We start from the raw sequence: 57,671 nt of genomic DNA, 5'->3' as shown, positions 1-57,671 counted from the left end.
TAACATTACATGGATTCTCGGCAGATATGAGCGAGGCCGAAGCCCACAACTTGGCATCGCACCCCGACGTCATCGCGGTCGAGCAAAATGTAGAGGTTGCCCTCGACGGAGGCGGCGAGCAGTCCAGTCCGCCCTGGCACTTAGATCGGATCGACCAGCGCGAGAGCGCACTCGATGAAAAGTACCGATACCCCAGCACAGGTTCCGGCGTCGATGCGTACATCGTCGACAGTGGGCTGTGGCCGGGACATCCGGAGTTCAGTGGCCGGGTCGCTGCTGGCCACAACAGCATCGACCTGACCACTGACACGGCTGATTGCAACGGTCATGGGACTCAGGTCGCCGGGGCCCTCGCCGGGACGACCAGTGGTGTGGCCAAGGGCGTGACTGTCAATCCGGTGAAGGCATTCAACTGCAACGGGCGCGCCAGGAATGACAGCATCATCGGCGGGATCGAGTGGATAACCCGGAACGCTGAGCTTCCAGCTGTGATGAACCTGAGCTTCGGGATTCCTCGCGGAGACAGTGAGGCGAGCCGCCTCGAATGGGCTGTTGAGCGGAGCGTCCAGAGAGGTATTACCGTTGTCACATCGGCGGGTAACAGGAAGACGAGCGCATGCTCCGAGGCACCGAACAACGCCACAGGCGTCATTGTTGTCGCTGGTACAGGCCGTACGAGCGACGGCGGTGACAAGCGATGGGAGGACAGCAACTACGGCCCATGCGTGGATATCTGGGCTCCTGCCTCAGGCATCGTTACCTCGACGTTGGACGGTGCAGCCGACAGCTTTTCGGGTACCTCGCTCAGTGCCCCTCAGGTGTCCGGGGCAGCAGCCCTTGTGCTCTCCACGCATCCCGACTACGACAACGCGACGGTCGAGCAGGCTTTGGTCAACGCGTCAACCAAGGGCATCATCGAGGATGCAAGGAGCGACAAGGACGGTTTGTTGTTTATTGAGCAACCTCCAGATACCGCTCCGACCAACCTCATGGCTACGGCAAACCACGACAGCACTATCGAACTACGCTGGGACGCGGTCGCCGAGCCTAACGTCCACTACATTATTTCCTCAAGAGATGTTACCGCCGGCGACACTGACTTTGTTGCCTGGGACTCACCGGTCTTCGATGCCACCGTCGCCACCTCACCCGAGCTGATCTCCGGAAACCGCTACGAATTCGTCGTTGCCGCCGCCAACACCGCTGGAATCGGACCCACCTCGGCCCCGGCGACCGCGACTGCCAGCGTCGCGCCACCACCAAAGCCAGTTGGGCTGACGGCGACCCCGAAGAGCGACGGCAGCATCGACCTGATGTGGAGTAGTCTTGGGCCGTACACGTGGTATTGGGTCTACCAGCGCGACATCACCGCCGGTGAGACAGAGATGACCCGCCTGGAGATCCCGATATCCAGTGGCACCACGTTGAACGCCGCATTCCTTGTCCACGGTCATGAGTACGAGTTCCGTGTTAGCGCTACCAATCGCGGCGGGGAAGGACCTCAGTCTGACCCCGCGAAGGCTATCTCCACCTATCCCGATCCCGGCGCGCCTTCGAACCTCGCTGTCCAAGCGGGCGATGGACAGGTGGAGCTGTCCTGGTCACCCAGCCCTACGGCGGATGTCTGGTACGACGTATATCAACGCAATGTGACAATCGGTGAAGCCGAATTCACCCCGCTGCCACTGCCAGTGCAGGAGTGCTGCGCGGTGACCGCAGGCTTTTTAGTTAATGGCCATACCTATGAGTTCAAAGTGATTGCCAACCGCTTCGGACTGGAGTCGGCACCCTCGAACATCGTTCAGGCCAAGCCACAGATTCCGGTTCCGGGTGTGGTAACCGGGCTTAGCGCCACCGCCCAGACCGACGGCACCATCCAATTGACGTGGACGGCTCCTAGCGAAAACCTTTGGTTCGACATTTATCAACGCGATGTGACGGCGGGGCAGAACTTCACCAAGCTTCCAATACCGGTGACGACCTGCTGCTCTTTTACGGCAGCCCTGTTGATTAACGATCACGCTTACGAGTTTAAGGTGGTGGCAACCAATGCAGCCGGTGCCGGACCTGCTAGCGCGGTGGCCGGGGCAACCGCGCGCTACAGTCCACCGCCGGCACCACAGAACCTACGGGGCGAGAGCCGAGGTGACGGAACGATCCACCTCGACTGGGATGCCCCCCAATCGGATGCCCTTCTCTACTGGATCTACTTCCGCGACGTGACGGCTGGTCAGACGGATTTCACGAAGGGCCAGCTGCCGACTGAGCGGACGGAGGCCGACCTGGGCTTCCTTCAGCACAACCACGTCTACGAGTACAAGGTCGCGGCGTCAAACGCCGGGGGTGAGGGTCCCTACTCAGAAAGCGTCCAGGTCATGTCGAAGGGCGGATTGCCAACTGCGCCCAAGGGCCTGAGTGCGACCGCAGGTGACGGTCAGGTTGCCCTGAGATGGACCGCTAGCAGTACCACCGGTGTTTCGTACACTATCTATCAACGAAACGCAACGTCCGGTCAGTCCTGGCAGAAACTGCCCCTCTCGGTTAGCGGCACATCTATGACCGCCGACTTCCTGAGTAATGGTCAGACGTACGAGTTTAAGGTCATCGCGTCGAACTGGGCCGGCAACAGTGCGGCGTCCAACGTGGCGTCGGCGAGACCACTGCCGCCTCGGCCCACCACACCGTCTGGCGTGGCCGCGACCGCTGGCGACGGAAGGGTCACCCTTTCGTGGGGTGCCAGTTCCCCAACGAGCGTCCACTATTGGATCGAAACCCGGCTGGCTGGAGGCGTCTGGGACCGTCTGCCGTATCCGGTGACCTCGTGCTGTAGCTACACCGTCAACCTCCTGCGTAACGGCGCCACGTATGAGTTTCGTGTACTGGCAAACAACCAGGCGGGTGATTCGGGCTGGTCGAAGGTCGTGTCGGCTCGTCCTATGCCGCCCTTCCCGCAGCCAGCGTCAGGGCTCGCAGCAACCGCCGGCGACGGGCGCGTGACCCTGAGTTGGGTGCCCAGCGCTACAAATGGTGTGCAGTATCTCATCGAGAGTCGAGCTAAGGGTGGTGCGTGGCAGAAGCTGCCCTACCCGGTCGGCTGCTGCGGTTTCACCGTCACAGTGCTGAATAACGGAACGACATATGAGTTCCGTGTCCGGGCTAAGAATCTTACCGGTACCGCCGCTGCAAGCAACATCGCCAGTGCGAGGCCCATGCCACCGAGACCCCAGCCTCCCACAAATCTAAGCATCAAGATCACTGATGGGGTCGCGGCGCTAAGGTGGACACCGTCCCCGACGCCTTTTGCCGATCACCACGTCTACATGCGCAACGCTTCCCAGGGGCAGGGCTGGCGAAAGACCGATATCTGGGACTGGGATGGGAAAGCCTCCGTCGGAGACCTGCGTCGTGGCGATCTATATCAGTTCAAGGTTACCGCGTCGAACATGAGTGGACAGGGGCCGCAATCGAACGTGGTGTCGGCCAGAGTGTACTTCACCGACGCGAACATCGACTGCTTGAACCTCTACGTCGACTTTCGAGGAATTCCTCAGGGTGAAACGATTATGTTCTACGGTGCCTACGGTGTAGGAAAGGTCAGTAACTCCACGGCTAAGCTCGAATACGTAATTCACCTGGATGGCATCGAGTACATAAGAAGCACCTGGCCCTACAATAGGCCAACGAACAGTTATGCTTACTGGGAGTGGGCGAGGCAGTTCGAGGTCACCGCGCCACTGTTCGGAAGTGCGGCCGCGCGACTACAGGTCACCGTCAAGGGCCCCAGCGGAGATGACTGGGGTGAGGACTATTCCTATTGCACGGTAACCAGATGGAATTCCGTTTGACCACCGTGATGCGGGGACTATGTAGGCGAGGCCGACCCGGTGTAGTGGCACCAGTCGGTCAGCGCCTACCGAAACGGTCGTCGATCAACGGCGCTTGTTGGAGGTGCACCTTCGCGAACAGCTTGTCGCCGAGTTGGAGGAGGTGCGGCGCGGGAGGGGCTATGCGAAGGGGGCGAGGGCTCCGTACGGGGGGGTCATGGCCCTCGGTCGCGCACCGTCGCCGCCCTTACTGGGCGGCGCTCCATCGACACACCCACGAGAAGTCTTCCCATCACTTCGTACGTGTGTCCGACTAATTCGTTCCTTATCGGCACTCACCGGAGGCCACCAACACACCATGAACTATCCCTCCCACCCCCACCCGTACCGCTGGTTGCCCGCGTGGTACACGCCACTACCGCCGCCTATCAGCGCGCACTGATCAATAGGCGCAAACGCCTCTACCAGCAGGAGAGTCAGTGACTCATGGAGGAGAGCGGGTGGCTCCGGAACGCGCCCGTGCGGCGTAGCACTTCGAGCGGGTCTGGCTCGCTGGCGAGATCCGGCGGCACATCAACACCGCGCCGACTTCGCCAAGCAGTCGACCGAGGTTGGCGCTCATGTGTCGTACCGGTAGGCGATGGTTACCTGGTCGATGATCCCTTCAGCCGCTCGGCGCGTGATGCGCTCGGCTCGCTCTCGCACCACCGGATCGTCCGCCTGAGTTTCAGCCCGAGCGGGCAGCGCCATGGGCGCCGTCATGTCAGAGATCAGCACCCGCACCGCGATCGTTTCCGGCGCGAGCCTTCCAACCCGCACCTTGTCGAGCGCCTCGGCGAGCGCGTCCCGCAGCGTCTCGCCCGAGAACCCGGCAAAGTCGATGGTGACGTGCGGCCTCTCGAATGCGGCTTCGATGTGTGGCCGCAGCTCGACAGCCCGCTGTGTCTGCGCGCGAACAAACGCCCCGCTGCCCTGCCGGGACAGGGCAAGTGAGACGACAACTGAGACGAGAGCGACCGTAGAGACGACTCAGGGCCGTCCCCGTGGGGGCCGGCCCTGTCGTTCTTCCTGCTCAGGCGAGCGGAGGATACGAGATTCGAACTCGTGAGGGTGTGAACCCAACACGCTTTCCAAGCGTGCGCCCTAGGCCTCTAGGCGAATCCTCCGCCGAACAGGATACAGGTCCCGCCGGGGGCCCTCGCCCCACCACCCCTCGGTGATCGACACTCGGTCGGGTAGGCTGTCTGCACCCCCCGTGCGGCGTGCATCTCGTGAACCTCCCCAGGGCCGGAAGGCAGCAAGGATAAGCGGGCTCTGGCGGGTGCACGGGGGGCCTTTCGGTGCCGCCGTCGGCACCTGCCGCTGAGCTGCCTTGCCAGCAAGGGCTCCTTCTGTTAACGCGGGCGTCAATCCGGTTCCTTCCTTGCCCCAGGGTCAGCGGGGCGGGTGGTCACCCGGGCCGGACCGGCGCAGAATGGCTCGGTCGAGAGGAGGCGGGACGCTGTGGCGCTGGCGCTCTACCGCAAGTACCGGCCACGTACCTTCGCCGAGGTAATCGGGCAGGAGCATGTCACCGAGCCGTTGTCGCAGGCGCTGCGCAGCGGGCGGCTCAATCACGCGTACCTTTTCTCTGGGCCGCGTGGCTGTGGCAAGACCTCCAGCGCCCGGATCCTGGCCCGGTCGCTCAACTGCGAGCACGGCCCGACCCCGGAGCCCTGTGGGACCTGCGCCTCCTGCCGGGCGTTGGCTACCGATGGCGCCGGTTCGATCGATGTCATCGAGATCGACGCGGCCAGTCACGGCGGCGTTGACGACGCGCGGGAGCTGCGGGAGAAGGCGTTCTTCGCGCCCGCGCAGAGCCGCTTCAAGATTTACGTCATCGACGAGGCCCACATGGTCTCGTCGGCCGGCTTCAACGCCCTGCTGAAGCTGGTCGAGGAGCCCCCGGAGTACGTCAAGTTCATCTTCGCCACCACTGAGCCGGAGAAGGTTCTCGGCACGATCAAGTCGCGGACGCACCACTACCCGTTCCGGCTGATCCCGCCGAAGGTGCTCCGGCCCTACCTGGAACAGCTCTGCCAGGCCGAGGGGGTCCAGGTCGAGCCAGCGGTCTTCCCCCTCGTGGTGCGGGCTGGTGGCGGCAGCGCCCGGGACAGTCTCTCGGTGCTCGACCAGCTCATCGCCGGTGCAGGTCCGGAGGGCGTTACCTACGCCCGGGCCGCCGCGCTGCTCGGTGTTACCGACTCGGCGCTGATCGACGAGATGTGCGACGCGCTCGCCGCGGGGGACGGTGCGGCGGCGTACGCCACCGTTGACCGGATCGTCGGTGCCGGTCACGACCCGCGTCGGTTCGCCGCCGACCTGCTAGAGCGCCTGCGTGACCTGATCATCCTCCAGCGGGTGCCGGACGCCGCGCCGAAGGGCTTGGTGGACGGCCCGGACGACCAGATCGAGCGGATGACCGCCCAGGCGCAGCGGCTGGGGCCGGGCACCCTGTCCCGGTGCGCCGACATCGTGCACGACGGCCTGGTCGAGATGCGGGGTGCCACCGCGCCCCGGCTGCTGCTGGAGTTGATCTGTGCCCGGCTGTTGCTGCCCGGTGCCGATGACTCGACCGTTGGCCTCCTGCAACGCCTCGAAACTCTGGAGCGTCGGCTCACGGTCGCCGGTGCCCCCGCATTGGCCGCTGGCTCGGCCCCCGCGCCGGCTGCTGCCCCCGCGCCGCCGACTGCCGGCTCGTCTTCCGCGCCGGCTGCCCCCACCCCGCCGGCTGCCCCCACCCCGCCGGCTGCCCCCACCCCGCCGGCTGCCCCCACCCCGCCGGCTGGTACGCCTTCCGCGCCGGCAGTCGACTCCCCGCCTCGCCCGGCGGCTACCGCGACGTCCGTGAGCACGGAGGGCCCGGCTGGTCCGGCCGCGTCCGACGACTCCCGCCGTGCCTCTCCCCGGCCAGCGGTCATGCCCGACCCGGCCACCCCCGAGCCGCCTCGGCCGGGTACGACCGGCCCGGGCCCACTCGACGCGGCCGCGGTACGGCGGCGCTGGTCGGAGGTGGTCGGCCTGGTGGGTCGCAAGAGCAAGAAGGCTGCTGCCTGGGCGCGGGAGGCGACGGTCCACGAGGTGGACGGTCAGACCCTTGTGTTGGCGTTCCGCTATCCGTTTCACGCCCAGGCCCTCGCCAATGAACCGGATCTGCTCATCGAGTCTCTCCACGAGGAGCTGGGCGAGCGCTGGCAGATCAGGTGTGAGGTGGCCGGTGAGCGGGTCGGCGGACCCGCTGCCGGGCCCCGCGCCAGCAGCCCGGCTCGGCCTGCGGCCGCGCCGGCGCGACCGGAGCCGGCGGCGGCTCCAGCCGCACCGACCCGCTCGTCGGCCGGCAGCGGAGTGGCCGGTGGCGGAGCGGCCGGTGGCGGGGCGGCTGATGGTGCGGCCCGGCGCTCCGCTGAGTCGACCGAGGAGCAGGAGTGGCCGGAGCCGGCACGCCCCGGTGGGGCTGCTGCCCCGCCCGAGCCGGCGGGTGGCGCAGCCGAGGAGTGGCCCGCCACGGCCCGTCCGGGTGGGCCGGTGGTGGCCGCCACGGCTCCGTCAGCAGCGGGGCCGGCAATGGGGCCGGCAGGGTCAGCAGCGGGGCCAGCAAGGTCAGCAGCGGGGCCGGCAGGCTCGGCGGGGTCGATCGCCAATGGTGGCCGGGCCTCCGGTGCGAGTGCGGCGCCTGCTGCTTCGGCCGTATCCCGGCCGTCTGCGACGGGCGGTGCCCCGGCGAGTAGTGCGATCGCCGCTGCCCGGGCGGCGGCTGCCGGTGGGGGGCGGGCGCAGCGTTCCGCTGCCTCGCCGCAGCGGATAGCGGAACCAGATTGGGCTGGTGAGCCGCCGTACGATCCGGACTACGACGGGGCGCCGCGGGGTGGCGCGGCTCCCGCAGTGGTGCATGAGGGGTTCGATCCGGGGGACGAGCCGCTGGACGAGGTGATTGATGAGCGGACCGCCCGTCAGTCCAGTGAGGAGCAGGCGGTGCGGCTGCTCCGCGAGGCGTTCGGTGCGGAGCGGATCGACGAGGTTGAGTCCCGTTAGGGCTGCGGTGTTGCCGGCGCGGAGCAACACCAATAGGCAACATCAGTGAGCAGTAGCAGAGTTAGCAGCAAGTCGAGTGAGTAAGGAGCCGTTCGTGCGCCCAGGTGGACAGCCGAACATGCAGCAGATGCTGAAGCAGGCGCAGAAGATGCAGCAGCAGATCGCCCAGGCGCAGGCCGAGCTGGCCGAGGCGGAGCTGACCGGGGCCGCGGGTGGTGGCCTGGTCACCGCGACCGTCGCCGGCACCGGCGAGCTCAAGTCAGTCACGATCGACCCCAAGGCGGTCGATCCGGAGGATGTCGAGACCCTGGAGGATCTGGTGGTCGCGGCCGTGCGTAACGCCGCCGAGGCGGCTCGGGAGCTGACCGACCAGAAGATGGGGCCGGTGGCTGGCGGCATGGGCGGCCTCGGCCTGCCCGGTTTCTGAGCCGACGATGTACGAGGGCGCCATCCAGGACCTGATTGACGAGCTGGGCCGGCTGCCGGGCGTTGGCCCGAAGAGCGCCCAGCGGATCGCTTTTCACGTCCTGTCCGCGGATCCGGCCGACATCAACCGGCTGGCCGGCGCGTTGCGCAAGGTCAAGGAGCTGGTGCGCTTCTGCACCAGCTGCTACAACGTGGCCGAGTCCGAGCAGTGCCGGATCTGTCGCGACCCACGCCGTACCGATGAGGTGCTCTGCGTGGTGGAGGAGCCGAAGGACGTGGTGGCGATCGAGCGGACCGGTGAGTTCCGCGGCCGGTACCACGTCCTCGGTGGTGCGATCAACCCGCTGGAGGGGGTCGGGCCGGACAATCTGCGCGTCCGGGAGCTACTGACCCGGCTCGGTGGTGGCGCGGTGCGGGAGCTGATCCTGGCCACCGACCCGAATACTGAGGGTGAGGCGACCGCCACCTACCTGGCGCTGATGGTGAAGCCGATGGGCATCGCCGTGACTCGGCTGGCCAGTGGCCTGCCGGTCGGCGGTGACCTGGAGTACGCCGACGAGATCACTCTCGGCCGTGCTTTCGAGGGGCGCCGCACGGTCTGACCTTCCGTTGGCACTGCTCGACGGCCTAGGCCCGGTTGGCGTCGGCTCGTCGGCCTAGGCCCTGTTGGCGCCGGGTCAACGACCTAGGCCCCGTTGGCGCCGGATCATCGGCCTGCTGGCACCGGGGCACAAGGCCTGGGCTCTGCTGGCACCGGTCGACGGGGTCGTATTGATCTAACACCTGGGGCCCTTCAGGGCTGGGATGACGTAACAGTTTCGCATCATGGCCACCGATCATTCGGGCAGATCGTCTTCGATCCTTCGATCCTTCGGTCTGGGCGGGGGAAAGCCATGATCCGACATCGACTGCCCACCTGGCAGCTTCCGCACCGTTGGCCGGACGGCTATGGTTCCCGCCATCGGTGACCCCGGTCACCGCGTTGTCCGTATCCACAAGGACGAGGTGAAGCACCCATGCGTGCATCCAGGCCGAAGGCTGCTGTCGCGGCCGTCGCGGTCGCGGCCCTCGCGGTAGCCGGCTGCGCCGAGAGCGACCGCGAGGATTCCGGCGGTAGCAACAACGACACCCTTGTCTTCGGCGTCGCCAGTGACCCGAAGGTGCTCGACCCGAGCTTCGCCAGCGACGGAGAGTCGCTGCGCGTGGCCCGCCAGGTCTTTGAGACCCTGGTCCGCCCCGAGGAGGGCGGCACCAAGGTGAGCCCAGGCCTAGCCGAGTCCTGGACTCCGGATGAGGCGGGCACCACCTGGACCTTCAAGCTCCGCTCGGGCGTGAAGTTCCACGATGGCACCGACTTCAACGCCGAGGCCGTCTGCGTCAACTTCAACCGTTGGTACAACGCCAAGGGCCTCATGCAGAGCCCGGACGTGACCGCCTACTGGCAGGACGTGATGGGCGGCTTCGCCCAGAACGAGGACGAGGGGCTCTCGGAGAGCCTCTTCAAGTCCTGCACCGCCAAGGACGCCACCACGGTTGACCTGACCTTCACCCGGGTGTCCAGCAAGGTTCCGGCCGCCCTGATGTTGCCGTCGTTCTCCATCCACAGCCCGACGGCGCTGGAGAAGTACGACGCGAGCAACGTCGGCGGCAACGCGAAGGACGTCGAGTACCCCGAGTACGCGACCAAGCACCCGACCGGCACCGGGCCCTTCAAGTTCAAGTCCTGGGACATCGCCAACAAGTCGCTCACCATCGAGCGCAACGACGACTACTGGGGCGAGAAGGCCAAGCTGAAGACCCTCATCTTCAAGACCATCTCGGATGAGAACGCGCGCAAGCAGGCGCTGAGCTCCGGCGACGTCGACGGCTACGACCTGGTCGGGCCGGCTGATGTCGAGCCGCTGAAGAGCGAGGGCTTCAATGTCCTGACCCGGCCGGCGTTCAACATCCTCTACCTGGGCATGAACCAGCAGGGGAACCCGAAGCTGGCCGACCTCAAGGTTCGGCAGGCGATCGCCCACGCGATCAACCGGCAGGCCCTGGTCGACTCGAAACTGCCCCCGGGTGCGAAGGTCGCGATGAACTTCTTCCCGGACACGGTCGAGGGTTGGAACGGCGACGTCACCACCTACGACTACAACGTCGACAAGGCCAAGCAGCTGCTGGCCGAGGCTGGTGCGGCGGACCTGACGCTGCGGTTCCACTACCCGACTGAGGTCACCCGCCCGTACATGCCGAACCCGAAGGACCTCTTCGAGCTGGTCTCGGCGGACCTCCAGGCGGTTGGCATCACGGTCGAGCCGATCCCGCTGAAGTGGAGCCCGGACTACCTCAACGCCACCACCTCCGGTAGCGAGCACGACCTGCACTTCCTCGGCTGGACCGGCGACTACGGCGACGCCTACAACTTCATCGGCACCTTCTTCGACCGGCAGAAGGACGAGTGGGGCTTCGACAACCCGGCCCTCTTCAAGCAGTTCCAGGACGCCGACTCCACCCCCGACATGGCGGAACGGGTGGAGAAGTACAAGGGTCTGAACAAGACCATCATGGACTTCCTGCCTGGAGTGCCGATCTCGCACTCGCCGCCGGCGATCGTGTTCGGCAAGGACGTGACCGGCATCAAGGCCAGTCCGCTCACCGACGAGCGGTTCTCCAACGCTGAGTTCAAGTCCTGATCTAACGCAAGAAACCGGGCGGGCGCTGTGCTGCACAGCGCCCGCCCGCGCCCCTCCGCACCCTTCTGAGGCATCGTGTTCCGGTTTATCGTCAGACGCCTGCTCCAGCTGATACCAACGCTGTTCGGGCTTTCGCTTCTGCTCTTCATCTGGGTCCGTCGCCTACCGGGCGGCCCCGAGGACGCCATCCTCGGCGAGCGAGCCACCCCCGAGATGCGCGCGGCGATTCGCCGCAGTATGGGTCTCGACGAGCCGATCCTGGTGCAGTACGGCCGTTTCGTGCAGCGGCTCCTTCGCCTGGACCTGGGCACCTCGTCGTCAACCAAGCGCCCGGTGGTCGAAGAGTTCCTGGAGCGTTTCCCCGGCACCGTCGAGTTGACCATCACCGCCCTGGTGATCGCGATCGGGATCGGCATTCCCCTCGGCTACCTGGCCGCCCGTCGTCGGGGCCGGCTACTCGACCATCTCTCGGTCGGCGGATCGCTGGTCGGGATCTGCGTCCCCATCTTCTTCCTGGCCTACGTCCTGAAGGCGATCTTCTCGGAGAACCTGGGCTGGTTCCCGTCCAGTGGCCGGCAGGATCCGACCATCGACGCGACCCGGATCACGAACTTCTTCGTCCTCGACGGGCTGATGACCCGGGAGTGGGATGCCGTCGCGGACGCGCTCTGGCATCTGGTGCTGCCGGGGATCGCGCTGGCCAGCATCCCGCTGGCGATCATCGTCCGGATCACCCGGGCGAGCGTGTTGGAGGTGCTCAACGAGGACTTCGTCCGGACCGCCGAGGCGAAGGGGCTGACCGAGCGGACCGTGCGGGGCCGGCATGTGCTGCGCAACTCGCTGCTGCCGGTGGTCACCTCGATCGGCCTGCTCACCGGGGGGCTGCTCTCCGGTGCCGTGCTGACCGAGACCGTCTTCGCGTTCACCGGCATCGGGGCCTTCATCTACGAGGCGATCGGCCAGCGTGACTACCCGGTGCTGCTGGGCTTCATCATGATCATATCGGTGGTGTACGTGCTGGTGAACCTCCTAGTTGACCTCTCCTACAGCCTGATCGACCCGAGGGTGAGGGTCCGATGACGATGACAGGTAAGAAGGAGCGGTTGGACCGGCTCGCCGAATTGGTGAACCGGGACGATGAGCGGGGGGTCAGCCTCTGGCAGGAGGCGTTCCGGCGGCTGCGGCGGAACCCCGCCGCCATCATCGGCGCCGTCATTCTGACGGTCTTCGTCTTGGTGGCACTGGTCGGACCGTTCTTCGTCCCCTACGAGCCGAAGGACACCATCGGGATCCGCGAGGGCGTGGTGAAGTCGGGGCAGGGCATCATCCCCGGCGCCTCCGTCGAGCACTGGTTCGGCTATGACCACCAGGGCCGGGACGTCTTCAGCCGGATGATCGTCGGGGCCCGGCAGACGCTGCTGGTCGGCGTGGTCGCCACCCTGATCGGACTGGCCGTGGGTGCCCTGATCGGCGGGGTCGCGGGAGCGGCCGCCGGGCTGGGGGGCCGCTGGGGGCGCGCGGTCGACAACGCGCTCATGCGCGTCATCGACATGATGCTGGCGCTGCCCAGCCTCCTGCTCGCGGTCAGCATCGCCGCCCTGCTCGGGGCGAGCCTCAGCACCGTCATGATCGCGGTCGGCATGGTGTCGGTGCCGGTCTTCGCCCGGCTGCTGCGGGTCTCGATGATCGCGCAGGCCAACAGCGACTACGTGCTCGCGGCCACCTCGCTCGGCGTCCGGAAGCCGAAGATCGCGCTGACGCACATCGTGCCGAACTCGCTGGCTCCGGTCATCGTGCAGGCCACGCTGACCCTGGCCACCGCGATCATCGAGGCCGCCGCGCTCTCGTTCCTCGGCCTCGGCAACCCGGACACGGCGCAGCCCGAGTGGGGCGTCATGCTCGCCGACGCACAGCCGTACCTCGGTATTCGACCCGCACTGGCGATCTTCCCAGCAGTAGCGATCATCATCACCGCGCTCGGCTTCACCCTGCTCGGTGAGGCGATGCGTGAGGCCCTCGACCCGAAGCTGCGGAAGTAGGTCTTGCCATGTGTGTAGCCCGAGAAACGGGTTCGCGAGCCCCGCAGGTGCGAACGGAGGGCCGGTAATGGCACTGCTCGAAGTGGATGACCTGAGCGTCACGTTCGCCCGGCGTGGGCAGCGTACGGTGCGCGCGGTGGACGGGGTCTCCTTCTCGGTCGACGCCGGTGAGGTCGTCGGTCTGGTCGGTGAGTCCGGCTGCGGCAAGAGCGTCACCTCGATGGCGATCATGGGTCTGCTGCCGCGGCAGCCCGGCACCCGGATCGGTGGCAAGGCGGTCTTTGACGGGACCGACCTGCTCGGACTCGACGACCGCGCCCGGCGGGACATCCGCGGTCGGGACGTAGCGATGATCTTCCAGGATCCGCTCTCCTCGCTGAATCCGGTGATCCCGATCGGGTTGCAGGTGACCGAGGTGCTAGCCCGCCACCGGGGGATGAAGGGTGACGCGGCGCGCAAGGAAGCGGCCGGGTTGCTGGACCGGGTCGGCATCCCGGATCCGAACCGGCGGCTCAAGGAGTATCCGCACCAGCTCTCCGGTGGGATGCGGCAACGGGCGTTGATCGCGATGGCGGTCGCCTGCCGTCCCCGGCTGTTGATCGCCGACGAGCCGACCACCGCGCTGGACGTCACCATCCAGGCGCAGATCCTGGAGCTGCTCAAGGAGCTGGTCCACGACTCCGGCACCGCGCTTGTCATGATTACCCACGATCTGGGGGTGGTCGCCGGCATGTGTGACAGCATCAACGTGCTGTACGCGGGTCGGGTGGTCGAGACCGCCCGCCGACGTCCCCTCTTCCGGGAGCCGCGGCACCCGTACACCGCGGGTCTGCTCGGTTCGGTGCCCCGCTTGGACAGCGGGCGCGGCGAGCCGCTGAACCCGATCCCCGGCTCGGTACGCGACGTACTGTCCTGGTCGGAAGGCTGTGCCTTCGCTCCGCGTTGCTCCCGGCGGGTGGACGCCTGCCTCGACGAGACGCCGCCGCTGGTACGCACCCACGACGGCCGTAGCTACCGCTGTGTTGACCCGGTGCCGCTGCCCGGCGCCATCCCGGCCCAGGCCGGCCCGGCCGACCAGCCCGGGGCGTCGAGCCCGGACCCCAACGAGGAGAAGACCCGTGACTGACAACGACATCCTCGTCGAGGTCCGCGACCTGAAGGTGCACTTTCCGATCAAGCGGGGGGTGCTCTTCGATCGCACGATCGGCCACGTGAAGGCGGTCGACGGGGTCGACCTGCGGATTCCGCGGGGTCAGACGTACGGCCTGGTGGGTGAGTCCGGGTGCGGGAAGTCGACGCTCGGCCGGGCGCTGCTCCAGCTGACCCCGCCCACCGGTGGCGAGGTCGTCTTCGACGATGTCGAGCTGACCACGCTGCCGCCGGCCCGGCTGCGCGCCATGCGTCGTCGGATGCAGATGATTTTCCAGGATCCGATGTCCAGCCTGGATCCGCGGCAGAACGTCGAGTCGATCCTCACCGAGGGTTTGCAGACCCATGGCATCGGCGGCAACCGAGACGAGCGACGCGCGATCATCGGAGAAGCGCTCGACAAGGTGGGGCTGCCCCGGTGGGCGCTGTCCCGCTACCCGCACGAGTTCTCCGGCGGGCAGCGGCAGCGGATCGGGATCGCCCGGGCGGTGGTCCTCGGTCCGGAGCTGATCGTCGCCGACGAGCCGGTGTCCGCCCTGGACGTGTCGATCCAGGCGCAGGTGGTCAACCTCCTCGACGAACTGCAGGAGAGCCTCGGCCTCACCTACCTGGTGATCGCGCATGACCTGGCCGTCGTCCGGCACATCTCCGACATCGTCGGCGTCATGTACCTCGGTGCTTTGGTGGAGGAGGCCCCGAGTGACCGGCTCTACACCGAGCCGCTGCACCCGTACACCCGGGCGCTCATGTCGGCGGTGCCGGTGCCGGACCCGGATGTGGAGGACCGCCGGGAGCGGATCCTGCTCGCCGGTGACCTGCCGTCGCCGGCCAACCCGCCGGCCGGCTGCCGGTTCCACACCCGCTGCCCGTGGGCCCAGCCGACGCGCTGCGCCGACGAACGGCCGGTGCTGCGCGACATCGGCGGCAGCCGGGTGGCCTGCCACTGGGCCGAGCGGATCGCCAGCGGGGAACTCCGTCCACGCCACGCCGGGGTGGGAGTCACCCAGGCGTCCGACGGCGCCGCGGCCCCGGCCTAGCCGTCGGGGCGGTCGAGCAGGGCAACGGCGATCGCGTGTATCGCATCGAGGCCGGCCGGGTCGGGCAGCGTCGCCCGCCCGCCGGTCACGACGTACCATTCGTCGGCCTCGCGGTACTGCACCCGCAGGATGACCTGGCCGTCGAGGTACTCGGTGCGGAGCGTCAGCTCGCCGGTGATCACGCCGACCTCGTCGGTCATCACCCCGCCCGGCCCGGGGATGATGTCCGCGGTGCGGACCCGGGAGCCGCCGTCGGCTCGCATCCCGGAGCCAGGAGTGCCGCCCGCCGGTGCGCCGGTGGTCTCCGCGCTCATCCCGGCGCCGGGTACCGCGGCACTGGCAGCGCCGTCGGCCGTCATCCCGGCGCTGCCCGCGTCGGGACTGCCGGCGGCCGCCGCGTCGTTGTCGGCTCCCGGGGGCCGGCTCGGTGTCGGGTTCGTCCCGGTGCTGGTCATGGCTGGCTCGCTCCGGTGCAGCCCGTCAACATGTCGGTCAGCGCGGTCTTCTCGTCGGTGTTCACCGACAACTGCCAATGATGCTTCACCGTGACCCAGCTTTCGGCGTAGCGGCACCAGTAGGACCGGTTCGCCGGTCGCCACTGGGATGGATCCTGATCACCCTTCGACCGGTTGGCGGTCCGGGAAACCGCGAAGAGGTGCGGTAGCCGGATGTCGTTGGCGAAGTCGCCCCGCTTCGCGTCGGTCCACCGGTCGGCCCCGGATCGCCAGGCGTTCGCCAGCGGTACCATGTGATCAACGTCGACCTCGGACGGGTCGGTGAGGATCTGGCCGTCGTAAACGCTCTCCCAGCGTCCCCCGACCACGTTGCAGCCGGAGAGCTTGATGTCCTCTCCGTCGCGCGCGAGCACGGTGTCCCGGACATCGCAGTTCTTGCCGGTGCCCCGCCAGTGGGGGAAGCGGTCGCGGCTGTAGCCCTTCATCGAGCCGGCGCTGGCCACCGTCAGCTCGGCCAGCATCTCCATCGCGCTCCCACCGTCGCTGGTGGGCGTCGGCTCCGGCGTGGTGGCCGGGACACAGCCGGCCAGGCCGAGCGCCAGCGCTGTCGTGAGCAGCGGTCCGGATCTGGTACGCAGAGACGACACCTCTTTAGCTTGGCGGTTTCCGGCGGCCCCGCCCAGTACCTCGGCGGGCGGTTTCGGCGTTTCGTAGCCGCTTCGAGATCGAGTCGGGGCAACCTTGGGGCCATGACGTCACCCTCCCTGCGGCTGGGTACCCCTGCGGGGGCCGGCACGCTCCTCGCGGCGGTGCTCGCCTCCGGCATGGTCTTCCTCGACGGCACCGTGGTCAACGTTGCTCTTCCCCGTCTCGGTGAAGATCTCGACGCCACTGTGTCGGATCTGCAGTGGACGGTCAATGGCTACCTGTTGATGCTCGCCGCGTTCGTACTGCTCGGTGGGGCGCTCGGGGACCGCTTCGGCCGGCGGCGGGTATTCCTGCTCGGGGTGGTGTGGTTCACCGTGGCGTCGGTGCTGTGCGGACTGGCCCAGGACACCGGGCAGCTCATCGTGGCCCGGCTGCTGCAGGGCGCCGGAGCGGCCCTGCTCACCCCCGGTTCCCTGTCGGTCCTGCAGGCCAGCTTCCACCCGGACGACCGGGGGCGGGCGATCGGTGCCTGGGCCGGTTTCTCCGGCGTCTCCACCGCGATCGGCCCCTTCGTCGGCGGCTGGCTGATCGACCAGTTCTCCTGGCGGTGGATCTTCTTTCTGAACGTGCCGCTGGCCGTGTTGGTGCTGCTGGCCGCCCTGCGCTGGGTGCCGGAGAGTCGGGACGAGAGCGTCTCGCGTACCAGGACCGAGGGGTTGGGCCGGCGGCGGTTCGACGTGCTCGGCACGGTGCTGGGGGCGGTCGCCCTGGCCGGGATCACGTTTGCGCTGATCGACGCACCGGCTCGGGGCGCGACGTCTGTGGTGGTGTTGCTCGCCGTCGCGGCCGGGGTGCTCGGTTCGGTGGCCTTCGTACTGGTCGAGCGGCGCCGGGGGGAGACCGCGATGCTGCCGACCGGGCTGTTCACCAGCCGACTCTTCTCCGTGCTGAACGTCTTCACCGTGGTGATCTACGCGGCGCTCGGTGGGTTCACCTTCTTCGTCGCCGTCTATCTCCAGAACGTGGCCGGCTGGTCGGCGCTGGCGACCGGCGTCGCGCTGCTGCCGGTGACCGTGCTGCTGCTGGTCGGCTCACCGGTCGCCGGTGATCTGGCGACCCGGATCGGGCCCCGACTGCCGTTGACCGTGGGGCCGGTGGTGTCCGCGATCGGGCTGCTTCTGCTCCGGGAGGTCGGGGCGGAGGCGTCCTACTGGCGGGACGTGCTGCCGGGGGTGTTTCTCTTCGGGCTCGGGCTGGCCCTGGTGGTGGCGCCGTTGACGGCCTCGGTGCTGGCCGCCGTCGCGGACCGCTTCGCCGGAGTGGCGAGCGGTTTCAACAACGCCGCCTCGCGCGCCGGTGGGCTGCTCGCGGTGGCCGCCCTGCCGCTGCTGGTCGGTCTCTCCGGCACCGACTACGAACGGCCGGACGAGTTGACCGCCGCCTACCGGGGGGCGTTGGCCTGGTGCGCCGCGCTGCTGTTGATGGGGGCGGCGCTGGCTGTGGTCTTCGTGCGCCGTCCGCGCCGGGCGCCGCCACCGTCGCAGCCCTGCCAGGCCCTACCGGCCGCCACCGGGCCAGAGCGGGGTACGGGGACCGCCTCCTAACGGCTCGAGGGGCGGCCGGTCGGGATCGGCGGCGGGCGGCCGGGCTCCGGGTTGACCTCGGGTGGAGGCCAACCCGGACCGGCCCCAGCGTCTCAGTGGGCGCGGTTGACGGCGCTGGTCACCGCCCTGATGGTGGCGGTGACGATGTTGGCGTCCACGCCGACGCCCCAGACCGTACGGCCATCCACCTCGCACTCCACGTACGCGGCCGCCTGGGCGTCACCGCCGGAGGAGAGGGCGTGTTCGTGGTAGTCAAGGACGCGTACGTTGACACCGAGGGACTGCAGCGCGTTGGCGTACGCGTCGACCGGGCCGTTGCCGATGGCGGTGACCGCACGTTCTCCGCCGCCGTGCCCGACCAGCGCCTCGAACTCGACCTTGCCGTCCACCGTGCCGAGCGTGTAGTCGCTCAGGGTGACCGCGGGGTTCGCCTGGTGGTCGATCAGGTACTGCCCGGCGAAGATCTCCCACATGGTCTGCGGGTCGACCTCGCCGCCGTTGTCGTCGGTGACCTGCTGGACCACGCCGGAGAATTCGATCTGGAGCCGGCGGGGCAGGTCGAGCTGGTGCTCGGTCTTCATGATGTACGCGACGCCACCCTTGCCGGACTGCGAGTTGACCCGGATGACGGCCTCGTAGGTGCGACCCAGGTCTTTCGGGTCGATCGGCAGGTACGGCACCGCCCACGGGTGCTGCTCGACCGGGATCCCGGCGGTGCCGGCGGAGGCCGCGAGGGCCTCGAAGCCCTTGTTGATCGCGTCCTGGTGGGAGCCGGAGAAGGCGGTGTAGACCAGGTCGCCGGCGTACGGGTGGCGCTCGTGCACGGGTAGCTGGTTGCAGTACTCGACAGCACGTTTGATCTCGTCGATGTTCGAGAAGTCGATCATCGGGTCGATGCCCTGGGAGAAGAGGTTCAGGCCCAGGGTGACCAGGTCCACGTTGCCGGTGCGCTCGCCGTTGCCGAAGAGGCAGCCCTCGATCCGGTCCGCACCGGCCAGCAGACCCAGCTCGGCGGCGGCTACTCCGGTGCCCCGGTCGTTGTGCGGGTGCAGGCTGAGCACCAGGCTGTCCCGTCGGGGCAGGTGTCGGTGCATCCACTCGATGGAGTCGGCGTAGACGTTCGGCATCGCCATCTCGACGGTGGCCGGCAGGTTGACGATCAGCCGGTGGTCGGGGGTCGGGTCGAGCACCTCGATCACCTTCGCGCAGACCTCCACGGCGTAGTCCAGCTCCGTGCCGGTGTACGACTCGGGGGAGTACTCGTAGTGGATGTCGGTGTCCGGGGTGTGGATCTCCGCGTACTTCTGGCAGAGCCGGGCGCCGGTGGTGGCGATGTCGGTGATTCCGTCCCGGTCCAGCCCGAAGACGACCTGGCGTTGCAGCGTTGAGGTCGAGTTGTAGAAGTGCACGATTGCCCGCTTTGCGCCCCGTAACGCCGTGAAGGTGCGGTCGATCAGGTGCTCCCGGCACTGCGTCAGCACCTGGATGGTGACATCGTCGGGGATCAGGTCCTGCTCGATGAGCTGCCGGACGAAGTCGTAGTCGGACTGACTGGCCGAGGGGAAGCCGACCTCGATCTCCTTGTAGCCGAGCTGCACCAGGAGTTGGAACATCCGGCGCTTGCGTTCGGGCGACATCGGGTCGATCAGGGCCTGGTTGCCGTCGCGTAGGTCGACCGCGCACCAACGCGGCGCGGCCTCGATTTGTCGGGTGGGCCAGCTGCGGTCCGGTAGGTCGGTGCGGAACTGCCGTTGGTAGGGCTGGTAGCGGTGGTACGGCATGCGGCTGGGGCGTTGCCGGGCGATGGGATCGGCCTCGGCGTCGGGGGTGACAGCAGGGTGAGTCATGCGGAGTGCCTCCGTGGTCATGCGACGTCAGCAGTCGAGGTCGGCGAGGCGCCGAAGGAGCGGGTCGGAGCGGGCGGCGCGGTTCGACCCCGCGACGAGGTGCCGGCCGTCAGGCCTCGTCGCGGCAACCAAGGAGAAGCAATGCCTGCCACATGACAGCGTCACTCTACGTGGCGGGGGGCGGATCTGAGAAGGATCGCCCGGACTCTGAGATGGGAGTCGCAGTCGGGTTGCTTAGCAGCAGGTCAGCGACGGGATGCCGCCGCCGGAGGCCGGTCTCCGCCTCGATCAGGTCGGCGGGAAGGTCGAGAGGGTTGCCGAGCCGGCCGATCGCGATCACCACGGCGGGCCGGAGGTCGGCGGGGAGTTCGAGCTCGGTGGTGAGGCCGGCGCGGTCCAGCTCGCGTAGCTGGCGGGTGTGCAGCCCGAGCGCGGTCGCCTGCATGGTCAGCTGCGCTACGGCCTGCCCCAGGTCGTAGGCGGTCTCCTCGGCCGGTTCGGCGGCGGGCGCGAGGTGCGCGGCGAGTAGTAGCAGCGAGGCGCGGCCCGCCCACCGTTGCTCCCGCTTCGGGAGGTTGACCATGATCCGTTTCCACGTGTCGTCGTCGCGGTGGCCGAGTGCGAAGCGCCACGGTTGCCGGTTCGCCGCCGAGGGCGCCCACCGGGCTGCTTCCAGGAGGAGGTCGACCTCGGTCGGGCCGAGCTCGGCGGCGGGGTCGAAGGACCGGGGGCTCCACCGGAAGGCGATCAGCGGGGTGAGGTCGGTCATGGGAAGGACCATCCCCTATGGGGCTTTTGTCTTCTTGATTGGGGGCGGGCGAATGTGGGAAAAGGCACCCGTAACGGTCCGTTGTCCGGAGCGTTGCGGCGCTCAAGGCCGGATGCTGGGATCACTCGACCCGATCGGGTGGTCCGCCGGATACGCTGAGGGCGTCTTGACCTGACGCCGCCGGCTCCGTCGGCGGCGTCGGCACGCTCAGGGTCACTGGGAGGGAGTGCGCCGTCGTGGCACTTGTGGTGCAGAAGTACGGCGGGTCCTCCGTCGATAACGCCGAGCGGATCAAGCGGGTGGCGGAGCGGATCGTCGCCACTCGCAAGGCCGGTGACGACGTAGTGGTGGTGGTCTCCGCCATGGGCGACACCACCGACGAGTTGACCGACCTGGCCAACCAGGTCAGTCCGCTTCCGCCCGGTCGGGAGCTGGACATGCTGCTCACCGCCGGGGAGCGCATCTCGATGGCGTTGCTCGCGATGGCGATCCACAACCTGGGGTACGAGGCGCGGTCGTTCACCGGCTCGCAGGCCGGAGTCATCACCACCTCGGTGCACGGTCGGGCACGGATCATTGACATCACGCCGGGGCGGCTTCAGGGCGCTCTCGACGAGGGCGCGGTGGTCATCGTCGCCGGCTTCCAGGGCGTGTCGCAGGACACCAAAGACGTCACCACTCTGGGGCGGGGCGGTTCGGACACCACCGCCGTGGCTCTCGCCGCCGCACTCAACGCCGATGTTTGCGAGATCTACAGCGACGTTGACGGCGTCTTCAGCGCCGATCCGCGGATCGTGCCGGATGCCCGGCACATCCAACAGATCACCTACGAGGAGATGTTGGAGCTCGCCGCCTGTGGCGCCAAGATTCTGGCTCTGCGCGCCGTGGAGTACGCCCGCCGGGCGGGGTTGCCGGTCCACGTCCGTTCGTCATACTCGACCAGCACCGGCACGATGGTCACCGGATCGATGGAGGACCTTCCCGTGGAACAGGCGTTGATTACCGGAGTCGCCCACGACCGCAGCGAAGCCAAGATCACGATTGTCGGGGTGCCCGACGAGCCGGGTGCGGCCGCGCGGATCTTCGACACCGTCGCCGGCGCGGAGATCAACATAGACATGATCGTGCAGAACGTCTCCACCGAGGGCACCGGACGGACGGACATCTCGTTCACCCTGCCCAAGACCGACGGCCCCACCGCCATGGCCGCGCTCAGCAAGATCCAGGACAGCGTCAAGTTCAAGGGGCTGCTCTACGACGACCACGTCGGCAAGGTCTCGCTGATCGGGGCCGGGATGCGTTCCCACCCGGGCGTGGCTGCCGGCTTCTTCGCCGCCCTCGGCCAGGCCGGCGTGAACATCGAGATGATCTCCACGTCAGAGATCCGGGTCTCGGTGGTGTGCCGCGACACCGACCTGGACAACGCCGTACGCGCCATCCATGACGCCTTCGAGCTCGGTGGTGACACCGAGGCGGTCGTGTACGCGGGGACGGGACGGTAGTCCGTGGCGTCGCAGCCCACCCTGGCTGTGGTCGGGGCGACGGGCGCGGTCGGCACCATCCTGTGCGAGCTGCTCACCGGCCGCCGGAACGTCTGGGGCGAGATCCGACTCGTCGCCTCCGCCCGGTCAGCCGGCCAGCCGGGGTTTTGCCGGGGCGAGGAGCTGACCGTCCAGGCGCTCACCCCGGAGGTCTTCGACGGCGTCGACGTGGCGATATTCGACGTTCCGGATGCGGTCTCGGCCGAGTGGGCGCCGACCGCGGTCGACCGGGGCGCCATCGTGGTGGACAACACCGCCGCGTTCCGTACCGAACGCGATGTTCCGCTGGTCGTCCCCGAGATCAACCCGGAGCAGGTCCGGAATCGGCCGAGGGGCATTGTCGCCAACGCAACCTGTACGACCCTCGCCATGATCGTCGCGGTGGCGCCCCTGCACCGTGAGTACGGCCTGCGGGAGCTGGTGCTCTCGTCCTACCAGGCGGTCTCCGATGTCGGGCAGGCCGGAGTGGATACCCTGCACCGCCAGCTCGTCAAAGTCGTCGGAGACCGTGGGCTCGGCTCCCGTCCCGGAGATGTCCGGCAGGCGGTCGGTGACGACCTCGGCCCCTTCCCCGCACCTCTCGCGCTGAACGTGGTGCCCTGGGCCGGGGTACCCGGCGAGGGCGGCTGGTCCTCCGAAGAGGTGACCCTGCGTAATGACTCGCGCAAGATCCTCGACCTGCCCGATCTGAAGGTCACCGCCACCTGCGTCCGGGTACCCGTGGTCACCGGGCACTCGGTGGCGGTGCACGCCGTCTTCGGCACCGAGGTGGATGCCGAGGGGGCCAGTGAGGTGCTGCGCAACGCGCCCGGCGTGATCCTGGTTGACGAACCGGCGGCCGGCGAGTTTCCGATGCCGATCGACGCCGTCGGCACCGACCCGTCCTGGGTCGGCCGCCTCCGCCGTGCCCTGGACGACCCTCGTGCGCTCGACTTCTTCGTGACCGGGGACAACCTCCGCAAGGGTGCCGCCCTGAACGCGGCGCAAATCGCTGAACTCCTGGCCAGCGAAGTGACGCAGCGCTGACGGTTCAGGCGGCGGCCAGGCGTACGCCGTCGCGGCCCTCCCGTTTCACCCGGTAGAGCGCCTGGTCGGCGCGGTGGAGGGCGTGGCCGGCGGGCTCGTCCTGGTGCGGGAGGGCGACGCCCACGCTGATGGTGCGGCCGATTTGGCGTGCCGCCGCGGTGAGGCGTTCGGCGACCCGGACCGCCTCCTCGGGGCGGTTCACCTCGATGACCGCCGCGAATTCGTCGCCACCGGTCCGGTACAGCTCGTCGCCCTGGCGCAACGCGCCCTCCAGCGCCCGGGCCAACCCCACCAGCAGCCGGTCACCGGCCCGGTGGCCGTACGTGTCGTTGACGGTCTTGAAGCCGTCCACGTCGATCGCGAGCAGGGCGGTACGCCCGGGGGTGGCCGCCGCAATCCGCTCCCCGAAGGGCCCGACGTGCCGCAACCCGGTCAGCGGGTCGGAGCTGGCCCGTTCGCGGAGCCGAGCCACGGTCCGGAGCCGGTCCAGGGCGCTCCCGGTCTGGCTGGCGAGCAATTCCAGCAGGTTGACGGTGGTCGGGTCGGGACGGAGCCGCCGCGCGTCGGCGACCAGCAGCAATCCGGCCTCGTCGGCTGCGCCGAGCGGCACTGCCACCAGCGTGCGCACCCCGGCCCGGCTCAGCGGAGCGTGGTCGTCGGTCGCCGACGGTTCGGTCTCACCGAGGGTGTAGCCGGCGCCGTAGCGGTGGGCCAGGTCGACCATCCGGGCCAGCGCCTCCGGCCCGGCCGCGGAGAGCGCGGCCCGGACCCGGGCCTCCAACTCCTCGGGCGCGGTGGACGGCGCGCACAGCCGGGGCCCCCGCTGCCCGGCGAACACCAGAACAGCGGTGGAGAGCGTCGACACGTCCCGCGCGGCCGTGCTGGCCGCGTGTCGCAGCTCCCGCTCGGTGCCGGCGGCGGCCAGCGCGGCGGCGTGCCGCAACAGCTTCTCGCTCCGGGTCTCGGCCGGCGGACCGCCGAGAGCGTTGATCCGTGCCCCGAGCCGTTCCGCCAGCCGTTCGGCGGTGTTCCGCCACGCCGCCAGGTCCGCCGGTTGGCTCCAGACCAGGTCGAGGACGCCGACCGGCCGCCCCGCCGGGCCCGGCACCGGTACGCAGACCTCACCGGTGGCGTCGGGGCGGACCGGGAGGCGATCCGGGTCCGCGCCGAGGTCGGTGATGACCGCGGGGCGGCCGGTGGTGTGCACCCGACCGACGACGCCGGTAGCCGGCGGGACGGTCGAGAAGACCTGCCACGACCCGGTGGCCGCGATGCAGCGGAGCCGGTCGTGGACCTCCAGCAGCACCGAGATGGTGGCCGGGGTGGACCGGGCCAGGGCGGCGACGGTCCACTGGCACGCCTCGGCGACGGTCGCCGCCATCGGCAGGCGGGCCGCGCTGTCCCGGATGATTCGCTCGTGATCCACTCGCATGTCGTCCCAGTTCGGAGGTGACCGGCTGCTGCCGGTGCCGTGATCCAGGGTAGCCAGGCGGTCGCGGCACCCCGGTCTGCTCGGTCCGCCGTACCAGCGGGTAAGACACTGTTTCCGCAGCTGTAGTGCGCTGCCCGGTCGACTGGTGGCGAGAGCGATGAGAGGCTGTCCCCGGTGCTGGTGGCGGTACCCGTCGCCGGTGTCCGAATCCTGCCGATGGCGCGAAACGGTGGGCGTGCCTAGCCCGGATGTTCCGCGCCGGTTCCCACGAGGAGTTCCATGTCCATCCCTGGGATGCGTCGGGCCGCGATCGGCCTGACCGCACTCGCTGTGGCCGCCTTCGGCGCGGTCGCGACCACCCCCGAAGCGGCGGACGCCGGACCGAAGCCGGTCGACGTCACGCTGCTCGCGCTGAACGACTTCCACGGCAATCTGGAGCCGCCCGGTGGCTCCAGCGGCACGATTGAGGGCCAGCCGGCCGGCGGGGTCGAGTACCTGGCGACCCACCTCGCCGAGCTGCGTAAGGCCAGCAAGAAGAAGAACACCATCACGGTCGCCGCCGGGGACCTGATCGGTGCCTCCCCACTGCTGTCGGCGGCCTTCCACGACGAGCCCACCATTGAGGCGCTGTCGCAGGCCGGGCTCGACTACGCGAGCGTCGGCAATCACGAGTTCGATGAGGGCTCCGACGAACTGCTGCGGATTCAGCACGGTGGCTGCCACCCGGTTGACGGCTGCGCCGACGGCACCCCGTACCGGGGCGCTGACTTCCAGTACCTCGCCGCGAACTCCTTCGTGACCGAGACCGGCGAGCCGCTGCTGCCCCCGTACGCCATCCACCGGGTGCAGGGGGTCAAGATCGGTTTCATCGGGATGACCCTCGAGGGCACCCCGGACATCGTCAGCCCGGATGGCGTCGCCGGCCTGACCTTCGCCGACGAGGCGCAGACCGCTAACCGGTACGCGCGGGAACTGCGCCGCAAGGGCGTGGAGACCATCGTGGTGCTGCTGCACGAGGGCGGTAACCAGGCCGGTGCCGGTGGCATCAACGACTGCGTCGACTTCACCGGCCCGGTGGTCGACATCGTCGACCGGATGGACCCGTCCATCGACGTCGTCGTCAGCGGGCACACCCACCAGGCGTACAACTGCGAGGTCAACAACAAGTTGGTGACCAGCGCCAGCTCGTACGGCCGGCTGATCACCGACATCGACCTGAAGATCGACCGGCGGACCGGGGACGTGCTGCGGGCCTCCGCCGAGAACCTGGTGGTCACCCGGGACGTCGCCGAGGACCCGGCCCAGACCGCGCTGATCGACCACTACCAGGCCGTCCTCGGCCCGGTCGCCGGTCGGGAGGTCGGTGAGACCACCGAGGCGATCACCCGGACGCAGGAGACGCTCTTCGACACCGTTCGCGGGGAGTCTCCCCTCGGGAACCTGATCGCCGACGCCCAGCTCTGGGCCACCGAGGGGGACCAGGACGCTGTCGCCGCGTTCATGAACCCGGGCGGTGTCCGGGCCGACCTCGACGCCGGCCCGGTCACCTACGAGGAGGCGTTCACCGTGCAGCCGTTCACCAACAACCTGGTGACCCTCGACCTCACTGGTGAGCAGCTCTACTGCCTGCTGGAGCAGCAGTTCGTCACCGAGCGGGTGCTCTACCCGTCGGCCACGGTCCGGTACGTCGTCGATCCCGCCGGCGGCACCGCCCCGGCGGGTGACCCCTGCGCCGGCACCCGCGTGGTCCGCGGCAGCCTGACCTTCGCCGACGTACCGGTGGAGACCGACGGCACCTACCGGGTCACGGTGAACAGCTTCCTGGCTGGCGGGGGTGACGGCTTCTCCGTACTCACCGATGGCGCCAACCCGGCCACCGGCCAGATCGACCTGGACGCGCTGGTCGCGTACCTGACCGAGACCTCGCCGATCTCCGCCCCGGCACTGGACCGGATCCGTACCACCGGGGAGCTTGGCCGCTGACGCCTCGCTTCCAGCGCAGCCGGGCCCCGGGGAACATCGGGGCCCGGTTGTGTTTGTGCCCTGCGGGGACCCGCTGGTCAGGGGGTCGCGGCGGCCAGCCGGTGGTTGAGGGCGGTGTGCCGGCGGCCGGCGCCGACGGTGCGGACCGCGGCGGCGAGGGCCCGGCGGGAGCCGACCAGGACGACGAGTTGCTTGGCGCGGGTGACCGCGGTGTAGAGCAGGTTGCGTTGCAGCATCATCCAGGCACTGGTGGTCAGCGGGATGACGACCGCCGGGTATTCGGAGCCCTGCGACCGGTGGATGGTCATGGCGTAGGCGTGCGCCAACTCGTCTAGCTCGTCGAAGTCGTAGTCGATGCTCTCGTCCTCGTCGGTGCGGACCGTCAGGGTCTGCTCCTCGGCCGAGAGCTGGGTGACGATGCCGAGGGTGCCATTGAAGACACCCGCCTGTCCCTTGTCGTAGTTATTGCGAATTTGGGTGACTTTGTCACCGACGCGGAACACCCGCCCGCCGGCACGCCGCTCCGGCTGCCCCTCCCGATGCGGGGTGAGCCGTTGCTGGAGCAGGGTGTTCAGTGCCCCCGAGCCGGCGGGGCCGCGGTGCATCGGGGTGAGGACCTGCACGTCCCGGCGGGGATCCAGGCGGAACTTGGCGGGGATGCGGGAGCAGGCGACATCGACGGTCAGTTCGGCCGTGGCCTCCGTGTCGTCGCAGGCGAAGAGGAAGAAATCCGGCAGGCCCTGGAGCAGGGGTGGGCGGCCGGCGTTGATGCGGTGCGCGTTGGTGACGACGCCGGACTGGGCGGCCTGGCGGAAAATCTGGGTCAACCGCACCCGCGGGATGGCCGGAGCGGCGAGCAGATCGCGTAACACCTCGCCGGCGCCGACGGAGGGGAGTTGGTCGACATCGCCGACCAGCAGCAGGTGCGCGCCGGGCGGAACAGCCTTGACGAGCTTGTTGGCCAGGATGAGATCGAGCATGGAGGCCTCGTCCACGACGAGCAGGTCAACGTCGAGGGGGTTGTCCCGGTCGTAGGAGGCGTCCCCACCCGGCCGCAGCTGCAACAGGCGATGCACCGTGGCGGCGGGATGCCCGGTCAGCTCGGAGAGGCGTTTGGCGGCCCGCCCGGTCGGGGCTACCAGGGTGACCTTGGCTTTCTTGGCGGCGGCCAGTTCGACGATCGAACGGACAGTGAAGCTCTTGCCGCACCCCGGCCCGCCGGTCAGCACCGCGACCTTCGAGGTCAGCGCGAGCCGGACCGCCTGCTCCTGCTCCGCGGCGAGGTCGTTGCCGGTACGCGCCTTCAACCAGGTCAGGGCCTTGTCCCAGTCGACGCCCACGAAGTGCGGCAACCGATCGGCCCCATCGCCGAGCAGGCGGAGCAGGCTGGTGGCGAGAGACCGCTCCGCCCGGTGGAACGGCACCAGGTACACCGCCCGCACCGGCTCCGCGTCGCCGCCCGGCATCGACTCACGGACGACACCCTCCTCGGCGACCAGGTCGTCCAGGCAGCGGGTGACGAGGTCGGCCGGCACGTCGAGGATCTTCGTCGCGTCCGCGACCAGCTCCGGTTCGGGCAGGTAGCAGTGGCCGTTGTCGGTGGCCTCGGAGAGCGTGTACTGCAAGCCAGCCATGACCCGCTGTGGGCTGTCGTGCGGGATACCGACCGATTGGGCGATGGTGTCGGCGGTCTTGAAGCCGATGCCCCACACATCGGCCGCCAGCCGGTACGGCTCCTTCATGACCACGTCGGTGGAGGCATCGCCGTACTGCTTGTAGATCCGTACCGCGAGGGAGGTCGAGACGCCGACCCCCTGGAGGAAGACCATGACCTCCTTGATCGCCTGCTGTTCCGCCCACGCCGCGGTGATCTTCGCGGTGCGCTTCGGACCCAGCCCTGGCACCTCCACCAGCCGGGCCGGCTCCTCCTCGATGATCCGCAGCGTTTCCAGGCCGAAATGGGCGACGATCCGTTCGGCGAAGACCGGTCCGATGCCCTTGACCAAGCCCGAGCCGAGGTAGCGCTGAATGCCCTGGATCGTGGCCGGCAAGACCGTGGTGTAGGAGTCGACCTCGAACTGCCGGCCGTACTTGGGGTGCGAGGACCAGCGCCCGTGCAGCCGTAGGCTCTCCCCCGGCTGCGCGCCCAGCAGCGCGCCCACCACCGTCAACAGATCGCTACTGCGGTCGGTGGCGACCCGGGCCACGGTGTAGCCGGTCTCCTCATTGACGTACGTCAGTCGCTCCAGCACCGCCTCGAGCGTCGCCAGAGCGGGACGGGGGGCAGCGGTCACGTCGGCCATCCTGCCGTACTCCAACAGTAGTGTGGCGTTCCGCCTTAGGGCTGGTTTTCTTAGAGCGACCGGTAACGGGTCCAAGATCCGGATATGCGGTGGACGTCGGGTCAGATCTGCGGCTGTCCCGCTGAGGGCAGGACCACCCGGACGATTGCGCCACCGCCTGGGACGTTCTCCGCCCGTACCCGCCCCCCGTGGGCGCTTACTACGGCGCGCACGATGGCGAGCCCGATCCCTGACCCGCCGTTGTCCCGGTCTCGGGCTGTGTCGATCCGGTAGAAGCGTTCGAAGACGTGCGGGAGGTGCTGCGCCGGGATGCCGGGACCGGTGTCGGCCACCGCTAGCTCCACACTTCTGGCATTGCTGATCACCTTTACCGTGACGGTCCCGCCCTCGGGTGTGTGCCGTAGCGCGTTGTCCAGGAGGTTGCCGAGGACCTGTCCCATCCGCTGCGGATCAACGTCGACCTGTGGGGTGGGGGGAAGGTCGCTGTCCAGCGTCACGCCCTTGCCAGCGAAGCGGGGCCGCGCCGCGGCCACGGCGTCCCGGACCAGGTCCGCCGGGGCCGTCTGTACCGGGTGCAGGTCGAGCTGATGTGTCTCGGCGCGGGAGACCGCGGCGATGTCGTCAGCGAGGCGGTGTAGCCGTGCGGTCTGGGCCCGCAGCACCGACTGAAGGTCCTCGTCGTCAACGGCGATGCCGTCCTCAGCCGCTTCGAGGTAGGCCTCAATGGTGGCGAGCGGGGTGCGCAGTTCGTGACCGAGGTCGGTGAGCAGCCGTCGCCGGGTCGCTTCGACGGTCTCCAGGCCTTCCGCCATGGTGTTGAACGAGTCGGTGAGGGTCTTGAGCTCGTTGCCGAGGCCGGGGTCGGCCATGCGGACGTCGTAGTGTCCGTCGGCGAGGCTGGCCGACGCATGCGCGAAGTGAGTGACTGGGCTGGCGATTTGCCGTGTCGCGTACGCGCTGGCCGCGATCGCCGCGACCAGCGCGGCGAGGAGACCGACACCGAGCGCGAGCGCATTCGCCGAGACGTACGCCTGTTCGACGTGCCAGCGCGCCTCGGCGCTGACCTCCCCGCCGACCTGCCCGAGGTGGTCGGCGAAGATCCGTGGTCCCACCGCGCCGGCGACCAGCGCCAGGGTCAGCGCACCGACGGCGAGCGTGAGCACCTGCGCGGCGAAGAGCCGCACTGCGAGGCTGACGCGTCGAAAGTTCACGACTGTGGTCCCATCCGGTAGCCGATGCCACGGACGGTGAGGATGAACCTGGGGCGGGCGGGGACGTCGCCGAGTTTGCGTCGCAGATGGCCGATGTGCACGTCGACCAGGTGCTCATCGCCAACCCACCCTTCACCCCACACCGCAGTGATCAGCTCAGTGCGACTCAGCGCGACATTCGGTCGGCCGGACAGAACCGCCAGTAGATCGAATTCGGTGGGGGTGAGCGGCACGGGCACCTCGTCGAGGCGGGCTTCGCGGGCTGGCACGTCCACCGCCAGCGGACCGAACCGACGCGGTGCTGGCTCCGGCTGGCCGTGAGGCTGGCGTGGGCGACGCCGCATCGCTGCGACGCGGGCGACGAGTTCTCGAGGGCTGAACGGCTTGGTGAGGTAGTCGTCCGCCCCGGCACCGAGCCCAGTCAGCTTGTCGGCCTCCTCAGTGCGGGCGGTCAGCATGACGACATAGCAGTCGCTGAACGACCGCAACCGCCGGCATACCTCCACACCGTCGAGGCCGGGCAGCATCAGGTCCAGGATGACGATGTCGGGCTCGTCCTCCCGTGCGGCATCCAGCGCCGCCAGGCCGTCAAAAACACAGCGCACCTGGTAGCCATCGCGTTCGAGATAGCTCGCCACGACCTTGGCAAGGCTCCGTTCGTCGTCAACGACCAGCACCCGTCCACTCATGTCCTGTTTCCTCGCGGCCGTGCTGCTCACTCCGGCGCGTACCGATCAGTCCAGGTGGCGCCGCCGTCGGTGCTGCCGACGACCCGGTCACCGGCGAGCGCGGCGAAGAGGGCGCTGTTCTGCACAGCGAAGCTGTGCGGCTCACCCGGCACCTCTCCGCGCCGCTGCCACTGCCCGCCGCCATCGGACGACGACCAGACCGCTCCGTCCGGGGCGACTGTCCACACGCCGGTGTTGTCCCAGGTCAGCAGGCCGACAGCAGGAGCGTCCGGGACCAGCTGCCAGCTGCGGCCGCCGTCGGTGGAGCGCTGCAGGCCGTCCCGCCCGACGGCGAGGACTGTCCCGTCGTCGGTCGGGCTGACCGCGAACGCGCCGATCGCCGTACGGGAACGGTGCTCCCAGTCTCGCTGGTCGGCGCTGACCATGAACGCGGCGTCGGCCGAGTTGTAGCCGTAGACCGAGCCGTGGGCGACTTGGAGTCCGTGGAAGTCCGCCGTACCGGAGAGCGACTTCTCCTGCCAGGTCACGCCACCGTCGGTCGACTCGATCAGGCCCACGTTGGCCGGTCCGTGTGTGGAGTGGCCCGAGGCGAGGAAGTGCCCGGGGCCGACCACGGTGAAGCCCATCAGGTCCAGGTCGTCCCTTGATACGCGTACGGCGGTCCGCGGACCGCCGATGCGGAACAGCCCGACGTGCGTGGCGACGTGCAGGGCGCCGCTACCCGGGTCGACCGCGATCCCGTGGACGTGCCCGAACTCCTGGTGTCCGGTACCTGTGGTGTCGCTGTTCGAAGATCCCGGACCGCGCAGGGCGAACGCCACCACGGCGGTGAGGACGGCCAGCACGGCCAGCGTCGCAATGATGATTATCCACGCCGGTGTGGCGAGCGCACTGCGACCCTGCGTCTTTCGTCCGAATCCGGGCCTGCTGCCCGGTCGCTTCGGCTGTGGCGTTCCGTTCATTGACTGCATTCACTTCCTCATCGCTGAAACTCGTGCAGAACCCGGGCGCGGGATCAGGGTGACCTTTCGTCCCCGTTAACCATGGCCCGAAGCCGGCGGAAAGCCCTCAATTTGGCCATGAAGATTCTCTGAAGAAGTGGCCTTACCTCTACTCGCCGGGCCGGCGGTCGATAACGCTGGAGATTCACACAAAGGAGCCCCTATGTCACCGCTGCTTACCCGCCGGCGCGTTATCGCCGGGGTCGCCGGAGTTGCCGGTCTCGCCGGCACCGCCGGAGTCGTCGCCGTCGCCGCCAACCGCGATACCCCGAAAATGATCAACCTCACCGCCGAGGCCATCCGCCGCGCCGAACGGGCTCGGCAACGCCCCGGCGCCGCCACCGTCCGCGCCACCCTTTCCCCCCGCCCGGTGACCCTGGATCTTGGCGGCGTGACGGTCGACACCTGGGGGTACACTGAGGACGCCCCCGGTCCGCTGATCAGGGCGAAGGCCGGTGACCGGCTCCGCGTTGACGTGGTCAACGAGTTGCCTACGGACACCAGCGTGCACTGGCACGGCATCGCGTTGCGCAACGACATGGACGGCGTCCCCGGGGTCACCCAGGACCCGATCGGCGCGGGCGAGCGCTTCACTTACGACTTCATCGCGCCCCACCCGGGAACCTACTTCTACCACCCGCACTCCGGGGTGCAACTCGACCGAGCGCTCCACGGCGTCCTGATCGTGGACGACCCGAATGACGCGGGCCGCTACGACCAGGAGTGGATCGTCGTCCTGGACGACTGGGTCGACGGCACCGGGCGGACCCCGGACGACGTCCTGGCCGCGCTCGGCGATGGCACCGACGGGATGCACGGCGGGCACGACATATCCGGCATGGACCACGGCGACGGGATGCCGATGGACGACAGCATGGAGGCCATGATCTCGCCACTGCTCGGCGGCGCGGGTGACGTTGACTACCCGCACTACCTGATCAACGGTCGGGTGCCGGCCGCCCCCGTCACCCTCACCGCCCGGCCCCGCCAGCGGGTACGCATCCGACTGGTCAACGCCGCCTCCGACACCGCCTTCCGGGTGGCGCTGGGCGGGCACCGGCTTACCGTCACACACAGCGACGGGTTTCCGGTCGTCCCGGATGTCACTGACGCACTGGTCGTCGGTATGGGTGAGCGGGTTGACGTCGAGGTTGTCGTCGCCGACGGGGTGTTCCCCCTGGTCGCGGTCGCCGAGGGCAAGATGGGTCAGGCGCTCGCCGTGGTCCGGACCGGAGGCGGCAGTGCACCGTCGGCTGAGGTACGCCCGGCCGAACTCGACCGCCGCGTCATTCTCACCAACCAGCTGCGGGCCACGGAAGAGGTATGGCTGCCCCAGCGCGAGCCGGACCGGACTCACGATCTGGTCCTCGGCGGTGGCATGATGCCCTACCGCTGGACCATCAACGGCAAGACCTTCGCCGACGCCGAGCCGTTCCTGGCCGGGGAGGGCGAACGGGTACGGCTACGGATGACCAACCAGACGACGATGTTCCACCCCATGCACGTGCACGGGCACACCTTCGCCCTCCGCGACGGCGGCCCCCGCAAGGACACCGTCATCGTGACCCCGAACCAGACCGTCACCGTCGACCTCGACGCGGACAACCCCGGACAGTGGATGACCCACTGCCACAACATCTACCACGCCGAGGCCGGCATGATGATCAACCTGGCCTACCAGCTGTGAGCTGCCCGGACCCATGACTGGTCCGGCCATCGTCGTCGGCCCGGGTTCCTGGACCGTTTCGCCCGGCGCTCCAAGGTCGACATGATGGCAGACCTGCAACCATGGGCGGAAGAACCATCGGCGCTGGGACACCCGGCCGACAGCCCGCCAACTGAGATGACACCTATTGCCGGTCGCTCTTAGTCGAGGAGTTCGAGGCGCACGGTGGTGACGTCGCCGGCCTCGATGGTTTCGGCCTCGCGGACAGCTCGTTTGACGGGCAGCACGTAGCAGCTTCGCTGCTTGTCCGGAAATATCGAGGTCGCCCAGGTGCTGCCGCCGACCGTGACCCGAACCCGCAGCGAGCCGAAGCCACGACGCGGCGGTCCGGAGAGGTCCCGGATCTCCTCCGACAGGTCGGTGGGGAGGCTGGCGAAGGTCCAACTGTCGGCCCGCCGGGCACTCCAGCTCCACAGCTCGGCCTCGAAGGTGACGATCACGGCCCCAGCCTGACACGACGGTCCGACACCGACCGTGGCTCGGCCCTCCGAGCGACCGAACGGGCACCGCGGCGCGGCACCGGGCCCAAACGGGTACCGCGGCGCCCCGAGCGACCGAACGGGCACCGCGGCGCGGTCGCTGGTGCTACAACGTGAGCTGAGCCGTGGTGCCTCGCGGGGCCGCGTGGCTACTGTCGGGCCATGCCGCTGAGTTTGGACGAGGTCGAGCTGTTCGAGCACTCCAGGGCTCGGTTGGAGGCGATCGCCTACCGGCTGCTCGGCTCAGCGAGCGACGCCGAGGACGCGGTGCAGGACACGTTCCTACGCTGGCAGGCCGCCGATCGCCGGCACGTTCAGACACCCGAGGCGTGGCTGACCAAGGTGCTCACCAACCTATGTCTCAACCAGCTCACCTCGGCGCGCGCTCGGCGCGAGAGGTATGTGGGCACCTGGCTGCCCGAGCCGCTGCTCACCGGAGACCCGATGCTCGGTCCGGTTGACACCGCCGAGCAGCGAGAGTCGGTCTCGATGGCGGTGCTCGTCCTGCTGGAGCGGCTTTCGGCCAACGAGCGGGTCGTGTACGTGCTCCGTGCGGCGTTCGGCTACTCGCACGGTGAGATCGCCGAGTTCCTTGACCTCACCGAGTCGAACTGCCAACAGATCTACCGGCGGGCGAAGCAGCACATCAGCACCGACCGGGTGCGTACGGAAGTGGATGCGACCAGCACGCGGAAGATCGTCGAAGAGTTCCTGGCAGCCGCCACCAGTGGGCAGGTGCGGCGGCTCGTCGAGCTCTTGACCACGGACGCGACGAGCGTCGGCGACGGTGGCGGCAAGATCCCGGCCCGGACCACGCCGGTCGCCGGAGCGCTGGCGGTGGCGAGGTTCCTGCGCGGCCTCCTCGTTCCCACCAAAGCCAAACGCGACCGGATCGGCGGTCGACCTGCTGTCTACGCCGACGTCGTCAACGGCGGACCCGCGGTGGTGGTCGTGAACGGCGACCGGGTTGTCGCCGTCATGTCCCTACAGGTGACTGGGGAGGGCATCGCGGCCATCCATATCCAGGTCAACCCCGACAAGCTTGTCCGCGCCACCCACCGCTGGTCCGCGGTTGAGCCCGGTGAACCCCTCATCGAAGCCTGGTGACCCAGCTCATAGCGGGCTCCTGTCAGTAACCGCGTCGCTATCCGGTTCAGGAAGCGGACGCATCGAGACAGGAGTGAGATCATGAAGCACCGCATCGTCGTCCTCGGGGCCGGATACGCCGGAGCCACCGCCGCCGGGCGCCTGGCTCGGCGGCTGCACTCCGACAGCGTCGAGATCACTGTCGTCAACGCCGAGGCCGAGTTCGTGGAGCGGGTCCGGATGCACCAGCTGGCGGCCGGACAACGCCTCGCCCCCCGCCGACTGCGCGACATCTACGCGGGTACGGACGTAGGGCTGCGACTGGCGCGGATCACCGCCGTTGACGTTGATCAGAAGATCGTCACGCTCGTTGACGAGCACGGTACCGACGAGATCGGCTACGACACCCTCGTCTACGCCCTCGGTAGCACCGGTACTGATCACGGGGTTGCCGGCGTCGCCCGGCACGCCTACAACATCGCCGGAAGGGAGTCCGCCCTGCGGCTGCGCGATCGCCTGGTCCGCCTCGGTGCCGGCGGGAACGTCCTGGTCGTCGGAGGTGGTCTCACCGGCCTCGAAGCTGCCACCGAGATCGCCGAGGCGCGGCCGGACCTCGCCGTCGCGATCGCCGCCCGCGGCGGCCTCGGCGACTGGCTGGACGTCGGGGCGCGGGGTCACCTGCGACGCGTCTGTGACCGGCTTGGTATCACCGTTCACGAGCACACCGACATCGTTGAGGTTGCGGAAGCCAGCGCGGTCACCGGCGACGCTCGAACCATCCCGGCTCAGGTGACCGTCTGGACGGCGGGCTTCGCCGTCCACCCCATCGCCGCGGCCACCCCGCTGAAGCTCGCCGAGACCGGACAGATCGTCGTGGATGCCAGCATGCGCGCGATCTCGCACCCCGACGTGTACGCGATCGGTGATGCCGCGTTCGCCGAGGGGCCCGGCGGTAAGCCGCTGCGGATGTCCTGCGCCTCCGGAATCCCCATGGGCTGGCAGGCCGCCGACGCCATCGCCGCGCGCCTGACCGGTCGAGAGGTGCCGAAGGTCTCGCTTCGCTACTTCAACCAGTGCATCAGCCTCGGCCGGCGGGACGGGCTCATCCAGTTCGTGACCGCCGATGACCAGGCCAAAGCGTCCTTCCTCGCCGGCAAGATGGCAGCCCGCTACAAGGAGATGGTCTGTAGGGGGGCGGCCTGGAGCATCTTCCACCCCACGTTGCTGCTGCCGACCCTTCGCCGCCGCACCGCCACGACCCGGAAGGAGCGGCGCGCCGCCACCGCGTGAGCTGGCGAACTGGTTGTCGACGCCGGATTTGGTCCCGGTGTCGGACACATCGACCGCCTGATCCCTACCTGGCCGGGGGAGCCTCCGACCCCCGGCCAGGCAGGGGCGGCCTCAGGTGGGGTTCGCCGCGGTGAGGACGTCGAAGGACCACAGCTCCCACTTGTTGGCGTAGGTCACCGACTCGGGGGCGCGATGCGGGCGGGTGGCGTACCAGGCGTCGTACGCCTCGGTGTCACGCCACTGGGTGACCACCAACCAGGTCGTGCGGTCGTCGGTGGGACGCAGTACCTGAAAGCCCTCGAATCCGTCCGCATTTTCGATCTTGCCTGGGCGTGCCGAGAACCGTTCGACGAATTCGTCACCGTGACCTTCGATGATGTCTATTGCATTAATTTTGACGATGCTCATTTGTCGCTCCTTAGGTCGGCGGCCGCGGGTGGCTCAGGCCGGTTGGCGTCTTTGACGAACGTCAGCATGACGACAGCGTCACTGACCGCTCGCAGGTCGTGTTTGCGATCGGGAATCACCAGGTAGTCGCCCGCGGAGCCGTGCCACGTCATCTCGGCGGTGCTCACGGTGGCTGTTCCCGACAACAGTTGCAGGGTGGCCTGTCCTGGGTTCTCGTGCTCGCTCAACGCCGATCCAGCCCGCAGTGCCAGCACTAGTTGCTTCAGGCTGTGGTGATCGGCGTTGAGCGTGGCCGCGGCGCGCCCGGACGAAGCTTCGTGGGCGCGGGTCAAGAGTTCCTGTCCGAGTTCGTGCAGACTTTTCATTGGCGTCGTGGACATCAGTCTTTCCTTCGGGTGCGGTGGGTCAACGTGATCTGACATGAGTCAGGTCGCGGGAAAGGGGTGAGTTGGGCCGCCACCGATGTCCCGGCAGTGGCGCGGGTGATTCCGTCCACCATGCCGTCGTGTAGGGAGCAGATGACGTCGCCGTAGTCGGGTATGAGGTCGAGGAAGGGGCAGTGCCATAACGTGATGTCGGCGCGGTCCCCGGAGAGCGTGGCGGTCGGCGCGAACTCGTGGGCATCGAAGCGGGAGGTGAGCGCGGTGGTGGCCCGGGTGAGCGGGGCGCCGTCGATGGCCTCCGTCGGCTGTTCGGATGCCCACGCCCGTCCGGCGTTCCGTGCGAGTGCGCGACCATTCGGCTGCTCGCGCAACGTGCGCGCGAGGAGCCCCGCCAGCAAGCGGTACTGGGTGGGTCCGGCGGTGTCCATGCCGACGGTTGCGCGATAGGTCATCGGTGGGCGGCCACGGCCGCGAGGAGCGCCGGGTACGCGCTCGGCGAGCTGCGCGCCAACCAACTCCTCCAGGTGTAGCCGGGTGGTCTCGACCGGCCAGCCCACTTCGTCTGCGACCTGCTGAGCGGTCATGGCACCGGCTGCCCGGTGGAGGACCTGCCGCAGGGCTGTTCGCCGACTCGTCACGAACCAAATATACACAAGGCAACTTGGGTAAAATTCACGCTGTTCACCTCAGCCCCCTAGGGTCTGGTTCGTGGAGCGGTTGGCGCGGCGGCTGGGGGTTACTGATGCGGTGGTCATCGGGATGGGGGCGATGCTCGGCGCGGGCGTCTTCGTGGTGTTCGCTCCAGCCGCGGCGGCGGCCGGCGGGACCGGACTGCTGGTGGCACTTACGCTGGCCGGGTTTGTGGCGTTTTGTAATGCGACCAGCTCGGCTCGGCTGGCGGCCCGCTACCCCGAGTCCGGCGGCACGTACGTCTACGGGCGGGAGCGGCTCGGCCCGTTCGCCGGGTTCGTGGCCGGCTGGGGCTTCGTGGTCGGCAAGACCGCGAGCTGCGCGGCGATGGCGCTGACGGTTGGGGCGTACCTCTGGCCGGACCGGGCCCGGCTCGTCGCCGTCATCGCCATCGCGGCCGTCACCGCCGTGAACCTGCGCGGTGTGGGGAAGACGGCGCGGGCCACGAAGGTGCTGGTCGGGGTGGTGCTGGGGGTTCTGTCCCTGGTCGTGGTGGTCGGCCTGACCGGCTTCACAGCGGAGCGGATCGGCGACGTCGGTTCGATCGGCGGCGGGGTGCGCAGCGACGTCGGCGGTGCCGGTGTGCTGACCGCCGCCGGGCTGCTCTTCTTTGCTTTCGCCGGGTATGCCCGGATAGCTACTCTCGGCGAAGAGGTACGCGACCCGAGGCGAACGATCCCCCGAGCGGTGCCGCTGGCGCTGGGTGTGGTGCTGGCGATCTACTTGGTGCTAGCGGTGATCACGTTGGGGGTGCTCGGCCCGGACCGGCTGGCCGCCTCCGCCGCGCCCCTGGCCGACGTGGTGACCGCCGTCGGGCTGCCCGGCCTGTCCTGGGTGGTCCGGGCCGGCGCAGCCGTGGCGGTGATCGGGGTGCTGCTCTCGCTGCTCGCCGGCGTGGGGCGGACCCTGCTGGCGATGGGCCGCCGACGGGACGTGCCGGTCGGCTTGGCCGCCGTGCACCGGGTGCACCAAGTGCCGTACCGGGCCGAGCTGGCGGTGGCTGTGGTGGTGGCGGCCGTGGTCCTCGTCGGTGACGTCCGCGGGGCGATCGGCTTCTCTAGCTGCACCGTGCTGGTCTACTACGCAATCACCAACGCCGCGGCGCTCACCCTTGGCCGTGACCCGGGCCGTCGGCTGCCGGTACGGCTGCTCGCCGTGCTGGGGCTGGCCGGCTGCGTCACGCTGGCGGTCAGCCTGCCCCCAGCCAGCGTTGGGGCGGGAATCGGCGTACTCGCGATCGGCGCTGCCTGGTACGCGCTGCGTCGGCGGTACCTCGACCGCGCCGGAGGCCGCTGACCAGCTCTAGGTGGGGCACCGCCCGGGCCGACGGTCAACTCTGTGCGGTCAGCCGCGCCGAGCGGCGTCGATTAGCTCCGTGACGGCAGCGGCAGCGGCATCCGGCCGGCCGTGCCGGCGCGCGGCCTCCGCCAGGGCGTGCCGACGCTGCGCGTCGTCGAGCAACGTCAACAGTTCGGCGCGGAGCGCGGCACCGGTGGCGTCACTGCCGGTGAGCATTCGCGCCGCGCCGGCCTCGGCGAGGTGCCGGGCGGTCTGCCGCTGCTCGTCGCCGGAGGTCGGCACGAGTGGGATCAGGATCGTCGGTCGGCCCAACGCGGTCAGCTCAGCTACTGTGCCGGCGCCACTGCGCGCAACCACGATGTCGGCGGCAGCGAGCACGTCGGGCAGTTGTCCATGGATGTAGTCCACGACACGGTAGCGGGCCTGTAGGTGTGCCGGTAGCTGGGCGGCGAACTGTTGCATGTGGCTCAGGCTGTGCTCCCCGCACTGGTGCAGCACCTGGCACCGCTGCAGGACATCGGGGAGAACCTCGGTGACCATCCGATTCACCTGTACCGCGCCCTGCGCCCCGCCGGTGACGAAGACCAACGGCAGGTGTGGGTCCAGCCTATAGGCGGCCCGGCCGGCAGCCGGGTCTCCGGTGAGCATGTCGGGGCGGACCGGGTTGCCGGTGACAACCGCCCTGGCCTGCGCCCGCTTCGACAGATTCGCCAACGAGGAGGTGTGGCTCAGCAGTACCCGGCTGGCGACGAGGGCGAGAATCCGGTTGGCCAGACCCAGGTTTAGGGTTTGCTCATGCATGACCAGGGGGCGTCGGGCCAGCCAGGCGGCCAGACCGATTGGAACGGCGACGTAGCCGCCGGTGGAGAGGACCACGTGCGGCCGGACCCGCAGTACGGTCACCATGGCCTGCAGCACGCCGATCGGAATCCGGAACGCGTCGGTGATGTTTCGCCACAGCTCGTGAAGATTGGGCGAACGCCGTAACTTTCCGGTGGTGATGGCGCGGAAAGGCAGGCCCTCCTGCCGGGCGATCTTTGCCTCCAGGCCCTGCTCGACCCCGACCCAGAGGATGTCGGGCTCGGCGCCGGTTTCGGCGAGGCGAGCGCGCAGCGTCCGGATGGTCGTCAGCGCCGGGTAGGTGTGCCCTCCGGTGCCGCCACCAGTGACGATGATTCGTAAGCCGTGGAGCTGTTGAGCACTGTAGACGGCCACGCGTTCCCCTGTGCATTGTCCGTCCGGCTGGCATCCTTGCTGGCGAGCCAGGATGGACTGAGTGAGCGTTTTGACGTTGTTCTAGATCGACTATAAACGTCAGCGACATTGGTCGCTTCGGCGCCCGCCGCTGAGCCCGCTGCCGAGCCCGCCGCTGAGCCGGGCCGCGCCGCTTCGGCGGCGGTGTTCGGCTCACCTCCGGTCCCGGTTCGGCGGGAATGACACCGCCGCTGGTGAGGATTGTTAGGTGTGGCGGTGGGTAGGTAGCCGGGGTGCAGACGTTCCTCCCGTACCCGGATTTTCTGGCCAGCGCGGCCTCGCTGGATCAACGTCGGCTCGGCAAGCAGCGGGTGGAGGCGATTCAGGTGCTGCGGGGGCTGACCCGTCCGGGCTATGGCTGGCGGCACCATCCGGCGGTGAAGATGTGGGCCGGCTACGAGGAGGCGTTGACCCGGTACGGGCTGGATGTGTGCGCGGTCTGGTGCGAGTCAGGCCGAGCCGACACCTGCGCCGCGACGCTGGTCGCCGATTTCACCACCGCCCGGGGCGTGCGCACCGTCCGTACCCAGGCCGAGTTGGCTGACGCCGGTGAGCTACCGCCCTGGCTGGGCCGCGACGACCTGCACCGGAGCCACCGTTCGTCGCTGCTGCGCAAGGACCCGGAGCACTATCGCCCGCAGTTTGGTGACATCCCGACCGATCTGGAATACGTCTGGCCCCGCTCTGATCGCGCCGCCGGTTAGGAAGCATCACCGGACCGTGACCGGCGTCACCTGGATAGGGCGGGGTCGTGGCTGCGTCGATATCGTCACCGCGGCGAAGCGGACCGGAGGGAGAGTAGCGGTGGCGGACGCGGAACTGCTTGTCGAGGTGGCCGGTCCGGTGGCGACCGTGGTGATCCACAATCCGGCCCGTCGAAACGCGATGACGTCGGCGATGTGGTGGCGTCTGCCGGGGGTGCTCGATCAGCTGGAGGCCGACCCGGCGGTACGGGCCCTGGTGCTCACCGGAGCCGACGGCACCTTCTGCGCCGGGGCGGACCTCGGCGACCTGGACGAGCTGCTGGACGCCGGTGATGCCAGTATCGCTGTCACGGCTGAGGAGCGGCTCGCCGCCTTCGCCAAGCCGACAATCGCCGCGATTCGGGGTGCCTGCGTCGGTGGTGGGTGCCAACTCGCCGTCGCCTGCGACCTGCGGCTCGCCGCCGACGACGCGCGTTTCGGCGTACCTCCGGCCCGGCTCGGCCTGGTCTATCCGGCGCCCACCACCCGTCGGCTGGCCCGGCTGGTCGGGCCGTCCACCGCGAAGGCCCTGCTCTTCACGGCGGAGCTGGTCGACGCCGGGCGGGCGCTGCGGGTCGGCCTGGTGGACGAGGTGCTGCCCGCCACCGCGCTCTCCGCCCGGGTCGATGAGGTTACCGCCGCGGTGGCCGCGCGGTCTCGGCTCAGCGTCATGGCGGCCAAGGAAATCCTCGATGGACGGGCGGATGACGCCCGAATCATCTGGTGGCATGGGCAGGTGCGGGCCAGCGGGGAGGCTCGGGAGGGCGTGGCGGCGGCCAACGAGCGCCGACCGGCCCGTTTTCCGTGGTCCCCGCCCGCGGCGGGGCCCGCCGAACCGGGCAGCATCGGGTAGCGGTTGGGTCGCGCCCACCCCTGATCAGTGCGGTCGGGCGAGCAGGCCCCGGGGGCGGATCGAGCGGACCGGCTCGGTCGCGCCGCCCTCGTCCCGCAGGATGTGATTGGCCGCGAGGATGCCGGTGGCGGCGGACCGCTCCATCAGCGCACTGGGGAAGTCGGTGTGGATGCCGTCGCCGGCCAGGTAGAGCCGGTCGGCGTCGGTGCGGACACCGGGCCGACCCGCGTGGCTGCCGGGCGGGAACGCGGGCGCCCGGGCCTCCACCCGGGCTCGCAGCTCGCGGATCCGCAGCCGCCCCGCCTCCGGCCAGAGGGGCCGTAGCTCGGTCCACATCCGTTCCGCCAACTCCTCGGCGGGCACGTCCGGTTCGCAGGCGTACGCGTGCAACTCCACCACCGCACCGCCGTTGCGCGCAGCCCAGTGGCGGGACTCCTGCTCAAGCCGATGGTAGAGCGTCACCGAGTCCAGGGTGGGTTGCCGAGAGACCCCGCTGAACACTGCCCGCCCGGGATCCACGTCCCCGGCGCACCAGTAGCGGGCCACCGCGTACGGCGGGCCGGGTTGGCCGAACGCGGGCATTCGTGCAACCAGGTCGGGAGCGGCTTCGGTGAGAGTGGGGGAGGCCGCGACCAGCGCGGCGAGCGCCGGTGGGTCGACGGCGAGTACGACGTGCCGGGCCTCGTACGCGCCGGCGGTGCTCACCACCTGCCAGCCGGCGGCGTCGCGGTGCAGCCCGGTGACGGCGGCCTCGGTGACGACCCGGCCGCCGTGCTGCTCGAGGTGCCGGGTGAGGGGCTGCCAGATCGACGTCGCGTAGTCGGCTGTGGGGCAGTCGAAGGCCAGCCCTTCCGGGTTACCCAGCAGGTAGAAGTGGAACTGGGCGATCATTTCGGCGGCCGACATCTCCGCTTCGTGGTTGAAGAACGAATGCGAGAAGACCTCGAAGAGCATCGCTCGGGCTCGGTCCGGCAGCCGGAGCGAGGTGAGCAGGGCGTCGGCGGTGGTGTTGTCGAACTCGGCGTACGTCTGGATCGGGTCGTAGCTGAGCAACGGCAGCGCGGCGTCCCGGTTCATCGCGCGTAGGTCCCGCAGACGCAGGCTGGGGCTGCGTAGTAGGAGGGCGAGTAGGTTCGCTGGCGCCGCGGGCGGCAGCTTGCCGAACTCCTCGGTCGGCCAGCGCGCGGACAGGATCGGGTAGCGCGGAATCTGCCGGAGGAAGCCCAGCGCCGGGTCGACCCGGCGGAGGATGTTCCGCCAGTTGTAGTACTGGCGGAAGAAGGCGTGGAACCCGTGTTCATTGATCCGGGTGCCGTCGGGCGAGGTCTCCGGCCAGGCGCCAAGCCGTCCGCCGGTGGTGGGGGCGGCTTCCAGAACGGTGACCGGAACTCCCCGTTCGGCCAGCACCACCGCTGCTGACATCCCGGCGATTCCGCCGCCGACCACCACGGTGGGCGCGGGGTGCGGCAGCCGCGGGGCGCCACCGCCGCCGGGGTCCACCACGTGTTCGCGTACGCCGAGCATCCGACCCGCCATTTGCGACAGCGCCATCGCCCCAGTTTGCCGGAGTCGTGTCGGGGTTGAGAATGGACTCGCGCTACCGACCCGCCGCAGTCGTGATCACCGGGCTGCGCGAACGCTACCGACTGTTTACCATGCGCCACATGACGGGGCCCTTCGATCGTGCGTGGTGGACCGGACGGCGGCTCCGAGGCAACAGCGACCCCTGGGCCCACTACGTGGTCTGTGGTCATGACGCCCTGGCGTACTGGGTGGTGAAGTCACTGCTCGCCACCGAGCCGCAGCTGACCCGGATCCGGATCACGCTGGTGGTGCCCCGGCGGCAGCGGACGGACAGCCCGGACGGTCGAGATCTCGACGGCATCGAAGTCATCCAGGCCGACCGGCTCGACGAGGTGACATTTCGCGAAGCCGGGCTGGACCGGGCCGAGGGTTTGGCGCTGCTGCACCAAGACGATGTGGGCAACATGCACGCGGCGCTCTGCGCACAGGAGGTCCAGCCGAGCCTGCGGTTGGTGGTGCGGATGTTCAACACCAGCCTGGCCAACGGGGTGCGACAGATCTTCCCCGACTCGGCGGTGCTCTCCGACGCTGTGATGGCGGCCCCTGCCTTCGTCGCCGCCGCGCTGGGAGAGGTCGCGCCGGCTCACTTCCGACACGGCGGTCGGACCCTCTACGTGGCCCGCCGCGTCGATCTTCGCGACGAGGACATCGTCTGCCCGGTGGCGGATACCCGGGACCCGCGGGAGGTCCGGGTCCTGCCCGCGGACCAGACCGCCGCCGACGTGGTGCTCGCCGAGGCTGCCGGCACGCCACCGGGAACCGAGGTGGCCGCGCGCCGACTGCGTCGGGCCCGGCGGTGGCGCCGGCCGGTCACGATGCTGCTTCGGGCGATCCGGGGCTTCGCCACCCGCCGGATCGGCCTCGCCGTGCTGGTGCTGCTGGCGGTGATCGTCGTGCTCGGCGGCCTCTACGCCAGCACCGCCGAGGTGAGCTGGGGGGAGGCGCTTTACCTGACTCTGGTCACCGCCCTGAGCGGTCAGGACCCGGATGCCGCCAAGCCGATCGGCGAGCAGGTCCTCCAGGTGGTGCTCAACCTCTCCGGGCTGGCGCTGATTCCGTTGGTCACCGCCGTGGTGGTGGACGGCCTCGTCAACGCCCGACTGGCGCTGCATTCCGGGCGGCCACTGACCGACCGTTCCGGGCACGTGGTCGTGGTCGGCCTCGGCAACATCGGCACCCGGGTGACCGCCCAACTCCGCGACTTCGGTGTCGAGGTGGTCGCGATCGACAAGCACGCGGACGCGCGCGGTGCCGAGTTGGCCCGGCGGCTCGGTGTGCCGCTGGTGGTGGGGGACGCCTCCGCCGAGGAGACCCTGCGTGCCGCCTCGGTAGCTACCTGCCAGGCCCTCGTCGTGGTCTCCACCGACGACGGGGTGAACCTGCGGGCCGCGCTGACCGCCCGATCTCTCAATGACGATGTTCAGGTGGTGCTGCGGCTCTTTGATGGGCACTTCGCCGAGCGCGTCCAGCGGTCCTTCGGCATCGGCGTCTCGCGGAGCGTGTCGTACCTGGCGGCGCCGTCGTTCGCCGGTGCCCTGCTGGACCGTGCCGTCATCGCCACGATCTCGGTCGGCCGGCACGCCCTGTTGGTCACCGAGGTCCCGGTCGCCGCCGGCTCCTCGCTCGAGGGCCAGCCGCTCGCTGCCGTCGGCCGCGCGGGGAGCGTCCGACTCCTCGCCTACTCCCGCTCCGGCCAGCGGTACGAATGGGAGTTCGACCACCGGTTGGTGATTATGGCCGGGGACCGGTTGACGGTGGTTGCCCGTCGGGCCGGGCTGAACGCCCTGCTCCGCGAGGCCGGCCCCCTCGATTCAGAGGTTTCCGGACCTCCGGCCGGCTTGTCCCCGGGGGCCGTAACGCCCCCGGTCGGGTCGTCTCCGGGGGCCGTAACGCCATCGGCCGGCTCGTCCCCGGGGGCCGCGATGCCCCCGGGGGGCCCGCCGCTGCCCCGGGCGGGGGAGCAGGACGGTTCGGTTATTCACCAATCCGACTCTGCGGACTAACCCAGGTTCCGGAAGGCGTCAGCACCAGGGAGAGGCCCCTAGCATCCATGCGGCTGGGCCGGGACCGGTGTTGTCCGGTCACTTCTCGGCTGGTGGGGTGGGTGCGCCGCTGAGGACCTCGACCGCACCGGTGTCGAGGGAGTAGTAGGCGCTGACAATGGCGAGTTCCTGCTTCGTCACGAGCGGGGCGAGGCCCGGGTTGGAGCGTAGATCGTTTGCGGCCAACTCGACCTGGGCGCGGACCATGACATCGATCGGGTCGTCGCTCTTCGCCGTGGCTACCTGTTCGTACGCGGGCTGCAGGGCCGTGACGATATCCGCCAGGTGGCCGGGCAGCGTTTCGCCGTCACGAAGGGCGGCGTGCGCCGCCTTGACGGCGCCGCAGCGTTGGTGACCGAGGACCATGAGGAGCGGCGTGCCGTTGGCCAGCGGCCCGTATTCGAGAGAACCGGTGACCACCGGGCTAACCGCCTCGCCGCCGGTGCGCGTCACGAAGAGGTCGCCCAGGCCGACGTCGAAGATGAGCTCTGGTGGCACCCGCGAGTCAATGCAGGAGAGGACGGCCGCGAAGGGCTTCTGCTCTTGGGCTACGGCCTGACGCCGGGCCGGGTCCCGGTTGGGGTTCTGCGGGTCGCCCTTCACCCACCGCTGGTTGCCCTCCAGCAGCCGCTGGAGTGCTGCCTCGGGTGTGGTGGGCGGCGCTTCGGGGAATGCGCTGGTGGTTGACGCGGGTGCCTCCGTCGATGAGCAGGCTGTGAGTGCGGCCACGGTGCCGACAAGCGCGCCGGAGAGCAACGTCCTTCGATTTGGGCGTACAACTCTATTCATTAATTTCCTCTGAACTAGTTTATAGCCAGACTCTTACCTTTAGCGGGGGAATTATACGTCGAAACCCCCATAGATGGACACAGCGGGCGTATTCTTGGTGACTCGCCGGCGGCAGGTGGTCGGTTCGACGCGCAGGCACCTCGCCGCCGCCCTGGCCGTGGCGGTCCGGCCACCCCCGCCGGACGAGCAGCTTCACGCCTCGACCCACGTGGCAGCGGTCCGAGCCGGTCAGTGTGTGTGGCGGCCCTGGTCGAATCGCGCGGGCAGCGGCACGTCGTCCCAGGGCATCCGATGCAGCACCCGGTCCAGCAGGAGGCCGAGCAGCAGCCCGGCGATCGAGTCGGTCAACCAATGCCAGCCCAGGTACATGGTCGTGAAGAACACCACCAGGGGCGGGATGACCCGTACCGCGACGGCGATCCGGGGCGGCAACGTGCGCCCGTACGTCTCCAGCAGCTGGGCGAGGAGCAGGACGATCACGCCGTACCAGATGATCGCGTTGACGACGTGCCCGGACGGGTAGGAGCGGGCGAACTGCAGCGGCAGCTCATGCTGGAAGAGCGGCAGGGTCTGCTCCGGCGCGAGGAAGGGTTCGCGCACGCTGGCGCTGGGCGCGGGCCGGGCCGTCGCCACCTTGAGTGCGCCGACGACGAGGTTGATCAGCACGAGCCCGGCGACCGGCGGCAGCAGTGGGCGGGCGGAGCGGAGCCGCACGGCGAGCAGAACGCCGAGCCCGACGGCGATCAGGGTCAGCGGGCCGCCCTGGCCGAGGTAGTTGAGGAGCCAGGCGATCCAGTACGCCGTGGTCGGGCGGTGCGCGTCCGACCAGTCGGCCACCGCCCGGTCGAGGCCGAAGAGGTGACCGGCGGCGAGGGCGGCGGTCAGGGTCACCAGACCGGCGAGGAGTAGCCCGTCGAACCACCAACCGGCCGGGTGGACCGGCCGGAGCCGTACCGCTCGCCACCGGGTCGTCACCTGCCGCATCTCGGCCACGCTACCGGCCCGCAGTGCCTCTGGCCCGGCCCGGGTGGCTGTGTGCCGAACCACGCGGGGAGGCGTTCCGGCGGGGGAGGGCGCAAACTGGGGTGCGTGCGGATCACCTCGGCTCTCGTTGACCCGGCGCTGCTCGATCTTCCCTGGTCGACCCCGCTGGTGGAGTGGCCGGCGCAGCACCTGGTGGCGCTGCCGCAGGGCATCTCTCGACATGTTGTTCGGTTCGTCCGACTTGGCGGTTATGTGTATGCGGTCAAGGAGACCGGCGAGCGAGTAGCCGAGCGGGAGTACGACCTGCTGCGGGCCTTGGAGCGGATCGACTTCCCGACCGTGGAGGCGGTGGCGATCGTCGCCGACCGGCAGACCGAAGCCGGGGAACCGTTGGACCCGGTGCTGATCACCCGGCACCTGCAGTTCTCCCTGCCCTACCGGGCGCTCTTCTCGCACACGCTGCGACCGGAGACGATGCAGCGGCTCCTCGACGCGTTGGCCGCGCTGCTGGTACGGATGCACCTGACCGGCTTCTTCTGGGGCGACTGCTCGCTGTCGAACACCCTCTTCCGTCGGGACGCGGGCGCGTTCGCGGCCTACCTGGTGGACGCGGAGACCGGGGTGCTGCACCGCTCGTTGTCGAACGGGCAGCGCGGCGAGGACCTGGAGATCGCCCGGGTGAACATCTTCGGCGAGGCGTTGGACCTACAGGCGGCCGGGCTGCTGCACGAGTCGATCGACCCGGAGGTGGTGTGCGAGGAGGTCGTGCAGCGGTACGAGCGGCTGTGGCATGAGATCACCTATGAGCAGCAGATCGAGCGGGAGGCTCGGCACGACATCGAGGGCCGGATTCGCGGCCTCAACGAGCTGGGCTTCGACGTAGCCGAGATCGCCGTGTCGACGATCGACGACGGGCGGTATCTGGTGCGGCCGAAGGTGGTCGACGCCGGCTACCACACCCGGCGGCTGCTTCGCCTGACCGGTCTGGACGCGGAGGAGAACCAGGCGCGTCGGCTTCTCAACGACCTAGACGCCTACCGGGCCGAGAGCGACCTGCTCGATGAGCAGCAGGCGGCGCACCGCTGGCTGACGGAGGTCTTCGAGCCGGTGGTCCGCGCCGTGCCGGCGCATCTGCGCCGCAAGCTGGAACCGCAGGAGATCTTCGCGCAGATCATCGAGCACAAGTGGCTGCTCTCCCAGCGGGCCGGCAGGGATGTTGGCATGGCCCCGGCAGTGCAGTCGTACCTCGGGGACGTGCTGGCGCACCGCCCCGACGAGCAGGCGGTGCTCGGGGTGGAGATTCCGCCCCCGGGCTGACCGGCGGTCTGCGTCAGTCCAGCCAAGTGCCGGCGCGCATCACCCGGACCACGTTCAGATCGTCGTCGAGCACCACCAGGTCCGCTCGGAGACCGGGTTGGAGGGCGCCGACCCGATCACCGAGACCGATCGCACGGGCGGGCGTGGTGGCCACCATCCGGGCGGCCTCCGGGACGGCGACCCCGGTGGCGACCACGTTCCGAAACGCGGCATCCATCGTCAGTGTGCTGCCGGCGACCGCCCCGTCGCTGGCGAGCCGGGCCACCCCGGCAGTCACGGTGACCCGCTGGCCGCCCAACTCGTACTCGCCGTCGGGCTGGCCGGCGGCGGCCATCGCGTCGGTGACCAGGGCGGCCCGTTCCACGCCGGCGGTGGTGGTCGCGAAGGCGAGCATTCCGTCGTGTAGGTGCACCCCGTCGGCGACCAGCTCGCAGACTACGGAGGGAGCTTCCAGCAGGGCTATTACCGGTCCCGGCTCCCGGTGGTGCACCGGGCGCATCGCGTTGAACAGGTGGGTGGCGACGCTCGCGCCGGCGGCGATGGCGGCCTGGGTCTGCTCGTACGTGGCGTCGGTGTGGCCGACCGCCGCGACCACGCCATGGGCGGTGAGTAGCTTGACCGCCGCGGTCGCTCCCGCGCGTTCCGGGGCGAGGGTGACCATCCGGATCGTCCCGTGGCCCAGCTTCAGCAGCTCGGTTAGCTCCTCGGTTGAGGGGTCGCGCAGGTACGCCGGGTTCTGCGCCCCGCAACGGGCCGCGGAGAGGTACGGGCCCTCGAAATGAATCCCGGCGAGCACCCCCTCGGCGACCAGCGGTCGATAGGCGGTGGTGGCGGTGCGCATCAGCTCGAACGGCGAACTCACCAGGCTGGCCAGCAGGGTGGTGGTGCCGTGTTGGAGGTGAAAGCCGGCGGCGGCACGGGCCTCGTCGACGTCTCCGGTAGTGAAGGTGTGCCCACCACCGCCGTGGGTGTGAATGTCGACGAAGCCGGGGAGGATCCAGTGCCCGTCGCGCCCGGACGGGTACTCGGCGACCGCGGTGATCTCATCGTTGTTGATCTCTACGCAGCCTTGGCGGATCACCCCGGCCGGGGTCACCACCCTACCGGTCACCCGTACCGTCATTGCTTCTCCATGCCGTCGAGGGCGAGCAGGGCGGCGCCGAGGCAGCCTGCCTCGGCGCCGAGGGCCGCTGGGACCAGCCGCGGCTCGCGGTGAAAGGTCATCCGGTCGTGCAGCGCGGCCCGCAGCGGGTCGAGTAGTTGGGCGCCGGCGCGGGCCAGCCCACCGCCGAGCACGACCGTGTCCACGTCGAAGAGCGCCTGGCCGGTGGCGAGGCCGTCGGCGAGGGCAGCGACAGCCTCCGTCCAGACCTGCTGGGCCAGCGGGTCACCGGCGGCGGCGCGGGCGGCCACCTCGGCCGCGCTCGGCCCCGGCGTGCTGCCGGCCAGCTCCGCATAGCGGCGGGCGACCGCCGAGGCGGACGCGATCGCCTCCAGACAGCCCGCCTGCCCGCAGCCGCAGCGCGGTCCGCCGGGGCGGACCAGGATGTGGCCGAGTTCCCCGGCCGCGCCGTGCGCGCCGGTGGCGGCCGTTCCGTCGATCACATGGGCGGCGGCGATGCCGGTACCGATGGCGACGAAGAGGACGTGTCGGTCGGCCCGACCAGCGCCGAGGCGTGCCTCGGCGACGCCGCCGACGCGGACATCATGGCCGAGTGCCGCCGGCATCCCGAGCCGGGCCGTGGCCAGGGCCCGCAGCGGCACATCGCGGAAGCCGATGTTGGCCGACCAGATCGCCACCCCTGCCGCTTCGTCGATCACGCCCGGGACGGCGAGGCCGAACGCCACCGGGGTGAGCCCTTCGTGGCGGGCCGTGTCCGCCAGGGCCGCGGCGACGTCGAGGATGGTGTCGACGACCGCCGCCGGGCCGCGTGCGGTCTGCGTCGGGTGGTGTTCGGTGCGGGCGACCGTGCCGTCCCGATGGACCAGGGCGCACTTCATCCCGCTGCCACCGACGTCGATCGCGACCACGACCTGCTGCCGGTCGGGTGCGCCGTGCGGAGCGCTCGGCGCCCCGCCCGGTTCCCCACTGCTCATGCCAGAACCACGGAGCGGGCGAGGTGCCGCGGTGCGTCGGGGTCGAGGCCACGGCTGGTGGCGAGCGTGGCGGCGAAGCGCTGCGCCAGGATCAGGTCGGCCATCGGGTCCAGCGGTGTGCGACCGGCCGCCCAGTTTCCGATCACGCTGCGGCACCCGTGGGTGCGGCTGTGCACGAAGGCGGCGCCGGTGGCCGCCACATCCTCCGCGAGCCCGTCGGGCAGTTCCCCGAAGGCCCAGACCAGCCGGCCTGGCGCGGCGACGGAGATCGGGCCGTGCCGGTAGTCCATGGCCGGGTAGGCCTCGGCCCAGAAGGTCGCGGCCTCGCGGCACTTCAGCGCCGCCTCGTGGGCCAGCCCGACGGTCCACCCCCGGCCCAGGAAGGTGACCTGTTCGATCTGGGCGGGATCGATCGGCAGGGGGGCGCGTACCGCCACCTCGGCGTCGGCGGAGAGCGCGGGAATGTTGTCGCCCAGGTGGGCGCGGAGCAGGGCCAGCGCGGTCGTCGCGAAGCGGGTCTGCACCACCGCGCGTTCGTCGGCGAAGGTCAACGGCACCGTGGCATCGGCCAGGTCGGCGGCGGGAGCGGCGGGGTCGCCGACCAGGACGGTGGTGGGCACCATCCCGCGGAGCGCGGCGAGTAGATCGGTCACCTCGGTGGTGGTGCCGGAGCGGGTGATCGCGATCATCCGGTCGTAGCGGCGGCCGGTGGGAAATTCGCTGGCCTGGAAGGCGTCGGTCTCGCCGTGGCCGGCGTGCTCGCGGCGAGCGGCGTAGGCCATCGCCATGAACCAGGAGGTGCCGCACCCCACGACGGCGACTCGTTCGCCGGGACGGGGCAGCCGGTCGGCTACCGAGTTGGCCAGCCGCGCCGCGGTCCGCCAGCAGTCGGGTTGACTCGCGATCTCCATGTCGACGTACGACATCAGGTTCTCCAGAACGTGCGCGATTTGGCTCGTTAGGCTCGGCTTTCGCGCGCTATTGTGCGCCGATTTGGGTGGTGGTGGCAACTGGGCTGAAGATCGAGCAGAGCCGGCGTTGCCTTTACGTAGTTTCGCGCACTATTGTGCACGCACAATCACCAATCGTGCAGCCGCTGGAGGGCTCGGGGTGGACCGGTACGCGAGATGGAACGCCCTACTCGAGATGCTGACCGACAGCGGTCGGGTCAGCGTCGAGGGGGCCGCCGAGCGCCTGGCCGTCTCGCAGGCCACCATTCGTCGGGATTTCGACCAGCTTGCCCAGCAGCAGATGATCACACGTACCCGGGGTGGGGCGGTCGCCAACGGCGTCTCGTATGACCTGCCGCTGCGGTACAAGTCCGCGAAGCACTCGGCCGAGAAGCAGCGGATCGGCGCGGCGGCCGCGGCGCTGGTGGCCCCGGGCACGGTGGTCGGCCTCAACGGCGGCACCACCAGCACTGAGGTGGCACGAGCGCTGGCCGTACGGCCGGATCTGAACACCAGTGCCGAGGGTGCCCAGCTCACCGTGGTCACCAACGCCCTCAACATCGCCAACGAGCTGCTGGTCCGGTCCCGGATGAAGGTCGTGGTGGCCGGTGGGGTGGTGCGACCCAAGTCATTCGAGTTGGTCGGCCCACTGGGTGGGGCCCTGCTGCGCGAAGTCACTCTGGACGTGGCCCTGCTCGGGGTGGACGCGGTTGACCCGCAGCTCGGCGCCGCCGCTCACCATGAGGGGGAAGCGGCGATGAACAGTCTGATGGTGGCGCGGGCGAAGCGGGTGGTGGTGATCGCCGACTCGTCCAAGCTGGGTGGCCACGCTTTTGCCCGGATCTGCCCGGTGGACCGGATGGAGACCCTGGTCACTGACTCCGGTGCGCCGTCCGAGGTGGTCGCCGCCTTCCGCGCCGCTGACGTGCGGGTCGTCTGCGCCTGAATCGCACGACCAAGCCTCCTATCGCCGCTTTCCACCGCGATGCACGAATTGGGTATTGCGCAAAGGGTAGTACCGCGTATTGTGTCGTGAGTGCCGCCAACGGGGGAGGTGCAGCTTGACTGCTGTCCTGGAAATAGAAGGTCTGCAGAAGTCCTATCGCAGCCGAAGGCGCGGTACCCGCAACGCGCTCGACGGCTTCGACATGCGGGTGGAGGCGGGCCAGGTGCACGGCTTCCTCGGCCCGAATGGGTCGGGTAAGACGACCACCCTTCGTACGCTGCTCGGTCTCATCCGGCCCGATGACGGCCGGATGAGACTGCTCGGCCACGAGGTCCCGGCCGACCTGTCCGCGGTCGCCGGTCAGGTCGGCGCGATCGTCGAGAGCCCGCAGTTCTTCCCACACTTCACCGCCCGGGAGACCCTGTCCCTGCTGGCTACCGCGGGCGAGGTCCGCTCCACCCGGATCGACGAGGTGCTGGAACTGGTGGGGCTGCGAGACCGATCCCGGGAGCGGGTGAAGACCTACTCGCTCGGCATGAAGCAGCGGCTCGCCGTCGCCTCCGCCCTGCTGAAGGAGCCGCGACTGCTGATCCTGGATGAGCCCGCCAACGGGCTGGACCCGGGCGGCATCCGGGAGATGCGGGCGTTGATGCGGAACCTGTCCGAAACCGGCACCACGGTGCTGCTCTCCAGCCACATCCTCGCCGAGGTCCAACTGATCTGTGATTCAGTCACGATCATCTCGTTGGGCCGCCGAGTCGCGTTCGGCCCGGTGGAGAAGGTGCTGGCGGCCCACTCGGCCGGCACCGTCCGGGTACGCCTGGAGACGGTGGCCGACCTGCCGGAGGCGAGCGAGGCGTTGACCCGGGCCGGGTTCCGCGTAACCCGGGAACCGGACCACCTGCTGCTCTCCGGGGTGGAAGAAGCCGCCATGGTGACCCGCCTCCTCGCCGGCCAGGGCCTGTACGTCAGTGAACTGGTCTGGATCGACGGCGATCTGGAGAGTGTCTTCCTCGACCTGACCGCCACCGCGCCGGCCCCCGGTCAGAGCCGGCAGGTTGACCAGTCGGCGAAGCCCGCCGCGGTGGGTCAGCGCAGCACAGGAGGGTGGGGCGCATGAGTCTCTACCGTGCGGAACTACGCCGGCTGGTGCTGCGGCGCCTCACCCGCTGGGCGACCGTGCTGGGCCTGGCGGTGTTGGCGACCGTGGCCATCGGGGTCTTCCTGTCGAACCAGAAGATCGATGACGCGGCCCGGGCCAAGGCCGAGGTGGCCGCCGAGGAACACTGGCAGCAGCAGGTGCGTCAGACCGAAGAGTTTCGGGCCGAGTGCGAGCAGGCGGCAGCCCGGGGCGACCAGTCGGATCGTTTCCCCCCGGACTGCTCCCAGATCTCACCCCCGCCCCGGGACGTCTACTCGCCGGACCAGTTCCTGTCGAGCACTTTCGACTTTCGGGCCAGCTTTGGCGGGACGCTGATCGCGGTCGCGGCGATCCTGGCCCTGGTCGGTTTCGTGGTGGGCTCCTCCTTCGTGGGCGCCGAGTGGAACACCGGCGGCATGATGACCATGCTGTTGTGGCGGCCGAAGCGGGTGACTGTCCTGCTGACCAAGCTGGCCGCCCTGCTCACCGGGCTGCTGGCATTGGCGGTGACCACGACGATGCTCTGGTTCGGCAGCTTCTGGTTGATCGCCACCACGCGCGGCACCACCGAAGGGATGACCGCCGGCGCCTGGCAGTCCTTCGCCCTTACCGGCCTGCGTGGCGTGACGCTCGCCCTGGTCGCCGCCGTTCTCGGCTTCGGGCTGGCCTCGCTCGGCCGGCACACCGCGATGGCGCTGGGCGGTGCGGTCGGCGTGATGGTGGTCGGGCAGTTCGGGCTCGGAGTGCTGCTCAGCCTGACCGGAGCGAAGTTTGTCGAGGCGTGGCTGCTCCCCACCTACGTGCAGGCCTGGATGCAGAAGGAGGTCGTTCTTAGGGACTGGCAGACGTGCCGGGTCAATCCCTTCGGTCAGTGCGATCCGGAGACCCTGACCCTCACCTGGCAACACACGTCCGGGCTGCTCGCGGCAGGGCTGGTGCTCATCCTCGGCGGAGCGTGCTGGGCGATGCGGCGGCGGGACATCTCCTGACGCGGGCACTAGGCTGAGGCACCCCGGGCCGGCCGTACCGGGCCGACCGCCCTCGCGAGGAGTGTCATGCCGTCCGACACCGCCCCGACCGCAGCCGAACCCTCCGGTGCCGGGCGGTCCGGCGACGGGCGCTCGGTTGTACCGCCGCCCCGGCCGGTGCCCGAGGTGGAGGCCGTCGCGCCGGCCGATCTCAAGCCGGACGTCGTGGGGGCCGACCGCGGTGCGCCCGGGGACGCGGGCGGCGGCGCGTCAGGGGCCGACGCTGCGGCGGGCGCAGCCGTCGGGCTGACCGAGCGAGAGCGGGACATCCTCGACTTCGAGCAGCAGTGGTGGCGGCACCCGGGCGCCAAGGAACAGGCGATCCGGGACCGGTTCGGCTGCACCGCCACTCGTTACTACCAGCTGTTGAACGTGTTGCTGGACAACCCGGCCGCTCTGGCGGCCGAGCCGCTCCTGGTTGGGCGGCTGCGTCGCCTGCGCTCAGCCCGAGCCCGCGACCGACGTCGCTGAGGGGCCGGCAACAGCCGGCCCCTGCGGTCCGGTCAGCGCTTTTCGTGCATGCGCAGGCCGTTGCCGATGGCGAAGAAGGTCGGAGCCCACTCGCCGATGAAGATCCCCCAGCGGTCGGCGCGGGCCATACCTGCCCGTTCCAGATGCTTGGAGAGGAACCAACTGCCAAACGACAGGCCAATGCTTACGAAACCCGCGAGATAGGCGTGCTCCGCTCGAAGGCCGGTCTCGTGTAGGCGCTGCAACATCCGCGATCCCCCTGTCGCAAACGATCGGCTCGTGCCCCGGAAGCCCGGCGGGCCACCAACGCCGACGCTACCTGTTGGCGTGGTGGGGAACGGAGAGTTTGACAACAGAGGGTGAGGATGATTCGGATAGGGCCGACCGGTCGATCTCTTCGTCCGGATCGTCAGTCCGCCCCGATTGAGCTGGACGCTCACCGATTGGCCCGGCACACTGCCTCACGTGGTGAGTGATGTGCGGCTGGAGCCGGTGAGTGAACGGAACCTCGAGTCATTGCTCTCCGTAGCCGCCGCTGAGGCGGATCCGGCCGATGTCATGCCGCCGGTCAAGGCCCCGGCCGGCTGGTCACACGCCCGGCGGGAGGCGTTCCGCGAGTTCCACCGGGCCAGCTTCGCCGGGTTGCCAGGCCCGACCCGCACCCGGATGTACGCCGTCCTGGCCGCCGGCGAGGTCGTCGGGGTGATCCGGATGACTCGCTGTGACGAGCTGTATGCGGTCGAAACCGGGTTGTGGCTGGGGCGCTCGGCGCGGGGGCGGGGGATCGGGTCGGCTGCGCTCCGGGAACTACTCAACAAGGCCGCCGCGGCCGGCATGCGCCGGGTAGTCGCGGCGACCACCCCCGACAACCGGGGTGCGCTCTCCGTTCTCACCAACTGCGGCGCGAAACTCCGCGAAGCGGATGGCCAGGTCTACGCCGAGCTATCGCTGGACGCCACGCCGACCGCTCACTGACGTTTCCGCGCGTACTCGGCCAGCCAGGCGACCTGAACCGGGTCCAGGGAGGGGCGTACGCGGGTGCGGGCGACCGCGACGTGGGCGGTGGTCACCGTCGCCGCGGCGAGCGATTCGCGCATAGCGGCGAGCGCCGCCTCCCGGACCAGTGCCGCACAGTCTGCAGCGGAGAAGCCGTCCAGGTCTCCGGCGAGCGCGCCGAGGTCCACCTCCGGTGCCAGCGGCACGGTGCGCGACGCCGCCCGCAGGATCTCGGCGCGTCCCGTCTCGTCCGGCGGCGGGACGTAGACCAGCCGTTCCATCCGTCCGGGGCGCAGGAGGGCCGGGTCGACCAGGTCCGGCCGATTGGTCGCGCCGACCACAACCACGTTGCGTAAGGACTCCACACCGTCCAGTTCGGTAAGGAGGGCGGCTACCACCCGGTCGGCCGTACCGCCGTCGGTGGCCTGACCACGTACCGGCGCCAGCGCATCCACCTCGTCCAGGAAGACCAGCGTCGGTGCGGCCTCGCGGGCCTGGCGGAACAACTCGCGCACCGCGCGTTCGCTCTCGCCTACCCATTTCGACAACAGCTCGGCGCCCTTCACCGCGAGCACGTTTGCCCGACCGGAACCGGCCAACGCAGTCACCAGGTACGTCTTGCCGCAGCCCGGCGGGCCATAGAGCAGGACCCCGCGGGGTGGCTGCACCCCCAGCCGCGCGAAGGTGTCCGGATAGGTGAGGGGCCACAACACCGACTCGGTCAGAGTCTGCTTGACCTCGGCCAGGTCCCCCACGTCGTCGAGGGTCACCGACGCCAGCTCCAGGGTCGACGCCGCCATCGTGGTCGGGCGGACCACCGCCAGCGCCGCGTGCAGGTCGGCCATCGTCATGCGAGGTTGCTCAACCGTCTTCTGCCGCAGGGCGGCGCGGACCCCCGCCTCGCGGACCAGCGCGGCCAGGTCGGCGGCGACGAAACCGGGCGTACGCGCCGCGACCTCGTCCAGCTGTACGTCCTCGGCGAGCGGCACCGGTCGGGTTAGCACCCCAAGCTGCTCCCGGCGCAGGGCGGCGTCCGGCAGCGGGACGCTGACACGCAGCGAGAGCAGGTCCGGGGTGCGCAGGGCGGGGTCCACGGCGTCGAGGCGGCTGGTGGTGCACACCACGGCCGCCCCGGCCGCGACGGTCTCGGCCACCACCTGGCGGAAGACGGTGGCCATCGGGCCGGGTGCGGCTGCCGGGGCGAGCGCTTCCACATCGGTGACCAGCAGGACGGCGGGTCCGTCAACGCGTACCGCGGCGGCGGTGGCCCGCAGCTGCTCGGCGGCGGCCGAGTTGGTCAACGCGGCGAGCTCCGGCCCCCAGAGTGGCCGAACCCGGGCACCGACCCGGGCGGCGACCGCACGTACGAGCGCGGATTTGCC

The 57,671-nt window shown here is 69.4% G+C and carries 48 protein-coding genes, 1 tRNA gene, 1 other RNA gene and 2 pseudogenes (2 of these 52 running past the window's edge); 27 read left to right on the top strand and 25 right to left on the bottom strand.

Translation table 11 applies throughout. The features are described from left to right. A protein-coding gene (locus B116_RS26625) for a fibronectin type III domain-containing protein (protein ID WP_188116022.1) crosses the window boundary here: on the top strand, positions 1-3,845 show its 3' portion. Its footprint begins 1,276 nt before the window's first position; the window shows 3,845 of its 5,121 coding nt (coding positions 1,277-5,121); its start codon lies beyond the left edge, outside the window; the stop codon is at positions 3,843-3,845. Positions 3,846-4,324: 479 nt separating this feature from the next. Here the strand turns inward: B116_RS26625 and B116_RS28270 are convergent. The 3 genes and pseudogenes from B116_RS28270 to B116_RS0112270 all read right to left on the bottom strand — a co-directional run. Continuing rightward, positions 4,325-4,411: pseudogene (locus tag B116_RS28270) on the bottom strand (haloacid dehalogenase); the annotation flags it as partial. A 55-nt stretch (positions 4,412-4,466) separates the two neighbouring features. Then, a pseudogene (locus B116_RS25060) lies at positions 4,467-4,814 on the bottom strand (GntR family transcriptional regulator); the annotation flags it as partial. A 91-nt stretch (positions 4,815-4,905) separates the two neighbouring features. Continuing rightward, positions 4,906-4,990: transfer RNA gene (locus tag B116_RS0112270), tRNA-Ser, on the bottom strand. An 81-nt stretch (positions 4,991-5,071) separates the two neighbouring features. Here B116_RS0112270 and ffs point away from each other — a divergent pair. The 9 genes from ffs (at position 5,072) to B116_RS0112230 (ending at position 15,224) form a co-directional block, all read left to right on the top strand. Further along, an RNA gene (gene ffs, locus B116_RS26615) (signal recognition particle sRNA small type) lies at positions 5,072-5,162 on the top strand. Between the two features lie 165 nt (positions 5,163-5,327). After that, positions 5,328-7,895: a DNA polymerase III subunit gamma and tau gene (locus B116_RS0112265; protein ID WP_027660263.1), complete on the top strand. Its 2,568-nt coding sequence runs from the start codon at positions 5,328-5,330 to the stop codon at positions 7,893-7,895. Positions 7,896-8,013: 118 nt separating this feature from the next. Further along, entirely contained in the window at positions 8,014-8,322 is a 309-nt protein-coding gene (locus B116_RS0112260; protein ID WP_018254726.1) for a YbaB/EbfC family nucleoid-associated protein, read from the top strand. 7 nt (positions 8,323-8,329) lie between these two features. Beyond that, the gene (gene recR, locus B116_RS0112255) at positions 8,330-8,923 is read left to right on the top strand and encodes a recombination mediator RecR (protein WP_018723861.1); all 594 of its coding nucleotides are present in this window, start codon (positions 8,330-8,332) and stop codon (positions 8,921-8,923) included. A 414-nt stretch (positions 8,924-9,337) separates the two neighbouring features. Beyond that, positions 9,338-10,999 carry an ABC transporter substrate-binding protein gene (locus B116_RS0112250; RefSeq protein ID WP_018723860.1) on the top strand — a complete coding sequence of 554 codons (1,662 nt, stop codon included), beginning with the start codon at positions 9,338-9,340 and terminating at the stop codon, positions 10,997-10,999. Positions 11,000-11,074: 75 nt separating this feature from the next. After that, positions 11,075-12,079 (top strand): ABC transporter permease, encoded by a 1,005-nt coding sequence (locus tag B116_RS0112245; RefSeq protein ID WP_018723859.1) that lies wholly within the window; start codon positions 11,075-11,077, stop codon positions 12,077-12,079. Next, positions 12,076-13,038 (top strand): ABC transporter permease, encoded by a 963-nt coding sequence (locus tag B116_RS0112240; protein ID WP_018723858.1) that lies wholly within the window; start codon positions 12,076-12,078, stop codon positions 13,036-13,038. Before B116_RS0112245 ends, B116_RS0112240 begins: the two co-directional genes overlap by 4 nt. Before the next feature lie 67 nt (positions 13,039-13,105). Then, positions 13,106-14,164 carry an ABC transporter ATP-binding protein gene (locus B116_RS0112235; RefSeq protein ID WP_027660262.1) on the top strand — a complete coding sequence of 353 codons (1,059 nt, stop codon included), beginning with the start codon at positions 13,106-13,108 and terminating at the stop codon, positions 14,162-14,164. Then, positions 14,157-15,224, top strand: a complete 1,068-nt coding sequence (locus tag B116_RS0112230; protein ID WP_018723856.1) for an ABC transporter ATP-binding protein — start codon at positions 14,157-14,159, stop codon at positions 15,222-15,224. Before B116_RS0112235 ends, B116_RS0112230 begins: the two co-directional genes overlap by 8 nt. Here the strand turns inward: B116_RS0112230 and B116_RS0112225 are convergent. Together B116_RS0112225 and B116_RS0112220 are read right to left on the bottom strand one after the other, a co-directional pair. After that, the gene (locus tag B116_RS0112225; protein WP_018723855.1) at positions 15,221-15,679 is read right to left on the bottom strand and encodes a hypothetical protein; all 459 of its coding nucleotides are present in this window, start codon (positions 15,677-15,679) and stop codon (positions 15,221-15,223) included. The genes B116_RS0112230 and B116_RS0112225 overlap by 4 nt on opposite strands. Beyond that, positions 15,676-16,326: an HNH endonuclease family protein gene (locus B116_RS0112220; protein ID WP_397540729.1), complete on the bottom strand. Its 651-nt coding sequence runs from the start codon at positions 16,324-16,326 to the stop codon at positions 15,676-15,678. Before B116_RS0112220 ends, B116_RS0112225 begins: the two co-directional genes overlap by 4 nt. Positions 16,327-16,428: 102 nt before the next feature. Between B116_RS0112220 and B116_RS0112215 the strand changes: the two genes are divergently transcribed. After that, positions 16,429-17,931: an MFS transporter gene (locus B116_RS0112215; protein ID WP_027660260.1), complete on the top strand. Its 1,503-nt coding sequence runs from the start codon at positions 16,429-16,431 to the stop codon at positions 17,929-17,931. Positions 17,932-18,023: 92 nt separating this feature from the next. On the opposite strand, the gene leuA is transcribed toward B116_RS0112215, so the two are convergent. Beyond that, a complete protein-coding gene (gene leuA / locus B116_RS0112210; protein WP_027660259.1) occupies positions 18,024-19,799 on the bottom strand; it encodes a 2-isopropylmalate synthase in 1,776 nt (591 codons plus the stop codon). 145 nt (positions 19,800-19,944) lie between these two features. After that, a complete protein-coding gene (locus tag B116_RS0112205) occupies positions 19,945-20,547 on the bottom strand; it encodes a nitroreductase family protein (RefSeq protein WP_018723851.1) in 603 nt (200 codons plus the stop codon). Between the two features lie 236 nt (positions 20,548-20,783). Here B116_RS0112205 and B116_RS0112200 point away from each other — a divergent pair, with 236 nt between their 5' ends. Then, positions 20,784-22,049, top strand: coding sequence for an aspartate kinase (locus tag B116_RS0112200; RefSeq protein WP_018723850.1), 1,266 nt, complete (start codon positions 20,784-20,786; stop codon positions 22,047-22,049). Between the two features lie 3 nt (positions 22,050-22,052). Then, complete coding sequence (locus B116_RS0112195; RefSeq protein ID WP_018723849.1) at positions 22,053-23,114, top strand: aspartate-semialdehyde dehydrogenase; 1,062 nt, start codon at positions 22,053-22,055, stop codon at positions 23,112-23,114. Positions 23,115-23,118: 4 nt separating this feature from the next. Here B116_RS0112195 and B116_RS0112190 read toward each other — a convergent pair whose 3' ends face one another. Next, entirely contained in the window at positions 23,119-24,546 is a 1,428-nt protein-coding gene (locus B116_RS0112190; RefSeq protein ID WP_397540727.1) for a diguanylate cyclase, read from the bottom strand. A 279-nt stretch (positions 24,547-24,825) separates the two neighbouring features. On the opposite strand from B116_RS0112190, the gene B116_RS0112185 reads away from it, so the two are divergent. Next, a complete protein-coding gene (locus tag B116_RS0112185) occupies positions 24,826-26,529 on the top strand; it encodes a bifunctional metallophosphatase/5'-nucleotidase (protein WP_026322004.1) in 1,704 nt (567 codons plus the stop codon). Between the two features lie 77 nt (positions 26,530-26,606). On the opposite strand, the gene recD2 is transcribed toward B116_RS0112185, so the two are convergent. From recD2 to B116_RS0112165, 4 genes are all read right to left on the bottom strand, one after another. Beyond that, the gene (gene recD2 / locus B116_RS0112180; RefSeq protein ID WP_027660257.1) at positions 26,607-28,832 is read right to left on the bottom strand and encodes an SF1B family DNA helicase RecD2; all 2,226 of its coding nucleotides are present in this window, start codon (positions 28,830-28,832) and stop codon (positions 26,607-26,609) included. A 101-nt stretch (positions 28,833-28,933) separates the two neighbouring features. Then, complete coding sequence (locus tag B116_RS0112175; RefSeq protein WP_027660256.1) at positions 28,934-30,043, bottom strand: HAMP domain-containing sensor histidine kinase; 1,110 nt, start codon at positions 30,041-30,043, stop codon at positions 28,934-28,936. After that, positions 30,040-30,732: a response regulator transcription factor gene (locus tag B116_RS0112170; RefSeq protein WP_027660255.1), complete on the bottom strand. Its 693-nt coding sequence runs from the start codon at positions 30,730-30,732 to the stop codon at positions 30,040-30,042. The genes B116_RS0112175 and B116_RS0112170 overlap by 4 nt, the downstream gene beginning before the upstream one ends. A gap of 26 nt (positions 30,733-30,758) precedes the next feature. Beyond that, positions 30,759-31,694 (bottom strand): F510_1955 family glycosylhydrolase, encoded by a 936-nt coding sequence (locus tag B116_RS0112165; protein WP_027660254.1) that lies wholly within the window; start codon positions 31,692-31,694, stop codon positions 30,759-30,761. Between the two features lie 202 nt (positions 31,695-31,896). On the opposite strand from B116_RS0112165, the gene B116_RS0112160 reads away from it, so the two are divergent. Then, positions 31,897-33,420 (top strand): multicopper oxidase family protein, encoded by a 1,524-nt coding sequence (locus B116_RS0112160; protein WP_027660253.1) that lies wholly within the window; start codon positions 31,897-31,899, stop codon positions 33,418-33,420. A gap of 179 nt (positions 33,421-33,599) precedes the next feature. Here B116_RS0112160 and B116_RS0112155 read toward each other — a convergent pair whose 3' ends face one another. Further along, positions 33,600-33,899, bottom strand: a complete 300-nt coding sequence (locus tag B116_RS0112155; RefSeq protein ID WP_018723841.1) for a DUF1905 domain-containing protein — start codon at positions 33,897-33,899, stop codon at positions 33,600-33,602. A gap of 201 nt (positions 33,900-34,100) precedes the next feature. Here B116_RS0112155 and B116_RS0112150 point away from each other — a divergent pair, with 201 nt between their 5' ends. Together B116_RS0112150 and B116_RS0112145 are read left to right on the top strand one after the other, a co-directional pair. Continuing rightward, the gene (locus B116_RS0112150; protein ID WP_018723840.1) at positions 34,101-35,045 is read left to right on the top strand and encodes an RNA polymerase sigma-70 factor; all 945 of its coding nucleotides are present in this window, start codon (positions 34,101-34,103) and stop codon (positions 35,043-35,045) included. Positions 35,046-35,126: 81 nt separating this feature from the next. Further along, positions 35,127-36,314 carry an NAD(P)/FAD-dependent oxidoreductase gene (locus B116_RS0112145; protein WP_027660252.1) on the top strand — a complete coding sequence of 396 codons (1,188 nt, stop codon included), beginning with the start codon at positions 35,127-35,129 and terminating at the stop codon, positions 36,312-36,314. 111 nt (positions 36,315-36,425) lie between these two features. On the opposite strand, the gene B116_RS0112140 is transcribed toward B116_RS0112145, so the two are convergent. Genes B116_RS0112140 through B116_RS0112130 form a run of 3 tightly spaced genes read right to left on the bottom strand, consistent with a single transcriptional unit; the run spans position 36,426 to position 37,758 of the window. Next, positions 36,426-36,722, bottom strand: a complete 297-nt coding sequence (locus B116_RS0112140) for an antibiotic biosynthesis monooxygenase family protein (protein WP_027660251.1) — start codon at positions 36,720-36,722, stop codon at positions 36,426-36,428. After that, entirely contained in the window at positions 36,719-37,087 is a 369-nt protein-coding gene (locus B116_RS0112135) for a cupin domain-containing protein (protein WP_027660250.1), read from the bottom strand. The genes B116_RS0112140 and B116_RS0112135 overlap by 4 nt, the downstream gene beginning before the upstream one ends. Before the next feature lie 14 nt (positions 37,088-37,101). Then, positions 37,102-37,758, bottom strand: coding sequence for a helix-turn-helix transcriptional regulator (locus B116_RS0112130; protein WP_027660249.1), 657 nt, complete (start codon positions 37,756-37,758; stop codon positions 37,102-37,104). A 55-nt stretch (positions 37,759-37,813) separates the two neighbouring features. Here B116_RS0112130 and B116_RS0112125 point away from each other — a divergent pair, with 55 nt between their 5' ends. Continuing rightward, positions 37,814-39,091, top strand: a complete 1,278-nt coding sequence (locus tag B116_RS0112125; protein ID WP_027660248.1) for an APC family permease — start codon at positions 37,814-37,816, stop codon at positions 39,089-39,091. 48 nt (positions 39,092-39,139) lie between these two features. Here the strand turns inward: B116_RS0112125 and B116_RS0112120 are convergent, their stop codons facing one another. After that, positions 39,140-40,309: a UDP-N-acetylglucosamine--N-acetylmuramyl-(pentapeptide) pyrophosphoryl-undecaprenol N-acetylglucosamine transferase gene (locus B116_RS0112120; protein WP_027660247.1), complete on the bottom strand. Its 1,170-nt coding sequence runs from the start codon at positions 40,307-40,309 to the stop codon at positions 39,140-39,142. A 272-nt stretch (positions 40,310-40,581) separates the two neighbouring features. On the opposite strand from B116_RS0112120, the gene B116_RS0112115 reads away from it, so the two are divergent. Together B116_RS0112115 and B116_RS0112110 are read left to right on the top strand one after the other, a co-directional pair. Continuing rightward, on the top strand, positions 40,582-41,052 hold the full coding sequence (locus B116_RS0112115) for an MSMEG_6728 family protein (RefSeq protein WP_018723833.1): 471 nt from the start codon (positions 40,582-40,584) through the stop codon (positions 41,050-41,052). 61 nt (positions 41,053-41,113) lie between these two features. After that, positions 41,114-41,944: an enoyl-CoA hydratase/isomerase family protein gene (locus B116_RS0112110; RefSeq protein WP_050591865.1), complete on the top strand. Its 831-nt coding sequence runs from the start codon at positions 41,114-41,116 to the stop codon at positions 41,942-41,944. Between the two features lie 24 nt (positions 41,945-41,968). On the opposite strand, the gene B116_RS0112105 is transcribed toward B116_RS0112110, so the two are convergent. Next, complete coding sequence (locus B116_RS0112105; protein WP_027660245.1) at positions 41,969-43,495, bottom strand: FAD-dependent oxidoreductase; 1,527 nt, start codon at positions 43,493-43,495, stop codon at positions 41,969-41,971. Positions 43,496-43,599: 104 nt separating this feature from the next. Here B116_RS0112105 and B116_RS0112100 point away from each other — a divergent pair, with 104 nt between their 5' ends. Further along, positions 43,600-45,531, top strand: a complete 1,932-nt coding sequence (locus tag B116_RS0112100; protein WP_027660244.1) for an NAD-binding protein — start codon at positions 43,600-43,602, stop codon at positions 45,529-45,531. Positions 45,532-45,609: 78 nt separating this feature from the next. Here the strand turns inward: B116_RS0112100 and B116_RS0112095 are convergent, their stop codons facing one another. Together B116_RS0112095 and B116_RS0112090 are read right to left on the bottom strand one after the other, a co-directional pair. Further along, positions 45,610-46,194: a carbonic anhydrase gene (locus B116_RS0112095; RefSeq protein WP_027660243.1), complete on the bottom strand. Its 585-nt coding sequence runs from the start codon at positions 46,192-46,194 to the stop codon at positions 45,610-45,612. A 393-nt stretch (positions 46,195-46,587) separates the two neighbouring features. Beyond that, entirely contained in the window at positions 46,588-47,406 is an 819-nt protein-coding gene (locus B116_RS0112090; protein WP_027660242.1) for a phosphatase PAP2 family protein, read from the bottom strand. A 42-nt stretch (positions 47,407-47,448) separates the two neighbouring features. On the opposite strand from B116_RS0112090, the gene B116_RS0112085 reads away from it, so the two are divergent. Next, a complete protein-coding gene (locus B116_RS0112085) occupies positions 47,449-48,660 on the top strand; it encodes a DUF4032 domain-containing protein (protein ID WP_018723828.1) in 1,212 nt (403 codons plus the stop codon). 13 nt (positions 48,661-48,673) lie between these two features. Here B116_RS0112085 and nagA read toward each other — a convergent pair whose 3' ends face one another. The 3 genes from nagA to B116_RS0112070 are packed head-to-tail and all read right to left on the bottom strand — an operon-like array spanning position 48,674 to position 51,683. Continuing rightward, the gene (gene nagA / locus B116_RS0112080; RefSeq protein ID WP_027660241.1) at positions 48,674-49,783 is read right to left on the bottom strand and encodes an N-acetylglucosamine-6-phosphate deacetylase; all 1,110 of its coding nucleotides are present in this window, start codon (positions 49,781-49,783) and stop codon (positions 48,674-48,676) included. Then, a complete protein-coding gene (locus B116_RS0112075) occupies positions 49,780-50,757 on the bottom strand; it encodes an ROK family protein (RefSeq protein ID WP_027660240.1) in 978 nt (325 codons plus the stop codon). The genes nagA and B116_RS0112075 overlap by 4 nt, the downstream gene beginning before the upstream one ends. Further along, entirely contained in the window at positions 50,754-51,683 is a 930-nt protein-coding gene (locus B116_RS0112070) for an SIS domain-containing protein (RefSeq protein WP_027660239.1), read from the bottom strand. Before B116_RS0112070 ends, B116_RS0112075 begins: the two co-directional genes overlap by 4 nt. 184 nt (positions 51,684-51,867) lie before the next feature. Between B116_RS0112070 and B116_RS0112065 the strand changes: the two genes are divergently transcribed. The 4 genes from B116_RS0112065 to B116_RS0112050 all read left to right on the top strand — a co-directional run bounded on the left by B116_RS0112065 (position 51,868) and on the right by B116_RS0112050 (position 55,293). Beyond that, entirely contained in the window at positions 51,868-52,653 is a 786-nt protein-coding gene (locus B116_RS0112065; RefSeq protein WP_018723824.1) for a DeoR/GlpR family DNA-binding transcription regulator, read from the top strand. A gap of 142 nt (positions 52,654-52,795) precedes the next feature. After that, on the top strand, positions 52,796-53,773 hold the full coding sequence (locus B116_RS0112060) for an ATP-binding cassette domain-containing protein (RefSeq protein WP_263404871.1): 978 nt from the start codon (positions 52,796-52,798) through the stop codon (positions 53,771-53,773). Continuing rightward, positions 53,770-54,783, top strand: coding sequence for an ABC transporter permease subunit (locus tag B116_RS0112055; RefSeq protein ID WP_027660237.1), 1,014 nt, complete (start codon positions 53,770-53,772; stop codon positions 54,781-54,783). Before B116_RS0112060 ends, B116_RS0112055 begins: the two co-directional genes overlap by 4 nt. A gap of 66 nt (positions 54,784-54,849) precedes the next feature. Further along, positions 54,850-55,293 (top strand): DUF3263 domain-containing protein, encoded by a 444-nt coding sequence (locus B116_RS0112050; RefSeq protein ID WP_018723821.1) that lies wholly within the window; start codon positions 54,850-54,852, stop codon positions 55,291-55,293. A 32-nt stretch (positions 55,294-55,325) separates the two neighbouring features. Here the strand turns inward: B116_RS0112050 and B116_RS0112045 are convergent, their stop codons facing one another. Further along, positions 55,326-55,541: a hypothetical protein gene (locus tag B116_RS0112045; protein ID WP_018723820.1), complete on the bottom strand. Its 216-nt coding sequence runs from the start codon at positions 55,539-55,541 to the stop codon at positions 55,326-55,328. A gap of 217 nt (positions 55,542-55,758) precedes the next feature. Between B116_RS0112045 and B116_RS0112040 the strand changes: the two genes are divergently transcribed. After that, on the top strand, positions 55,759-56,268 hold the full coding sequence (locus B116_RS0112040; RefSeq protein WP_018723819.1) for a GNAT family N-acetyltransferase: 510 nt from the start codon (positions 55,759-55,761) through the stop codon (positions 56,266-56,268). Here the strand turns inward: B116_RS0112040 and B116_RS0112035 are convergent. Then, positions 56,262-57,671: the 3' portion of an AAA family ATPase gene (locus tag B116_RS0112035; protein ID WP_027660236.1), read on the bottom strand. 903 nt of this gene lie beyond the right edge of the window; the window shows 1,410 of its 2,313 coding nt (coding positions 904-2,313); the start codon falls outside the window, past its right edge — the gene reads right to left on this strand; the stop codon is at positions 56,262-56,264. The genes B116_RS0112040 and B116_RS0112035 overlap by 7 nt on opposite strands.

It is taken from the genome of Salinispora fenicalii (assembly GCF_000514815.1).
Taxonomy (GTDB): Bacteria; Actinomycetota; Actinomycetes; order Mycobacteriales; family Micromonosporaceae; genus Micromonospora; species Micromonospora fenicalii.
Note: the sequence above shows the minus strand (reverse complement) of the source record. Positions and strands in the feature narration are given on the sequence as shown.

Bases quoted from the DNA above. Each gene is read 5' to 3' on its own strand.
- B116_RS0112260 (WP_018254726.1), top strand. From the start codon at position 8,014: ATGCAGCAGATGCTGAAGCAGGCGCAGAAGATGCAGCAGCAGATCGCC.
- recR (WP_018723861.1), top strand. From the start codon at position 8,330: ATGTACGAGGGCGCCATCCAGGACCTGATTGACGAGCTGGGCCGGCTG.
- B116_RS0112250 (WP_018723860.1), top strand. From the start codon at position 9,338: ATGCGTGCATCCAGGCCGAAGGCTGCTGTCGCGGCCGTCGCGGTCGCG.
- B116_RS0112240 (WP_018723858.1), top strand. From the start codon at position 12,076: ATGACGATGACAGGTAAGAAGGAGCGGTTGGACCGGCTCGCCGAATTG.
- B116_RS0112235 (WP_027660262.1), top strand. From the start codon at position 13,106: ATGGCACTGCTCGAAGTGGATGACCTGAGCGTCACGTTCGCCCGGCGT.
- B116_RS0112225 (WP_018723855.1), bottom strand. From the start codon at position 15,679: ATGACCAGCACCGGGACGAACCCGACACCGAGCCGGCCCCCGGGAGCC.
- B116_RS0112215 (WP_027660260.1), top strand. From the start codon at position 16,429: ATGACGTCACCCTCCCTGCGGCTGGGTACCCCTGCGGGGGCCGGCACG.
- leuA (WP_027660259.1), bottom strand. From the start codon at position 19,799: ATGACCACGGAGGCACTCCGCATGACTCACCCTGCTGTCACCCCCGAC.
- B116_RS0112205 (WP_018723851.1), bottom strand. From the start codon at position 20,547: ATGACCGACCTCACCCCGCTGATCGCCTTCCGGTGGAGCCCCCGGTCC.
- B116_RS0112190 (WP_397540727.1), bottom strand. From the start codon at position 24,546: ATGCGAGTGGATCACGAGCGAATCATCCGGGACAGCGCGGCCCGCCTG.
- B116_RS0112185 (WP_026322004.1), top strand. From the start codon at position 24,826: ATGTCCATCCCTGGGATGCGTCGGGCCGCGATCGGCCTGACCGCACTC.
- recD2 (WP_027660257.1), bottom strand. From the start codon at position 28,832: ATGGCCGACGTGACCGCTGCCCCCCGTCCCGCTCTGGCGACGCTCGAG.
- B116_RS0112170 (WP_027660255.1), bottom strand. From the start codon at position 30,732: ATGAGTGGACGGGTGCTGGTCGTTGACGACGAACGGAGCCTTGCCAAG.
- B116_RS0112165 (WP_027660254.1), bottom strand. From the start codon at position 31,694: ATGAACGGAACGCCACAGCCGAAGCGACCGGGCAGCAGGCCCGGATTC.
- B116_RS0112160 (WP_027660253.1), top strand. From the start codon at position 31,897: ATGTCACCGCTGCTTACCCGCCGGCGCGTTATCGCCGGGGTCGCCGGA.
- B116_RS0112150 (WP_018723840.1), top strand. From the start codon at position 34,101: ATGCCGCTGAGTTTGGACGAGGTCGAGCTGTTCGAGCACTCCAGGGCT.
- B116_RS0112145 (WP_027660252.1), top strand. From the start codon at position 35,127: ATGAAGCACCGCATCGTCGTCCTCGGGGCCGGATACGCCGGAGCCACC.
- B116_RS0112140 (WP_027660251.1), bottom strand. From the start codon at position 36,722: ATGAGCATCGTCAAAATTAATGCAATAGACATCATCGAAGGTCACGGT.
- B116_RS0112135 (WP_027660250.1), bottom strand. From the start codon at position 37,087: ATGAAAAGTCTGCACGAACTCGGACAGGAACTCTTGACCCGCGCCCAC.
- B116_RS0112105 (WP_027660245.1), bottom strand. From the start codon at position 43,495: ATGGCGCTGTCGCAAATGGCGGGTCGGATGCTCGGCGTACGCGAACAC.
- B116_RS0112100 (WP_027660244.1), top strand. From the start codon at position 43,600: ATGCGCCACATGACGGGGCCCTTCGATCGTGCGTGGTGGACCGGACGG.
- nagA (WP_027660241.1), bottom strand. From the start codon at position 49,783: ATGACGGTACGGGTGACCGGTAGGGTGGTGACCCCGGCCGGGGTGATC.
- B116_RS0112075 (WP_027660240.1), bottom strand. From the start codon at position 50,757: ATGAGCAGTGGGGAACCGGGCGGGGCGCCGAGCGCTCCGCACGGCGCA.
- B116_RS0112070 (WP_027660239.1), bottom strand. From the start codon at position 51,683: ATGTCGTACGTCGACATGGAGATCGCGAGTCAACCCGACTGCTGGCGG.
- B116_RS0112055 (WP_027660237.1), top strand. From the start codon at position 53,770: ATGAGTCTCTACCGTGCGGAACTACGCCGGCTGGTGCTGCGGCGCCTC.
- B116_RS0112050 (WP_018723821.1), top strand. From the start codon at position 54,850: ATGCCGTCCGACACCGCCCCGACCGCAGCCGAACCCTCCGGTGCCGGG.
- B116_RS0112045 (WP_018723820.1), bottom strand. From the start codon at position 55,541: ATGTTGCAGCGCCTACACGAGACCGGCCTTCGAGCGGAGCACGCCTAT.